Raw genomic sequence first — 55,963 nt, forward strand, 5'->3', positions numbered from 1 at the left:
TCGTCGACATAGAACAGCTCGGCGTGGATGCTGGTCTTCGCCACACCGAGGTCTCCGAGGACCTGTTGGGCATCGGTGACCATCCCGAACGGGCCACACAACCAGAAATGATCGATATCCGGTGTGGCGACGACGGTGTCGAGTATCTCGCGCAGTCGTCCGGCGTCGAGTCTTCCGCTGAACAGTTCGACCTCGCGCGGCTCCCTGGACAGGACGTGAATGACGTCGAACCGGCTGCCGTACTGGTCCTTCAGGTCCGCGATCTCCTCGGCGAACATCACCGTTCGCGTCCGCCGATTACCGTACAGCAGAACCACTTCGGCGTCGGGGTTGGTCAGGACCGAGGCTGCAATCGACAGCATCGGGGTGATGCCCGAGCCGGCCGCGATGAGAACGTGCCTGCCGGCCGTAGCCGGATCCGCGTGGAAATTGCCGGTGGGGCCCTGGACGTCGATACGGTCGCCGGCCTTGACCTCGTGGACGAGCCACGAGGAGAACAGGCCGTCGGAGACCTCACGGACGCCGACGCGGGGACGCGCGCCGGCCGGGGCGCAGATCGAATAAGAGCGACGGTGCTCGATACCGTGGACGGTCCGGCTGAGCATCAGCGACTGACCCGGCTTGAAATCGAACTCCGCACGCAGCTCATCGGGCACATCGAACGTGACGGCGACGGCGTCGTCGCAGAGCGATTCGACGTCGGCGACGGTCAACGTGTGGAAGGGCTTGTTGCGCAGGTTCTTCAGTTCCGGCTCGGCGGCGACGGTCATCAGATTTCCTTCACGTGGTCGAAGGGTTCGAGGCAGTCGTCGCACCGGTACTGGGCTTTGCACAGCGTTGCGCCGAATTCGGATGTGAGGCGGGTGTTTGCGGAACCGCACCGAGGGCAGTCGATTCGGCGCGGCTTCACGGTCAGGGTCAACGGAACCGGGCCGGAGGTACGAGCAGGAGCCGGTCCCGGTGTGGAGTAACCGGTCTCGCGAAGTTTGCGCAGGCCCTCCTCGGAGATCCAGTCGGTGCTCCATGCGGGGGAGAGGCTGGTGACGATCTCGACATCCGCGTAGCCGTGATCCTGGAGCTTGTGGGCGATGTCGTCGCGCATCGTCGCCATCGCGGGGCAGCCGGAGTACGTCGGGGTGATGGTGACGAGCACACTTCCGTTCTCGCGTACTTCGACGTCGCGCAGGACGCCGAGATCGTCGAGAGTGAGCAGTGGCATCTCGGGATCCATGACGGTCGCGGCGATCTCGCGTGCGGTTGTCTTGAGTGTGGTTTTCTCGAGTGTGGTCACCAGACCCCCTCCGGATGCGCTCTCGCCACGACCTGCATCTCGGCGATCAGCGGCCCGAACGCCTCGGTGTGGATTCCGCGCCGGCCCCCGCGGCCACCGATGGTGCCCACGGACTTGCCCTCGGGGGCGTCCAGCTCTGCGGCGTGAAGTACCTGCGCCAGAACGGAATCGAACTCCTCGCGCACGTCACGGGGATCGACGGCGACACCGACCCCAGCCAGCGCGATTTCCTCGTCCGTCGGGACGAACAGTTCGGAGACGTACGGCCAGATTCGCGTCACGGCCTCGCGGACACGTCGCTTCGATTCATCGGTTCCGCAACCCAGGGTGACGACCCAGCGAGCCGCGTAATCACGGTGGTAGGTCAGCTCTTTGACGCCCTTGCTCGCAACCGCGGCGAGAACGGGATCCCGGGATTCCTGCAGGCGAGTGAAGACGGCGAGCCGCCACGTCGAGAACACCAGCAGGCGAACCTGGGATTTCGCGAAGTCTCCATTGTCGAGCTCGGTGAGTCGCACGTTTCGGAAGTCGGCGTCGTCGCGGAAGAACGCGAGAGCATCTTCCGACGGTGCGGGCGAGGTGTCCGAGATGAACGGCACGACCGTCGGGTCGGCTTTGGCGGCGCGGGCCAGCAGTAGCCGGGCCTGGCCGAGGAGATCGAGGCCGACGTTGGCCAGTGCCACTTCTTCTTCGAGTTCCGGTGCGCGGGTGCTCCACTCGGCGAGGCGTTGGGAGCTGATCAGCGCATCGTCGCCGAGCATGAGGCAGTACGCGGCAAGAGCTTTCAGGTCGACGTCGTCGGGAACGGTGGTGTCGACTCCGGCGAGCGGGTCGTCGAAGCTCGTCCCGAATGCCCACTGCCCGTGCGAATCCTCGTCGACGAGGCCCTCGTAGGCGCTGTCGTGATCAGTCATGAGTGCTTGTCCTCTTGAAGTGTGGGTCTCACATGTGGGGAACGTTGTCGGGGATCTCGTAGAACGTCGGGTGGCGGTACACCTTGTCGCCACTCGGAGCGAAGAACGGATCCTTCTCCGACGGCGACGACGCGACGATCGAGTTGGACGGAACCACCCAGATGCTGACGCCTTCGTTGCGTCGGGTGTAGACGTCGCGAGCATGCCGCAGCGCCATGTGGTCGTCGGCGGCGTGCAGCGATCCGACATGCACGTGGTTCAGGCCGCGCTTGCCGCGCAGGAACACCTCGTACAGCGGCCAATCTGCCTTGACGGCTTCTCTTTTCGGCTCGACCGGAACACCCTCGGTGGGCACCGCTCCGTGGCCGCCCTCGGCGGTGAATTCGGTCATGATGCTGCGTTCCTTTCGGCGAATGCGGTTGCGGCCTCACGGACCCAGGCTCCGCCGTCGTGAGCTGCGCGCCGGTTCGCGATGCGCTCGACGTTGGAGGCACCGTTGCCCTTGATCACCTGCATGAACTCGGACCAGTCGGGCTCGCCGAAATCGTGCGACTTGCGCTCCTCGTTCCACTTCAGGTCCGGGTCGGGGAACGTGACTCCGAGAGCCTTCGCCTGCGGGATGGACATGTCGACGAAGCGTTGGCGCAGTTCGTCGTTGGTGTGGCGCTTGATGCCCCACTTCATCGACTGCTCGGTGTTGGGGGACTCGTCGTCCGGCGGGCCGAACATCATCAGAGCCGGCCACCACCAGCGGTTGACCGATTCCTGAACCATGGCGCGCTGTTCGTCGGTGCCGCGCATCATCGTGGCGAGCAGTTCGTAGCCCTGGCGCTGGTGGAAGGATTCTTCCTTGCAGACCCGGATCATCGCGCGTGCGTACGGACCGAAGCTGCTGCGGCACAGGGGAACCTGGTTGCAGATCGCCGCACCGTCGACCAGCCAGCCGATGGTGCCCACGTCGGCGTACGTCAGGGTGGGGTAGTTGAAGATCGAGGAGTACTTCTGCTTGCCCTCGATGAGCTTGACCGTCAGGTCGGCGCGGTCCGCTCCGAGCGTTTCCGCGGCGGAGTAGAGGTAGAGACCGTGACCGGCCTCGTCCTGCACCTTGGCCATCAGGATCGCCTTGCGGCGCAGCGACGGCGCACGGGTGAGCCAGTTGCCCTCCGGCTGCATTCCGATGATCTCGGAGTGCGCGTGCTGAGCGATCTGGCGAATGAGCGACTTGCGGTAGCCGTCGGGCATCCAGTCACGAGGCTCGACGCGCTGCTCGTGGGCGATGGTCTCGTCGAACCCGTCCTGCAGCGTCTCGGCGGACAGGGTGTTTGACGTGGTCATAAGTCCTACTTTCATTACCGAATGATCGGTTGGTAACCAGTATGCCTCGAGTGCAGCTCCGCGCACAAGAGCGGCTTCGCCGCAGGTGCGCGGAACCTCGTAGCAGGGGACGAGTTTCTGTTCACATGCCGACGAAGGAGGCTCTTTTTTTCGCCAGAAACGCATCCACCGCTGCCTTGTGGTCCTGAGTCTGTCCCAGAACCGTTTGTGCCTGTGCCTCGCGGTCCAAGGCATCGGACAGTCCGGATCGAGCGATCAGCGACTTGACCTGCCGGTAGGCCTGGGTGGGGCCGGCGGCAAGGGAGGTCGCCAGCGTGCGCGCGGTCTCGAGTACGTCCCCGTCCTCGACGACGCGATGCACCAAACCCCAGTCGAGGGCCTGCGCGGCGGTGACCCTGTCGCCGAGCAGCATCAGACCCGCGGCCCGGCTCGATCCCAGTGCCTCGACCAACGTGTAGCTCAATCCCGAGTCGCTGGCCAAGCCGATGCCGGTGAATGCCGTCGCGAACGACGACTTGGTGCCGGCCACTCGGATGTCACCGGCCAGTGCGATCCCGAGGCCTGCGCCGACGCATGCGCCTGGGATCGCGACGACAATCGGAACCTCGAGCGCAGCGAGCCCTCGGATCACCGGGTTGTAGTGCTCGCCGACGGTGTCCATCGCCGTGGCCGGATCGGCTTCGAGCGCGGTGACGTGCTCGCCGAGATCCTGGCCGACGCAGAAGTTCTTGCCCTCGGCGGTGATGAGCACGGCGCGCACCTCGGGTGCAGCGGCACTCTGAACGGCCTCCGCCAACGCGACCTTCGTCGCGACGTCGAGGGCGTTGTGCGCCTCGGGGCGAGCGAGGGTGATGGTCGCCAAGCCGTCGGCGACGTCGAACCGTACCGTCATGCGTTCGTCCAATCGTGAAAGCCGCGACCGGACTTGCGTCCGATGTCGCCGCGAGCAACCATGTCTCGCAACAACTGCGGGGGAGTGAACCTGTCGCCGAGGGTCGACGCCAGGTGTTCTGCGATGGCGAGTCGAACGTCCAACCCGACGAGGTCGGTCGAACGCAACGGACCCATCGGGTGCTTGTAGCCGAGTTCCATGGCGCGATCGATGGATTCGGCGTCGGCGACGCCTTCCTCCAACATGCGAATGGCCTCGAGCCCCAGGCACACGCCGAGCCGTGACGTCGCAAAGCCGGGGGAGTCGTTGACGAGCACCTCGGTCTTGCCCAGGAGCGACACCCACTGCTGTACTCGCTGCACCACGTCGGCGGAGGTAGCGGGAGCGCGCACGATCTCGACGAGAGTCGACGCCGGAACCGGGTTGAAGAAGTGCATCCCGATGAAGCGACTCGGATCACTGAGTGCTGCACCGAGTTCGGCGATGGAGATCGAGCTCGTGTTCGACGCGATGACCGTGTTGTCGGATGCGACTTTGTCTATCAGAGCCAACACCTCGACCTTGAGCGACGGGATCTCGGGCACCGCTTCGACAATCAGGTCGAGGTCGGCCGGGAGTTCCGCGGGCCCGGCGACGGTGGAGACCCGGGCGAGAATCGCAGCGGGATCCTCGCTGAGTTTGCCGCGCTCGTGCGCCCGGTCGAGTCCGGTCGAGACTCGGCCGAGGGCTGCTTGTTGGTCGGCGGCTTCGGCGATGACGACGGTGGAACCGAGGGCCGCGAACACCTGCGCGATACCTGCACCCATGCGGCCGCCACCGACTACACCTACTGCGCGAGGAGCTGTCATTTCTTCTTCTCCAGAAATGCCGTCATTCGGCGTTGTTTGTCTTCGGTCTCGAACAGAACAGCCTGCGCGATGTCGTCGGCCCACGGGTGCGAACCGGGCGCATCGAGAATCTTCTTGGTCAGCTTCAGTGCCAGCGGTGCTTGCTTGGCAATGCGATCCGCGAGGGAATGCGCTGCGGCCAAAGGCTCGTCGACGACGTCCAGCACCAGGCCGGAGCGGAGTGCCACCTCTGCGTCGAGCGTCCGGCCACCGAGGAGTACCTGCTTGGCGACGGACAGTCCCACCAGTGTCGGCAACCGGTAGCTGGCCCCGGCGGCAGCCATGATGCCCAGGCCCGGTTCGGGATTGCCGAACACGGCCGTCGGCGACGCGATACGGATGTCGCAGGCGTAGGACAGCTCGGCTCCGCCCCCGAGGGCGTAGCCGCGCACCGCAGCAATGGTCGGCAGGGGCAGTGCGGCGATGCGGTCGAACAGGTTGCGGTTGATGCCGCGCAATGCGTCGTCGCGGGTGCGGGCCCGCAGCTGATTGATGTCGGCACCGCCGGCGAAGTGCTCGCCCGCGCCGGTCAGGATGACGATTTTCGGATCCTGCTCCACGAGCCCGCACACCTCGTGCAGCTCGCCGATCATCTCGGAATCGATTGCGTTGCGCTGCTTCTCGCGATTCAGGGTGACGACAACGCGGTCAGTCAGCTCCTCCACGACAAGTGTGTTCACGGTGCCTCGATCAACATCGACACGCCTTGCCCGACGCCGACGCAGAGCGTCGCGAGCCCGCGGGACGCCTTCTCACGTTCCATGCGGCCCAACAGCGTCAACAGGATTCGGGCACCCGACGAGCCGAGGGGGTGGCCGAGGGCGATGGCCCCGCCGTCGGCATTGACGATGTCCTCGTTCAGTTTCAACTGGCGGATGACGCCGAGTGACTGCGCCGCGAAGGCCTCGTTGAGCTCGACGGCACCGAGGTCGTCGGCAGACCACCCGGCGCGAGCGAGTGCCTTCTGTGTGGACGGCACCGGCCCGAGTCCCATGATGTGCGGTGCGATGCCTGCGCTCGCACTGGTGACGATGCGGCCCCGTACCTCGAGGCCGTACTTGTTCACGGCCTCCTCGGAGGCCACCACCAGCGCCGACGCACCGTCGGTGAACGGTGAGGACGTTCCGGCGGTGACGATGCCGTTCTTGCGGAACACGGTCTTCAGCGTGCCGAGCTTCTCGAGTGTGGTTCCGCGTCGCGGTGTCTCGTCCTCGGTGACCTCGCCGTTCTTGGTCGTGACGGGCACGATCTCGTCGGCGAAGCGTCCGGCATCCTGGGCGGCGATGGCACGCTGCTGACTGCGGAATGCGAAGGCATCGGACTCCTCGCGGGTGATGCCCTCGCTGAGCGCGACCTCCTCGGCGGTTTCGCCCATCGACAGAGTGATCTTGGGATCGGTCCCCGCGTCGTGCGCGGCGAAGGTCGGATTGGTGAAGCGCCAGCCGAGGGAGGTATCGAAGATCTCGCCCGGCTTGGCCCACGCGGTTCCCGGCTTGGCCATGACCCAGGGTGCGCGGGTCATCGACTCGACGCCACCGGCGACGATGATGTCGGCCTCGCCGCTACGAATGGTGCTCGCGGCGTTGGCCACTGCCGTCAGTCCGCTCGCGCACAGGCGGTTGACGGTGTAGCCCGGCACTGTGTGCGGGAGACCTGCAAGCAGAACCGCCATTCGAGCCACATCGCGATTGTCCTCGCCTGCCTGGTTCGCAGCACCGAGAATCACCTCGTCGATTCGATCGACCGGCACGCCCGCTCGCCGAACCGCCTCGGCGACGACGAGCCCGGCAAGGTCGTCGGGGCGCACCGAGGCCAGTGCTCCGCCGTAGCGTCCGTGCGGGGTGCGTGCGCCGGCAACGAGAAATACTTCGCCCACTGGTGACTCCTTCGTGTCGTTGAGTCATTAATAACCGAACATTCGGTCGTTTGGCAAGGTTTCCCGCCCATGGTGCTGTGAAATCGGGCGCCGACTGAGAAGATGTGGCAATGACAACCGCACGCGCGCCGCGCAAGACCGGACAACCAGGGCGGCCGGGTTACGACCTGGATTCCCTCCTGGCTGTGGCGGTCAAGGTCTTCAACGACCGTGGATACGACGGCACCAGCATGGAGGTTCTGGCGAAGCGGCTCGGCATCACCAAGTCGTCGATCTATCACCACGTGTCCGGCAAGTCCGAGTTGCTCGAACTCGCGCTGTCGCGGGCTCTCAATGCCCTGTTCGCCGTCACGACCGAGGATCGGGCGACGACCGGGCGATACATCGACCGCCTCGAATACCTGGTGCGACGCAGTGTGGACATCCTGTGTGCGGAACTGCCCTACGTGACGCTGCTGCTGCGCGTGCGAGGCAACACCGACGTCGAGCGGCGCGCCCTCGCCCGCAGGCGTGAATTCGATTCCTTCGTCACCGGGCTCGTGGTGGCTGCGGCCGAGGAGGGCGACCTGCGTCCAGGGGTGGATCCGGCGCTGGCGTCCAAGCTCGTGTTCGGCACGGTCAACTCGCTCATCGAGTGGTACCGCCCGCGCACCGGCGGATCCGTCGAGGAATTGGCCGACGCCGTCGTGGCACTGACCTTCGACGGGTTGCGCCGCACCTAAGAGAAGAGTCTTGACATCTCGGCGTTCGACGGCGATGGTAATTACCGACCGAACGTACGGTGAGATGGAGGCGTTGTGAGCAGACTTCTGGAAAGCTATGCCCAGGGCACGTGGTATTCCGCAACCGATGAGGGAGCGCCGCTGCTGAGCGCCGTCGATGGCAGCGAGATCGCCCGGGTGTCGTCCAGCGGACTCGACGTCGCAGGCATGGTCGACTACGCCCGCACCGTTGGCGGACCCGCGCTCGCAGCACTGACGTTCCACGAGCGTGCAGCCCTGCTCAAGCAACTGGGCCTGACGCTGATGGCCGGCAAGGAGGAGTTCTACCAACTCTCCCGGCACACCGGAGCCACCTCCCGCGATTCCGGTGTCGACATCGACGGCGGATTCGGCACCGTCCTGAGCTACGCGAGCAAGGCTCGACGCGAACTCCCCAACGAGACGGTGTATCTCGATGGCGCGATCGAGCAGCTCGGTAAGAAGGGAACCTTCCTCGGTCAGCACATCTACACCTCGCGGCGCGGCGTCGCCGTCCAGATCAATGCGTTCAACTTTCCCGTGTGGGGCTTCCTCGAGAAGCTGGCCCCCGCGTTCATCGCGGGCGTGCCGTCGATCGTCAAGCCCGCCAGCCAAACTGCATACCTCACCGAGCTGGTGTTCCGGCGGATCATCGAGTCGGGGTTGCTGCCCGAGGGTTCGGTGCAGCTGCTGTGTGGCAGTGCCCGCGGTGTGCTCGACCACCTCGGTGGTCAGGACTCGGTGGCGTTCACCGGATCCGCCGATACCGCTGCGACCCTGCGCTCACATCCCAACGTCGTGGGCGAAGGACTGCACTTCACGGCCGAGGCGGATTCGTTGAACGCGTCCGTTCTGGGTTCGGATGTGGCACAGAGCGATCCAGAGTTCGACCTCTTCGTCAAGGGTGTCTTCACCGAGATGACGTCGAAGGCCGGCCAGAAATGCACAGCCATTCGCCGTGTGCTGGTTCCGCAGGACTCGGTCGAGCCCGTTATCGAGGCGCTGAAGACCAAGCTCGGCAAGGTGGTCGTCGGTGATCCCGCAGACGACGGTGTCACCATGGGTGCCCTCGCCAGCATCGATCAGCGCGACGAAGTCCTCAAATCCATTCGTGGACTGACCAAGTCCGCAACGGTCGTCTTCGGCGATCCCGACGCGGTGGATCAGCGAGCGGGGGCATTCATGGCACCGGTACTGCTGAAGGCCGGCGACAAGACCGCACCCGAACCGCACGAGATCGAGGCGTTCGGGCCGGTATCGACCGTCATCGGCTACGACAGCACTGCAGACCTGCTCGATCTCGTCGCCCGCGGAAAGGGCTCTCTGGTTGCATCTCTCGTGACCAAGGATTCGGCCATCGCGCGTGAGATCGTCCTGGGCAGCGCTCCGTATCACGGCCGCATCCTGGTACTGAACTCCGAGGACGCGAAGGAATCGACCGGCCACGGTTCTCCGCTGCCAGTTCTGGTGCACGGCGGACCCGGCCGCGCAGGCGGCGGCGAAGAACTCGGCGGCATCCGCGGCGTGCTGCACCACATGCAGCGCACAGCAATTCAGGGAACTCCGGACGTTCTGACGGCCATCGGCAACAAGTGGGTCACCGGCGCGAAGCAGACGACCGGCGACGTCCACCCATTCCGCAAGAACCTCGGCGAACTGAAGCTGGGCGACACCATCGTCGGTGGGCCTCGACAGGTCACGCGTGCGGACATCGATCACTTCGCCGAGTTCACCGGCGACACCTTCTATGCACACACCGATCCCCAAGCGGCAGCGGCGAACCCGTTGTTCGGCGGAATCGTGGCCCACGGCTACCTGGTGGTGTCGCTGGCCGCCGGGTTGTTCGTCGACCCGGCACCGGGCCCCGTGCTCGCCAACTTCGGCGTCGACTGCCTTCGCTTCCTGACGCCGGTCAAGGCCGAGGATTCGTTGACAGTGACGTTGACGGCAAAGCTCATCACTCCGCGTCAGAGTGCCGATTACGGCGAGGTGCGTTGGGATGCAGTGGTTGTCAACCAGGACGGCGATCCCGTCGCGACCTACGACGTTCTCACTCTCGTCGCGAAGCCCGAGGCCGCATCATGAGCGTGCGAGTGGCCGTTTGTTACGGGATGCCCGAGGACACTGCCGCATTCGATCGTCACTACGCCGAGGTGCATGTGCCCCTCGCGCGGGCTGTCCCCGGACTGGTCGACTTCACCTGGGGCACGCTCGACTCGCTCGACGATTCACCGCCGCCGTACTACGCGATCGCCAGCCTGTACTTCGCGGACGACGCGTCGCTGAAGGCAGGATTGGCCTCGCCCGAGATGAAGGCCGCGGGCAAGGATCTGCGCAACTTCGCGACCGGGGGCGTCACGATGTTCACCCAGAACGAGCGATCGGTGTTGCGGCCGTGACCGATTCGCCTATCGCCCGCGAGATGTTCGAGGTCGACGCCGCGTCCCGCAAGCTCGGCATCGAATTGATCGAGCTGTCACCTGGGCACGCCAGGATGTCGTTGGTCGTCACCGAGGACATGGTCAACGGGTACGCCATCACCCACGGCGGCTACGTGTTCCTGCTTGCGGACACCACCTTCGCTATGGCCTGCAACTCGCACGACGACTCGGCCGTCGCGGCACGTTGCGACATCCGATACCTCCGTCCGACGAAGGCCGGTGACGTGCTGGTCGCAGACGCCGTCGAGCGTGCTCGGTTCGGTCGCAACGGCCTCTATGACGTATCGGTGACCTGCCGAGACGAGCTGATCGCCGAATTCCGAGGGGACAGTCGCACCGTGGCCAGGTAGTCGGATCTGCTCGGAAGTACGGTGAGTCGATGACCACTGCCGATCTGTCTGCCTTGGCCGACGCCACGGCGGCTGCTGTGGGCGGCGCGGTTTCGGTGATGGACCCGGCCGGCTACGTCGTGGCCTACTCGTCGCTGCCCGGGCAACCGATCGACGACGTGCGGCGCGACGGGATTCTCGGCAAGCAGGTTCCGGCCGAGTACATGGCGCACCATACCGACGAGGACTTCCGGCGCAGCTGCACGGTGCGGGTCGTCGCCGTAGCCGGGGTGCTGCCTCGCCTGGCCGTGCCGGTAACCAGTGGCGGCGAATATCTCGGTTCGATCTGGTGCATTGTCCCCACCGCGGCGGTAACGCCGCCCGAGCCGGCCGCGATGGCGGCATTGCTACGGGCAGCGGCCGAAGCAATACCGTTGCTGACTCAGCGACCGCAGGCTGTGGGCATCGAAAAGTCCAGGGCACGTGAACTACTGACCGATCCAGCCGCCGTCACACCCGATGGGCAGCTGTACACGGTATTGGCGACCCGGGTTCAGTCGGACCGGCCGGACGCCGCCGCGTCGCGACTGCGGGGGATGCTCGACCTGACCTTCGGGCAGCAGCTCGACTCGGGTGCTGTCGTGATCGATGGCGCTGTCTTCCTCGTGATGCGTGCCGAAATCACCTTCACCGTAGACGAATTCGAGCATGTTCGACGTCGGGCCGAATCTGCCCTCGGAATTCCGGTGACGTTCGCGCTCGGTGGACCGGACGAGCGCCCGATGACTGCTCGAGTGCATGCGCAGTGGGCGCTCGATGCCTGCGAGGACGGTTCTCCGACCATCATGTTCGAGGAGGTCCGAGTACACGCCACGCTGCGCAGGGCAGGGAATGCTCTGTCGGAAGTGTCGTTGGCGTTGCCTGCCGTCGAACGGATGCTTTCCTGCGATGCTTCGGAAGGTACCGAGTACGCCGCGACGGTGCTGGCGTTGTTGGCGCACGAGTCCAACGTTGCCGCCGCAGCGACATCGCTGTACCTGCACCCCAACACCTTCCGCTACCGACTCCGGCGTACCAAGGAGCTGTTCGGTCTCGATCTCGACGATCCCGATACCCGATTGCTCGTGTGGATGTCGCTACGGCTCAGGGCCGGACGGTGAGCACCTTGCCTGGATTGAGCAGGTAGTGCGGGTCGAGCAATTCCTTGATGCCGCGCTGCAGTTCCGCTGCGACCGGATCGAGTTCGGTCTCGAGAAGGTCCCGCTTGAGCAGTCCCACCCCGTGTTCCCCGGTGATGGTTCCACCCATTGAGAGCGCGAATGCCGCGATCTCGTCGAACGCGCTGTGCGCTCTGGCCAACGATGAGGGGTCGAGGGGGTCGACGATGACCGTCGGATGGATGTTGCCGTCGCCTGCGTGGCCGACGACTCCGATGACGATGCCCAGCCGGTCTGCCACCCGGCCCACCTCGTCGATCATCGTGGCGAGTTGTGAAATGGGAACGGACACATCGTCGACCAGCGGTGAACCGAGGCGCTCCAGCGCGGGGTAGGCCAGCCGACGGGCCTGCACGAGTTGCTCCGATTCGACCTCGTCCTCGGCGACGGCCACGTCGGTCGCGCCGGATTCGGTGCACAGTGCAGCAATGGCCTCGAGTTCCTGCACGGCACCCTCGCCGATGTCGGACTGTGCGATCAGCACTGCGGCGGCCTCGGTGCCGAAGTCCATCCGCGCGTAGGCGTCGATGGCGGCAATGGTGGTGCGGTCCAACAGCTCGAACAGGCTCGGGGTGATGCCCGCTGCACGAATCCTCGACACTGCCACTCCTGCAGCGACCGTGGACGAAAAGGTCGCAGCCATCGTGAGTGGTACGGCGCTGGGGAAGTCGAGGCCGACGGTGGCCTCGGTGATGATGCCGAGCGTCCCCTCGGAGCCAACGAACAAGTCCGCAAGAGACAGGCCCGCCACACCTTTGACGGTGCGTCGACCGACGAACGTCGCCCTGCCGTCGGCTAGCACGACCCGCAGGCCACGCACGAACCGTGCTGTCACTCCGTACTTCACGCAGCAGAGCCCACCTGCGTTGGTGGCGATGTTGCCGCCGATCGTCGACGCCTCCCAGCTGGACGGATCAGGGAGGTACGTCAGCCCCTGCTGCAGGGCAGCATCTTTCAATTCCTTGTTCGTGACGCCGGGTTGCACGACGGCGACGCGGTTGACGACGTCGAGTTCGATGATCTTGTTCATGCGTCGGGTATTGAGGGCGATGGCTCCGACGCTGGCGTTCGCAGCACCCGCCAGGCCGGTCAATGCACCCTGTGGCACCACCGGAATACGGTGTGCCGAAGCAATACTCATGATCGCCTGGACGTCCGACTCGGTGGTCGGTAGTACCGCGGCGAGGGGAAGGGTGGATTCGCAGAGGGCTGCTGCGTCACGTCGATAGCTTTGGAGGATGTCCGGGTCCGTCACCACCGCGTCGGAGCCGAGCGCGCGTGTCAGTTCGTCGAGAACAGGGGAGTCGAGCACAAGCGTCGACGATGGTGCGGTCATGGGTTCGAGTATGACCTTCCGTCACTGGCGGTGTCTGCGTCGTTTCGGACGAACACCTGCGCTGCGGTCGGTAGATCTCGACGAATTCGTGGGTTTCCCCGGTCGTCATGGCCTGCGCCACCTTGACAAACCATCGTGTCGGCGGTCACAGTGATTACCGACCGAATGGACGGTGAGTTATATCCGGTTTTCGGTCGCCGAGATTGTTCGTGTTCGACCCTTATTACCCTGCCTCACGACACTCCGAATCGCCGCTCCTGTCACTGAGCGCCGGAGCCCGAACGAAACGAGACAAGTCGATGTCAACACAGGTCGAGACGCCTACCGGGGTGTCGCGCGAGCATCGCCGCGCCGCGATGGCCAGCATGGTCGGAACCACGGTCGAGTGGTACGACTTCTTCATCTACGCGCAGGCAGCGTCGCTGATCTTCGCTCAACTGTTCTTCGCGCCCATGGGGTCGTCCGGACAGCTCGTCGCCTACGTCACGATCGGCATCAGCTTCATCTTCCGGCCTCTCGGAGCCATCGTCGCGGGCTACTTCGGCGACAAGATCGGCCGCAAGAAGGTCCTCATCGCCACCCTCACCCTCATGGGTGCGGCCACCGTCGGTATGGGTCTGCTCCCCACCTACGCCACTATCGGTATCTGGGCTCCGATTATTCTGATCGTGCTGCGCATCCTGCAGGGATTCTCCACCGGTGGCGAGTGGGGCGGCGCGGCGCTGATGGCCGTCGAGCATGCCCCGAAGGGCAAGCGCGGAATCTACGGTGCCGCAACTCAGATGGGTGTTCCACTCGGCATGCTCATTGCGGTGGGAACGTTGGCGCTGTGCACCGGTCTGCTCAGTGAGTCGCAGTTCGAGGCCTGGGGCTGGCGCATTCCGTTCCTCATCAGCTTCGTGCTGATCCTCGTCGGTTTCTACATCCGACGTCGCGTCGAGGAGACCCCGGTGTTCAAGGAGCTCTCGGAACGCAAGGAGCGCAACCACACTCCGGTCCGTTCGCTGTGGCGCACCAACAAGAAGCAGGTCATGCTCGCCGCGTTGTCGTTCATCGGCACCAACGGCAACGGCTACATCATCGTCGGCGGCTTCATCGTGGCCTACTCGACGCGTGAACACGGACTCGCTCGCGTGGATGTGTTGGTGGCGAGCTTGTTCGCGGCCGTCGTCTGGGGTGTGTTCACTCTGCTCGGAGCGCATCTGTCCGATCGCTACGCCCGAACCACCATCATGAACCTCGGTAACGCGGCAATGGTGTTGTGCGCCATCCCGTTCTTCCTGCTCGTCGACACCGGTGAATTGCACTGGATCTACGTGGCCCTCGGTCTCTTCGCCGTCGGACTCGGACTCTCCTACGGTCCGCAGCCGGCTCTGTACGCCGAGATGTTTCCTGCTGCAGTCCGATTCAGTGGTGCGTCCATCGGCTACGCCATCGGCACGGTGCTCGGTGGAGCCTTCGTTCCGACGATCTCCGAGGCACTGTTCAAGGGAACCGGCACCTCGATGTCGATCTCGATCTACCTGATGATCCTGGCCGCGATCTCCTTCGTGGCGACCTCGCGAATCAAAAACCGTAAAGACGAGGATCTGAACGTCTGAGTTATCTGTGACGAAAGCCCCGAAACCATAGTGGTTTCGGGGCTTTCGTCGTTCACATACAAGACCATCCGCGACGGCTACAGTCGACGCCGAACCAGCTTCCGGATTCGGTGTGTTTGACGACATCGAACAGGGCATGGACGGCCCACGGCCACGTGTTCCCTTAGCGAGGTCCTGTGCGTAAAGGGCAAATGTGACCCTGCCCGGCTGCACATCGCCGACGAGGGCGACTGCGGTGCAATAACGACGCTCACCTTCACTCCGAGTCCTACACCGGTTCTTGGGCCACCCGACAACGTGATCGGCCTTCCAGCCGTTCTGTGGGGCCGCCGAGCCCGGTAGCGGAGACAACCGCTAGAGCCCACTTCCGACCCGACTGAGACCGCCGCATGCCGCCCTCTCCCACAACAGAGATGGCGAAACTGCCAGCAAACCTCGGCTCAGAGGAGCACTTCCAGGTCGAATACCGTCCGCGCCGTCCACGCGAAGTTCCCGCAGATCACCCCGATCGCTGGGCGGAGTGCCGACGGTGGAGGATTCGACGACGATCCCTCCGGGCGGGCGGCGGACATCATGATCGACAACTGGTCCTCGGAGGAAGACAGAGCGCCCGGCGACCAGGCCAAGGGCTACCTGTGGGCGAACCGGGACTACTTCCAGATCGAGTACACGATCTGGCGACAGGAATACATCCCCTGCCAGGTGAACCGAACACCGTAGAGGACAGGGGATCTCCCACCCAGAACCACAAGAACTCAAGACCGTGCTCTCTGAATGTGAGAGCATTTGCAATGCAGCCGATCTCGACCCGACCGGTGAAGGCTCACTCCTCGGCTGGGAGATCGTGGAGTACTTGGGCCTCGAGAACGAGAAGCTCGAACGCATGGAGTTCCTCGACGAAACCTCTGCATCGCTGCGCACAGCCTTCACAGCCCGTCGCCCGGTCACCGCGATCTCGGCCGAGGGCGACTACCGCAAGGCCGACTTCCGGTCGAAGTGGGACATGCTCTCGATGCAGTTCACCAGACTCGCGACCAAGACGACCGGGGCGAGCACGGTACTGCGTAACGGGCGACTCAAGTCCGCGATGGTCGTCATCGTCGGCAACGGACTCGACGCCCACAACGGATACGTCAAGAAGGCGTTCTACGAGAACCGGTTTCGGGACGAGAACGGCGTGACATACACCGACCCCGAGATCGATCGATTCGAGAACGAGAACGATGTTCCCGGCGGCCTGCAGTCATCACCGGTCGTCCACGACGGGACCACACGCAAGAAAACGGGACCACCGAAACTGATGGACCTGGCCGCACTGTCATCTCTGTTGTCGAAGAAAGGTTTCGGGGCGAAGAACGTTCTCGACACCTATCAGAAGATGTACGAGGCGCAAGTGGTGTCCTACCCGCGCACCGAGGACAAGTTCATCTCGATCGAGCAGTTAAACGAGCTACTTCCCCTGGTCGACGCGATCGCCGGGGTCGGAGTGGATCCGGCGGCGCTGAGCCACCGCGGCCCACGTACGAGCCACGTCAAGTCCGGCGGCGCGCACGGTGCCAACCGCCCGGGGCCCAACGTCCCAGCAAGCCTCGACGCAGTGGAGAAGGCCTACGGCGAGCTGGGCAAAGAGATCTACGAGCTCCTCGCCAAGAACTACCTGACGATGCTCGCCCCCGATTACGAGTACGACCAACATCGCGGGCACGTCGAGAAGTATCCGAGCTTCGTCGGCTCGCTGAATGTGCCCGCAGTGCTCGGGTGGAAAGGCGTGTTCGTCGTCGAGGAAGAGGGCGGCGAGCTCGACGAGCAACCCACGGGTGCGACGGCATTGGGTACTGTCGCGGACCCGTTCGTCCACGAGGGCTTCCCTGCACGGCCGCCGCATCCGACGATGGGATGGTTGATGGAGCAGCTCGAGAAGCGGAGCGTGGGTACCGGCGCGACCCGGACGAGCACCTATGCCGAGGTCACGAACAACTCGGGCGGCAAGGCCCTGATGGTCGAGCAGCGCGGCAAGATCACCCTCAGCGCAATCGGTGAACTCAACCATCGGATCCTGCCTGGCACACACATCGGCGATCTGACGATCACCGAGCAGGTATTCGAGCAAATGGCGCAGATCGAGGCCGGAACCGGAGAGGCAGCCGACTTTTTGTCCCTCGTGGCGGATCTGGTGCGCCGCGACCTCGAGACGATGACGGCGAATGCGAGGGCGTTGTCCGCCGAGCTCACGGCACGGATGAGTAAGGCAGGGGTGACCCGAGAAGCGGTGGAGATGATCGAGCTGCCACCGAAGCTGCATTTCACTCATGCTGGCACGGTCGTGACCCGTGCGAAGCGGGTTTTCGGTGGCCACCGGTTCACCGACACCGAAGTAGCGGCACTGCTCGCTGGCCGAGTCATCGAGATCGTTGCGACGAGCGCGAAGTCGGGGAAGACGTTCACCTGCACGGGAAAGCTCGAACCAGGCGTGAGGGAGAAAGACGGCAAGCAGTACCCACACGTGAGCTTCAACCCGCAGTTCGAGGAGCGTGCACCTCGGACTGATCTGGTCAGCGGAGTGTGGAAAGGCAAGCCGGTCACGTTCAAAGGACGCGGATGGGGTGCCAACGAACACTGGCCTGGTAAGGACTTCACCGAGCAGGAACTCGCGTCGCTGCTGGCCGGGGAGACCATCGAATTCGACGCCACAAGCAAGACAGGTAAGACGTACCGGGCCAAGGGCGCACTGGCCGCGGGGACCTACCAGGGCAGCAAGACATTTGGATTCAAGCTGAAGTTCGAGGACCGCAAATCCACCGCAGGCACCAAGAAACGCACCGTGCGACGGTAAACGGGTGCCGCAGGACAGCAACGGGGTCGTACGCCTGCACCCATCGGGAGACGAGTCCGAGCGGTGAGTTCAGAAGAAGGTCAGCTGTGCCTCGTCGACACGGACACGTCCGGGCTTCGTCCGGCGGGGTCCGACCGGGGGAGCGTGCCGAGTCGGCACCGCCGGTGCGGAACCTTCGGCGACGCCGAGTTCGGCACGCGCGCGGCGCGCCAATTCCTCTCGTACACGCGACCGTTCGGCCACGCGCGCACGTCCGATCGCCGTGTCTCGGGCACTCCACTCCAACTCCCACGCCGCCGATCCCGGAGGCGGCGCGCCCACAGCCCGATCGGTCACCCGATCGAGGAGTTGATCGATCCTGTCGATCAACACCTGCGCAAGCTCGTCGAGCACACGCTCAGGCACCGTGGCCACGGACTCGTTGTCGCTCACACCCGACACTGTCGAGCCGGGCACTGCCGAACAGCCCGCACCTGACACTCATGGCGACGGTCCGACCGACGAAGAATCGCCTCGACGCCTCATCGCCGGAATCCCCGACAGGGATCGCGAACGGATACCACCACTAGTCCGGACCGACCGGGGCGTCGCCACGCTCCTCGGATGTCGTCGTAGGCCGATTGGACTAGCGCGTTTCGATCTACCGTGTGTCCCATACATCGAATAGGAATTCGCTAATGGCCACAGCTGAGTTCAGGGCGAGCCGGGCGTGTCGTCGATCGGCGGTGCTCGGAGATCCTCGGCCGTGACCGGTTCCGATTTTGTTCCGCAGCTCGCCGAGGCTTTGTACCGAGCTGGCAAGTCCTCGCAAAAGCCCGTTGACAGCCGAGCTCGCGGCGGCGTCACCTTCGACTGATTTACCGGCGATGCCCAACGCTTTGCTGGTCGCTTTGTACAGGGTTGGGAGGTCGTCGCTGCGCTTGTAGGTCCCTCCAAGATCATCGAGGATTTGGATGAACACAGACTCGATCAGCTCTTTGCACGCGCCGATGGCAGCTTCAGGATCCGTTGCGATACTTGCTTCGATACGTCTCAGATGTCGATCGAGGGTTGTACGGTCGTCGAGTGTTGCTCGGTCGAGGACCAGGCCGGCGGGGCGGTCACCATGGAAGCTACTGATTCGTCGCCAGTTGTAAAGTGTTCGCCCACTGATGGTTCCGTCTGCGACCAGCTCGTAGCTGTCGGGGGCGAGCAGTTCGTTGAGGCGAATTACCATGGATTCTGCGATCTCGGGGTCTCGTACGAGAGGGTGCACGGTGCGGGTGAGAAACCGAAGGAAAGCATCATCTGGACCGGTGCGGATGCTGAACCTGGTGTCCCCGAAGACCCAGCCCTCTCCCCAGTCGTTGTTGTTGATGCAGTGCTGGTGTATGTCGCCGGCGGCGTCCGTGTACCGGCGGTCGGTGCTGGGAAGGTCGTGCAGGTCGTATAGGGCGCTCAGGAAAGTGACTTCGTCGAGTTTGCCCACCCAGAAATAGTCGCGATCGAGTGTCAGTGTGTCTATCACTGCCTGGCGAGTGATGTCTGTGATCTCGCGAGCTGTGTGGGATCGGCTCGCAGGGTCCGCGGGGTTCATCGGACAAGTTTCGCTTAGGTCGTGTGCAGGCTTGCGGCTTGGTCCAAAGGTGGTGGTTCGTCGCCGGCGCATTCGGTCCCCGGCACCGAGTGCCGTCGGCGGCTCGGCATCGTTTGGAAGTGTCTCGCGCTGATCTCTTTCACGAGTTCCGAGTGCAGCAGATGGATCCCTACGAAGCCGCCGCCCTCACATCGGTTGCCTTCTACCGTCCTCACTAGCTCAAGTATCCCAAAAGTGCCACCGCCCACTTCGAGCAAAGCTATCATCGACCGGGACACGCTTTTGAGGATGACGGATGCCGCGCGACTCGGGCAAGCCAGGCACATTTACTCATAGCTTTGGGCGGTGGGGACGGAATGCCAACCAGAAGAAACTGGTCTCTTTTCGCAGTCGCCGCAGTCGCCGCCGCAATCGCCGTGGCGACAACATCGTCCGGGCACGGCCTCTACTCCGCTCCCTTAGCGGGCTCGGCCGACAACCTGGTCGAGAGCCAAGTTGATTTCAACTTGGTCGAGAGCCAAGTTGAAATCAACTTTTGCGCCATGGACCTGCAGTCTCTCCAACTCGTACCGAACGTCCCGGTCCAACTCGAAGTTCTGGGGTCGAACGGTGACTGGGGCGCACGACAGTCAGGCGCAAGCGGTGAAACTGGATGCACCAGTTGGTATGGCCAACCGGCATACCAGACTTATAGAGTTACTGCCAACTACGTCGGCAGTAACTGTCCCGTTCTGGGTACCACTCCGGCGATGCTTGTTTATCCGGGCGCAGAAGTAGACATCGGGAATCTGATGCTTTCCTGCTCAAGTCAACAAACATTGCCGATGCCGTCTGGAGAAGCCGAATGCGATGTCATCCAATCCATCTATCAGAAGACCGGATCCATGTACGAGAAGGGGGAAGGGATTGACGGACCTATCTACATCACGATTTCTGGGTATTGCAACAGAGTAGTCAGCTCGATTGCGCTGCAATACCTTTACCAGAATAGGACTTCAAACTCACCTAGGGATTCTGCCCAAATCGACTATGACGGAATCAAGTGTAAAAACACGTCCACTTGTCGATGGAACGAACTTAAACTTGTTGAAGACCAACCCGGTACCCAAAAATTTTGCCTTGTCAGTATGGCTACCGCCAAGGTCGACTGGTATGACTTCACTAAAATTGGGGGTAACACTGGAAAGTGGCAGTGCCTTTCCACTTAACTTTCAGGTCCGAGCCGTGCGACGCAGGCAATATTAGTTGCAGGCTGACGAACGGTTGACGTCACCTTTAGCGTCGATACCGGCGACGCCTTTTTGCGTGCATCGGGTAGTCGATGAAGATTGAGGGCATCGATCACGGCGTCGAGTCCCTGTGGTGGGCCATTGAGCACTGCGCCGAGTTGCTAGAACTCGCTGTTCAATCCGCCGATAGGGACGAACTGGGGGGAGTCGTTGAAGCGGCTTCACCAGTTCGATGACAGTCAGTGCAATTTCGTGACGTCACTGTCCGTCCGTCACATGACACGCAAGCAACAGAGTAAGAGCGAAATCTGTTACTGCACAAAGTATGTAGAGGTTAACTTGACACAATCTAAATTATCGGCATTGATTGTCAATGTCGTAACCAGCAGGCTATAGGTCGGCGGGCGACTCACGGGGCAGCGACAGTAGTCGCATCCCGGAAGTCGGTTGTAAGATAGCCCTGTTTCAGGATGCGGACAGGCGGGACGTTCCACGTCGTGCTATCTGATCCGGCAAGTCTGTCGAGGCCTCGGGCACGGGACAGGCCAGTCGGGCCGGAAGGGTAAATAGCCCGGTCGCGGCATCTCAGAACGTTCTACGCTGACGCTACGTGCGCCCGAGCGTCGTAGCCATGCGTCCGGAGCGTGTCTGATGCTGATCTACCTACCGCTGTTCGTTCTTTTCCTCGCAACGAGCTACCGCTTTTTGATTGTCGCAGTGGCATATTGGGTATCGCGCCCTGAGTCCGAGGTCGACTTGAGTCGGTTCGAGCGAGCGATGTCCGTACTCGATCGTCCTCGGCTGCGACTACCCGCCGGCCGGGAGAAGTCCGAGCACGACGATTGACTGTTTCGAGCACGTTCACGACGCGCTTTCCGTTTTCGAGGGGTGATGATCCTCGCCGCGCTCTGAGTGAACGTTCTCGTGCGTCGACCGCATCATGGACGACGACCATGCGCTTGCGTAGACGCGCGGCCGCAGCTGTACCCATCAGCCGCCACGGATACGACGGGTACCAGGTCGTTTTGCCTGACGGAGTGGGGAGACCTTCGGCATTGAAGATGTCGCAGATCCGGCGATAGGTCCAACCGTCCTGCCGATACTCCAGGATTCGGCGCAGAATCGCCTCAGGGCACAGCATGGGCCGGCCGACAGGGCGGGACTGTGGCCGGGTCATCGACGACTCCCCGCGCCGAAAAGTGAGCAGAACGCTTCGAGGAGCGCGAGCAGAATTGGGATGGCTCGAGCGGCTTTGGCCTGCCCCGCCAGTAGTGCCACCAGCGCAGCTGTTGCGACCAGTAGCACCAGAATCAGAACTGCGATGGGGGCAGCGAGGAACCGAAATAGAGCGAGCGTGAGCATGTCTTTCTCCTGAAGTCGCGGGGACCTGCGGAGAAAGACGTGTCACCGTGTCAGGCGCGCACCAATCCCGCAAGCGGATCGAAAAGAAGTGATCGGCTTGCGGTGTCGGTGGGCCCGCGGGTGAGACATGGAGAGCTGGCGACCAGATGTCCGGGAGGTGGCCCGGATCGTCGATGAACGCCCATCATTGACCGCAGGCGTGCGGCGGAGTCGAGTGGAGCGTTGAGCCGACGAACTTCGCGTGCCAGACGCGCTACCAGGACCACGGAGTCCTGACGCTTCCGTTCGCGCTGCCAGGCATGGTCCGCTGCTCGCAGTGCAGCCGGGGCGAGCCGGTCATACTGCCGCCAGGCTTCTTCGGCTCGCGCGCGTATGCGCAGGTTGCGGTACGTCTCGTTCGAGATCGTGGCCGCTGCGCTCATATGGCCACCGTACTGCGCTCTGCGACCTGTTCTACTAATCGTGGGGTCGCCTACACAACGACACGCTCACTCCAGGCCATTCTAGGCGTCGCCGGGCTGTCCGATATGGCGTCTGCCGATCACGGCTCGACTGCCCGATAATTCACGAGATAGTGACCTTCGGTGCCGCTGTACTGCACACGTCTGCTGGTCAAGCATTGAATCTGCGCATCGTTGGCCTACGTGAGCTCGCTCAGATGGGATGTGCTGCATGCGTCGGCCACGCGACAGCATGACGCTACGGATGCCACACCGTCCTTCGTTCGGATGAATCCGCTGTCCTGACAACGGCGTACTACAACTTCAGTGCCAAGATCGCGGAATGACTTCTACACGAGTGCGTCTCGCCTACGTAGCTGCAGCTGCCGCTGTGGCCACCACACTCCTTACTGCATGTTCCAACCCGCCCGACACAGCAACCGATGCTGCGGGCGGCGGAACATCAACTGTGAACGACACGAGTGAACAAGGCCTGTCCGTTGCCGGTCAGCCGTGCGCGGACCGAGACTCTGACAACCCCACCCTCCGCCAGGTTTACGAGGGGACTGCAAATTTGCTCGCAAATACTGCCATCACTGGTGGAAGTTCGGACGCCGAGGTCGATGCAATCCGACAAGGAAATTCTGCCGACTCAGCTCTCGCAGTGCTGCCGCCCGACCTGGAGTCTGAGCAGGAACAATTAGTGGCGAGCATCCCACCAGGCGGCTATGCCCGCTACGTCAGCGCAGTCTGCGAAGTCGAGGAGTCATTCCAAGGAGTCCCCACCTCGACCAGCACCCCGTGGGCAGCCGCGTTCGACGGAATGATCGCATGTACCGCAATAGCTCGCTTACCCAGCTCCGAGCGAGATTCGTACGCCAGTTCAGTCGAAGAGAGCTTGCGCACAATCAACTCGAGCGAATCACTGATCGCCCACGGTGTCACGAAAGCAAACGCCGCCCGCGAACATTTATGCCCGCAGTAGCCCCCAAAGAGGCTTCGGTGCCTGCCGCCTCAGCTCTCCCCCACGTCATCCACGCGTGCGCGACGGAAGAAGGTCGAGGCCAATTGGTAACCGTCAGATACGTCGCGTTACCAGTAAATATCATACTCATTGACACCCTCACTCCGCCCCCAACTCCGACTGTCACCAGCCCCGGCGTCACTCGGCGAGACGCGCGGCGGCATAGTCCGCGTAGCTCGCCTGACCCACGGCCGACGCTTGTCTAGGGTCTCGCCGCAAAAGCGCAACGCGACGGAAATGCGTTTTCGAGTGAAAGGCGTCAGTGGACAGCCCGACGTAACCGTGAATGCTGTCGACCACCGCGTCTGCGAAATCGAATATCGGCGTCACCGCCATAATGTAAATGGAGTCTGCAGGACCATCCAGTCCACCTGTGAACCAATTACGTGAGTGCGTTGCCCCTGACCCAACCTCCCAAATCCGCTCCGACCCAGGCATATAGCGGGTCGCAGCCTCGGTGATGTTGACCTTGACCGCGGCCCTACCGCCGTCACCGTAGGTCAGCGATGTCACGAGCTTCTCCGCCTTGTCGAACCGGAACTCGAACCCGAGTCCGGACAGCAACGTTTGTGCGCCTTTTACCGCTTCCCAGACCTCGGCCAGCTTCGCATCAGATCCGGGGAACCACTTCAAGGGAGAGACGTTGCCCTGAACTGTCCGAACCAACAGGGCGGCCGATCGGGCCGCGCGAAGAGGAGGAGCGGCACTCGGATCGGTAGCCCAGCACACCTCAAGTAGGCCCTCCTGGACCGACCGGACGATCGACATCATCGGTATGGGGAGTAGCTCGTCTTGCTGAAGCAGCAGCTCTAGGGCTTTGATGTACTCCTCCACAACACGAAACAGCTCCGCGATTTCGCAAAGGCCCATGTTCAGAACTCCGGTTAGACCCTCGACTCGGTCCGCACCCACACCCTCGATCCATCGCACGTCGCCATGCCGTGGAGAACCTTCCAGCGGCGACTTGTACACAACGAGGGCGCGCTGAAGCTCTGTCTCCATCGCGGCCCGCTGCTGCCGAAGAACTCGAACGGCCAGCTCGCCCGTCGAAAGCCCCACACCTCGCCCCTTTCGTCTCAGTAGCAATGGTCTCGTCGCGTCCAATTACCGAACAAGTAGAAGGACCAGCGGCACCACAATCAAGGCAATCAGTTCCAACGAGCCCAGAATCAATCCTGCGAGGGCGATCCCCGAACCGCGTTCGTGTTGACGGCCGCCGACCTCGACGTACCCGATCGCTCCGAACACGATCGCAACGGGAAATAAACCGACCAACGCCGCGAAGAGAGAGACCATCGCAGCGATGTTGGTGCGCTCGTCCCCGCATGAGTCAGGATCATCTTTGTAGTCCGAAATCATATCGCGGTTGTATCACCCCGCCATCTGCGCAGCGCCCCCGTCCAGCGCGCGGATACAGAATCGTCTCTGAACGCGCCACGACCGCGGCTCGGGGACGCGTCTCGTCCGACGATCGGGAAGAGCCTCCGTGAAGACACAGCCGTCGAGCTGCCGGCGGCCGCACACCGATCCCGCACAGAGCGTGGCAAGATCCCTCCATGCCTCTGGAAATCTTGAAGGCCTTGGCTCCCATCATCGCCGCTCTCATCGTCTCCGGGCTGGCGGTACGCACCGCCCGGAAGTCGCCGCACGAGAGACTCGATCAGCTCGTAAAGATTCGGAAAGAACTTCCGGCGGGAGTAAATACGACGCCAATAGACACCGCAATAGAGCGAGAGCTCAAGCGTTTGGAAAGTCATAATGGTGCACAGGAATCAGGGCAATGGAAGCTATTTATTGCACAGTTCCTGGACTGGGAGACAGCGAAGCTCATCATCTGCGCTTTCTCGGTTCTTTACTTAGGCTATTTTGTGTATTTTGGAATACTGGGACTAGCGTCCGATGGAGTCGAGATCGAAGTTCTGGATTCGGCCTCTTTTTATGCGCCAGGCGGTCCAGTGGCACTGTGGGCGCTGGTTTCGTGGATATATTCGCGGTCCGCAACCAAGAACGAGTAAGTCATCCGACCGAGTCCTGAGCATCTATCGCCCACTGCCGAAGCCAAGCAACGAGGATATCCTGGGACCGACCATGAAGCCACCGAGACTTGAAATACGCTATACTGGGATGTCGGGCTTTTATAGCTGACAGCGGTCACGCAGGCCCTCTCGCATTACGGGACTGCGCGTCTCGTAATTATCCGAAAGGCTCGGCAAGTCGTGCGGGACGCGCCGATACAAAAAATATGAAATTATCAATTGAATTTCGTGGATTCAAGCTCAACATTGCAGTTGCGGCCATCGTGCTCCTAGCACTTATCGCGCTCATCTAGTTGGGCTGCCCGTCAACCGCTACTGGTTGGCGGGTTTTCTAGTTTATCAAGGGTTCACAACCGGCCATCTGCGGCCCAACGCACACGCTGTCCTGTTTCGGCTCACGCTCCTGCAGCGGCCATCTCGTCGAGCGTCGTGCGTACTCCCTCCACAAGGAAGTCCAAAACAGTGCCGACTCCGATACCTGGCTCGTCGACAATCCCAGGAATCCGGGTTGTCTCCACGTATCCGATGGTCGGAACAGGCTTGAGCGAGACCGCTTGCCACCTAACCGATGGCTCCGGTTTCCTGACGATCACAGTTCCAGCGTGTGCCCCGTCTACCAGATCACTGGTGCCATGGGCATAACTGACGATTTCGACAGTGGGCGCGGAGTCATCGAAGGTCAGCTCATGCGGAACGTATGCGACGACTGAGACCTCCCGATGCTTGTCGACGTTCACAAGCCGGTTGAGAACCGAGAGTGGATGCTGCTGGGGATCCCTGTCGGGCAGAAAGCCGAAAGGCTGGCAATTCTTCACAGCGTCCAACATTTCAGGCGAACATAGGCCTTTCAGCGATCGCTCAGGCCCAGGGTTCTTGGATGTCCCCTTCCACAGCTCTGGCTCGGTCAGAACCGGAAACTGAAGCCTGCGTTCCTTCGACTCCGGCAGATTCGGCACTTGATTCCGAACGTGCCCGACAAGTGCGTGATCTAGCGCGGCCCGCAGGCTTCCCAGCACGTCCCCGAGGGCCAAGCCCCACCAGTCAGGCATTTGCGGATCGACCGCAGCGTAGAACCGCACAACTAGTAGCGATGGGTCGAAGACACTCTTAGTGGACGGTCCTTGTCGAAACTGTATTGGGTCCAACGCCCGATAGCTTTCGATGTCGCTCTTGAGCTCGTCGGCCCGCCGTTCTGCCCACTTCAACTTCTGGTACGCACTGTCCACCACATCAGTATCGTCGACAGGAATCACTGCTAGCTCAAGGAGCCCGACCACAACAACTTCTATATATGGCGGCTCCGATGTCCTGAAACGTAATTTCGAGGCAGACTGGCCTCATGGCCACTCCCGTCAGCGACTACGTCGCCCTGGCCGAGAGCCGCATCGTCGAGACACTGAACGAACACTTCGCCGTTGTTCCACCCGAGATCGAAAGCCGTATCGCCGAACGCTACTGGCAAGGGCACACCGGGAACATCGACCCGCACCACATCACGACCGCCCTGCGCAATCTCGGAAATGCCGACGTGATCGAGTGGTCTCGCGGCAACCCCACCCGTGGAGGTCGCAGCATCGACACCATCCAGCTCGCGGACCGACGACGTCGAGCTACGAGAATCGACAGAGCCGCGGCCCGCAAGCGCCTCGTCTACTCCCGGTACACCAGTTGGGCTCAGGGCACACAACGCTTCCCCCATGGCTTGATCGGACCAGCAGGCGAAGTCGCTGTGAGGTCTGCGCTGATCGCGTCAGGCGCACTACAGCCCGCCGCGCCCGGTGCTGGCGAAACTAAGAACCTGCTGGGCGTAACGCTGCCGGGAGCACTCGATAGCGCGGGGTTCATCGTCCCAGTCGTGAGTGGGTTGCCACAGACGCCCGTGACCACCATCTTCGAAGTCAAGAACATTCGTTCCTGGATATATCCCAGCTCGGCGGAGCTCTACCAACTGCTGGACAAGGGTGTGCTGCTTCAAAAACCCAACCCTGACCAGCTGATTCTACCGATAATGGTGTGCCGTCGCGCGCATTACACGACGTTCTGGATGGCGAAACAACTCGGCTTCTTCGTCATCGAGATGGGTCGACAGTTCGCCGGCGACGTGGAGGAAGACGCGTTACTCTCGGTCCGCAACGAACTGCACTTCAACGACCTGCACGCGGGCACAGGCCCATCGATCCGAGTGACCGACCGAATGCGAGACTCGATACCGAAGCAGGCGACCGCCGCTGCGGAAGTGTGGCGCACGACGACCGTTGATCTGGGATCCACGATCCAAGCGCTGCGCCGAGTGACGAAACATAAGGATCGGCAAATCGTGATGCAATCTCTACGCGAGCGGTCCCTCGATCGTAGTGACAGGGGTGGATGGTGACCGAGCCAGTACAAGCTTCACGAGTATTAAAGCTGTCCCGCCCAACCGTCTACCTGGATCAATGGATGTGGGTCGCGCTGGCGAAAGCAGAGAACGGGAAAGGCGACAGTAGAGAAATCAAGGCATTTGAGGCGGTCAAGAATGCCGCGGAGTCCGGAGTCGCATTCCCTCTGTCCTCTACGACCTACAGCGAAACCTTGTCCGGCGTAACCGACCCAAATCAACGGATGACACTCGCTCGGACAGTGGCATCAATCTCGTACATGCGGACACTGCGAGCGCCACAAGTGCTCGTCGAGCACCAATTTCGCACAGCCATGCACGCCCAGTTCGGACGCCCAACATTCCGACCTGCACCGATCGATGTCCTCGGCCACGGCGCTCACTGGGCATTTCGAGGTGAAGCAGGCGGATTCACGTTCTCTGCCCCGGAGGTCGAGACGCTGATCCCTCGGACCACCATGACCGAGGTCTATCAGTGGGCCGAATTTCGGCTGTTCGCAGGGCCTCGAGACGATCAAGTAGCTTCTCTCAGAGCGAATGGCTACAACCCCGAAGCAGCAGCCGCATCGATGTCCAGCCGAGTCGACTGGGAAAACCACCTGTATACGGCGTTAAAAAACGAGGGCATGGCTAAGCCCTCAGCGCCGGTGCTGCGATTTTTCGTACAAGCGAGAGAAGTACTGCACGAGCACAACCGGCTACTCTACGAACTGTTTCACGAATACAACATGTCGGTCGAGCGCACGTTCAGTGGGAAAGACGTTAAGACTGCGCGGCGAAAGCTCTCAAATTTCTCTGACGCAGTCCCTTCTCTCCGCATCGCGGCGGACCTCAAGACACACCTGTTCCGTCAACGAAAGCCATGGACTACGAACCCAATTCGAGACATAGACGCCCTCGCTCATGCAGTTCCCTACAGTGACGTCGTAGTCCCGGACCGGGAGATGATCAGCCTCCTAACTCGCTCCAAAACGGCCGAAGCATTCGGCACAACCATCGCGCATCTGGAAGATCTACCGAGTGCTCTTGGCCCGCTCGCCGCACGGGCTGAGCGACTTGGAGACGATCGGACAGGATGGGGAGGCAACACTTTCCGACTCGACCCGCCCCCAGGAGTGACGTTCTAGCACCCCGGCGCTGCGTACGCTCTTGCCCATGCCGAGCGATGAGGTCGACCCGCGCGAGAACCCGGAGTACGTGACTTTGTCGTCCGCAGCGAAAGAGTGCGGCGTCCGGATACAGGTTTTGCAGGAACTCGTTGCTGCGCGCGCACTGGTCGACGGAGTGGTGAGATCCCGCCGCGGACACATCTACATGCACGTTGCTCATGCTCCGAGCTGGACTCAGGTCGAGCACATGGTGCTCAAGCTCTACACCGACCAGCTCGCAATCGTCGACCGACGGGTGCGCACCCTCGAGACGGAGGTCGAAGCTATTCGTTTCGACGTCAACGAGGCCCAGCAAGATCTGGATGGCCCACTCGGGGACGACCTTCGCGGCGCATCGCTTTTCCATTCGTACGACCGCGAGAACGCGAAGACCCTGCATGGAGCGTTCGCCAAGCTCCAGGCCGACGTCATGAAGCTAGAAATGCTCAAACGGCACCTCACCGAGGTGCGCGAAGTCTACTAACGCTCCCCGAGCCAGACGGACGCGAAGGCTGCAGCAGACCCGCGTCATGCGTTATGGTGAGGTTGTTCGACCGTCGATGAGGGTCACGGTCTAGCGTCCATCCAGCAACAGCACTGCACCGCACCGCTTTCAGGTGTCGGTGTCTTCAAGCTGTGGGCTGGCCGACGCTCCCAGTGAAGGCCCTCCATGTCGATTCCTCACTCGCTCCCGCCGAGCCATTTTCCAGTCCCGTCCCTTGTCGACGGTGGTGACCGTCGATGACCACACGCTCTGTCTCGACCGCGGAGCTGCAGCGCCGCTCACAGATCGCTGCTGCCGCCTATGAACGCGGTCGCCGCGCCACCTTGGCTGCGGCTCGCCGCCGCAGCCTGGCCGATCGCGCGCACGTCCGCCGCGAGGAGATCCGTAGTCGGTCGCACTCGTACGAGCCGCGCAGTGACAGTCGAGCATTCGGGTTACTCGATTCCGACGTGTCGTTGGTGCGGGCCGCTGCATATCTCGCTGCGGCCGGTGTGGCGCACGAGCTGATCGCCGCGCAGACCTTCACCGATCCCGTGCAGCAGGAGTGGGCGGACGCCACCGTCGATCGCACGGCTGTGCACGAGGATGCGTGGCGGGAGCGGTTGGTCGACAACGGTATCGACGATGCGGTGCTCCGGCTGGGTCTGTCGCTGGACGTCCTGGAGTTGCCTGCCGAGCTCGATGGCCTCGATTTCGACGACATCGCCGAGCACACCCTCGACGTGTCCTCCACCTCTGCCGACGTGGAACCGCTCCGTCTGGCCGATCTCATGCTCGACACAGCGCGCCAGGACCGCTCGTCGGACTCGGTCGTCGACATCACCGACCGGGTCGCGCAGGTTATCGAGATCGACCGCGGCGTCGACACAGCGGTCGAGGGTGGTGTGGACGCATGGTGACGAAGAAGGCGACCTCGAAGGGTGCCGGAGCGTCCTCGTCGATGCTGCCGCTCATCGCAGTGCTGCTCGCGATCGCGCTCATCGCCGTGGCATACGGTTCGCTGTGGCTGGGGCACGCGTTCACCGACACCGGCCAGCAGATCCCCGGCAATCCGTTCGTTGCCCTGTTCTCCGTGGCCGGCGGGCAGCTCACTTGGCCGACCGTCTCGACATGGATCTTCGTGATCACGGTGATCATTGCCTCCGGTCTCACCGGGGTCGCCGCAGCGGCACGCGCGGCCGTAAGTGTCAAGAAAAACGATCTCGACGCCAAGGCCTAATTGATGGGTCCCTCGTCGAAGCTGGATGGAGTGACCGGCAAGCAGGCACTCGAACGAGGGAAGAAGCTGAGACCGGACCTCGTCGGCCGGGACACGCTGGACGACGCCGACATCGGGGTCATCGTAGGCCACACGGTCCAAGGCAACCAGAAAGTGTTCCTGTCGTGCGAGCACATGATGTTCGCCCTGGCCGGGCCTCGTATGGGTAACACCCGCGCGCTGGCAGTCATGCTCTGTGCACCGCACGCGCGGACACTCCAGACCTGGAGAGGTAGGCGTGATCAGCCGACGATTGGGCGCAGGTGACGGAACGTGTTATCGCTGTTGAGATCTCCGGCCAACTGCAAGTTGAGATTTCAGCCTGCCCGGCGGATCAGAAGCCCAAAGCGAAGCGGCGCCCGGAACTAGGTCTACAAGAACGAACCGGAACGGTGGCGCGACCCACTCGAAGCTCTTTCAGCTGTGCGTGTGCAGCGGCCGCCCCGACAAGGCCATCATTGCCTCGCCCAGTGCCTCGTTCTGAGTGGGGTGGGCATGGACGAAACTACCGACCTCCGACGGCAATGCCTCCCACGCGACCGCAAGTTGGGCCTCACCGATCAATTCACCCACACGGTCGCCGACGAGGTGGACGCCGACGACCGGACCGTCCTCGCGGGCACGGATGACTTTGACTCCACCGGCAGTGGACAGAATGCGACTCTTGCCGTTGCCGCCGAGGTCGTAGACCACCGACGTCACGGTGCCGTACTTCTGCTCCGCGGCCTTCTCGGTGAGACCGACCGACGCCACCTCGGGATGTGAATAGGTCACGCGCGGAACGAGATCGCCGTCGACACGCGCCGGCTCCAGGCCGGCGATGTGCTCGGCGACGAACATGCCGTGTTGAAATCCTCGGTGAGCCAACTGATAGCCCGCCACGATGTCGCCGACGGCATAGACGCCGTTTGTGGTGGTGAGCAGATTGTCGTCGACAGTGACGAAGCCGCGTTCGGTGGCGATGCCCTGCTCGGCCAGACCCAAGCCGTCGGTGCGAGGCCCACGACCGACGGACACCAGCACAAGATCGGCGGTGAGGCTGTCCCCGGACGACAATGACACAGAGACTGCGTCGGTGGACTCAGCGACGGACTCGACCTTGGTACCGGTACGAATGTCGATGCTGCGCTTGCGTAGTGCTTTGGTCAACTGCTTCGAGGACCACTCGTCTTCACCGGGAACGATGCGATCGAGGGCCTCGACGACGGTAACCTGAGCACCGAAAGAGGCCCAGATGCTGGCGAATTCGATCCCGATGACTCCGCCGCCCAGTACGACGACAGACTCCGGTACCCGGTCCAGCGACAGTGCGCTGTCACTGGTGAGCACACGTGGGCCCAGTTCGATACCGGGGATGGTGCGCGAATACGTCCCGGTCGCGAGGACCAGCGAAGACCCGGTAATGCGTCGACCGTCCACCTCGACGGTGCGAGGACCGACCACCTGACCACGGCCGGAGACGATCTCGATGTTCGGACGCTTCAGCAGGCCCTGCAGTCCGGAGTACAGGCCGGCGACCACGGTTCGCTGATAGTCCAGTGCCGCAGGCATATCTACGCCCGCGAACGATGCGGTGACGCCGACATGCGCCGAACCGCGGACCGCGTCGGCCACCTCGGCGGTGTGCAGCAGAGCCTTGGTGGGGATACATCCGCGGTGCAGGCACGTGCCGCCGAGCTTGTCCTCCTCGACCAGCGCGACCGTCAGGCCGAGTTGCTCAGCACGCAGCGCACACGAGTACCCACCCGATCCACCGCCGAGGATGAGAACGTCCACGTCGCTCATCGGACGGATCCCAATGCCACGACGGGGTTTTCGACGAAATCGGCCACCGTGCGCAGGAACCCACCTGCCACTCCGCCGTCGCACACGCGGTGATCGAATGCCAACGACAGCTGCGCCACCTTGCGGACGGCGAGTGCGCCGTCGACCACCCACGGGCGGTCGATGATGCGTCCGATCCCCAGAATCGCGGCCTCGGGGTGGTTGATAATCGCGGCCGAGCCGTCGACACCGAATACTCCGTAGTTGTTGAGCGTGAACGTTCCGCCGCTCAAGCGAGCTGCAGGGAGAGAACCGGTACGTGCCAGTTCGGTCAGCTCGGCCAACCGCTCGGCGAGTTCCTTCAGATCGGCCTTGTCGGCCTGCGGCACAACGGGAACCATCAGTCCGCGACTGGTCTGTGCTGCAATGCCGAGTCCGACGTTCTCGTAGCGCAGGATCTCGTCTGCTGCGGTGTCGACTGTGCTGTTGAGTTCGGGGAATTTCGCCAACGCGATCATCGTCAGCTTGGCGAGGACCGCCAGCAGTGTCACCTTCACTCCGTCGATGGAGGCGTCGAGGTCGCGTCGGGCCTGCAGCAGGGCCGTCGCGTCGACATCCACCCAGACGGTGGCCTCGGGAATCTCCGCGCGACTGCGAGAGAGTTTGTCTGCGATGGTCTTACGTATCCCGGTGATGGGAATTCGAGTCATGCCCTCCGGCGAGGAAGCAACGGCCGAACCGGCCAAGGCTCGCTCGACGTCCGCGCGGGTGATCACGCCGTGGCTGCCTTCTGCGTCGATACTGCCCAGATCGAGCCCACCCCGCAACGCCATGCTCCGAACGATGGGGGAGAGCACCTTCGGCGTTGAGATGTGCTGCGCAGTGGTGCGGTTAGGTGCCCCCTGGGGCGCTTTTTCACTCCACTGCGGCGCAGCCGCACTTCGCTTCCGACGGCCGGCCGGGCCGTGTCCCGTGCCGTAGCCGATGAGGACGTTCCCCGAACCGGCGCGTTCTTCTTCGCGGTAACGCTCGTGGGTCGCAGGCGTATCGGCGACGGCACCGCCGGTGATGCTGATGAGCGGGGCACCGACGGCGAGTGAGGTGCCCTCGGCCGCATGCAGTTCGCCGACAACACCCTCGAACGGGCAGGGCACCTCGACGGACGCTTTCGCGGTCTCTACTTCGACGACGACTTGATCGATGGTGACCGTATCGCCGGGCTTGACCTTCCACTGGACAATCTCGGCCTCGGTCAGTCCTTCGCCGAGGTCGGGGAGCAGGAATACCTGCATGCTCATACCGTGACCGCCTTGCTGAGGTCGGGCGCATCGTTCCACTGCAGTCGGTCCATGGCATCGAGCACACGGTCTGCGGACGGCAGGTGGAAGTGCTCGAGTTTCGGTGCAGGGTAGGGAATGTCGAGTCCGGTCACCCGCAGTACCGGAGCGTGCAAGTGATGGAAGCATCGCTCGGATACCCGTGAGGCGATCTCCGCGGCCACTCCAGAAAAGCCCTGTGCTTCCTGAATCACGATGCAGCGTCCGGTCTTGCGTACCGAGGCCGCGACGGTCTCGTCGTCGAACGGATTGAGCGATCGCAGATCGACGACCTCGACGCTTCGGCCGTCCTCCGCCGCAAACTCCGCGGCCTGCATGGCCACGGACACGGTGGGTCCGTAGGCGAGAAGCGTGACGTCGGTACCGGCACGGCGCACGACGGCCGTGCCGATCGGCTCGGTCTTGGTCAGCTCGATGTCGTCCTTGGAGAAGTACAGCCGCTTCGGTTCGAGAAAGATCACCGGATCGGGGTCGGCGATGGCATCACGCATCAGCGAGTACGCGTCGGCGACGGTGGACGGGGAGACGACCTTCAACCCGGAAGTGTGGGCGTAGTAGGCCTCGGATGAGTCGCAGTGATGCTCGACGCCGCCGATTCCTCCCGCGAACGGGATGCGAATGACCATCGGCGCGGTGAGTGATCCTCGAGTTCTGTTGCGCAGCTTCGCAACATGCGACACGATCTGCTCGAAAGCCGGGTAGGCAAAGGCGTCGAACTGCATCTCGACGACGGGCTTGTAGCCCGACATCGCCATCCCGATCGCGAATCCGACAATGCCCGACTCCGCGAGCGGGGTGTCGAAGCAGCGATCGTCACCGAAGTCTCGGGTCAGTCCGTCGGTGACGCGAAAGACGCCGCCGAGCGTGCCGACGTCCTCGCCGAAGACGACGACCTTCTCGTCCTCGGTCAACGCGTCGCGCAGTGCGGCGTTGAGGGCTCCGGCCATGGTCATCGTGGTCATGACAGTTCTCCTGCTGCGATTTCGGCAGCGACCTGATTGCGTTGTTCGGTCAGGCCGGGGGTGGGGGAGGAGTAGACGAACCGGAACAGATCCTCGGGGTCGACGTCCTGGTCGACGTTCATGCCCGCGCGAAGTGCCGCGGCGTCGGCGTCGGCCGATACCGTCATCTGCTCGCGCAGCTCGTCGGTGAGAAGACCCTGGGCCTCGAGGTAGGAATCGAGGCGCGAGAGTGGATCTCGGGCCAACCATCCCTCGACCTCGTCTGCCTTGCGGTAACGAGTGGCGTCGTCGGCGTTCGTGTGGGCATCCATGCGGTAGGTGTGCGCTTCGACGACCACCGGTCCCTTGCCTGCTCTGACGTACTTCACGGCCTCATCCATCACGGCCATCATCGCGATCGGGTCGTTGCCGTCCACCTGCTCGCTACCGATGCCGTAGCCGACTCCCTTGTGCGACAACGACGGAGCTGCAGTCTGACGCGCGAGCGGAACGCTGATGGCGAAGCCGTTGTTCTGCACCAGGAAGATCACCGGTGCGCGGAACACCGCGGCGAAGTTGAGGGCTTCGTGGAAGTCACCCTCACTGGTGGCTCCGTCGCCGCAGAACGCGAGGGCGATGGTGTCGCGACCCTGCTTGGCCTCGGCGTAGGCGAAACCGGTTGCATGCAGCAATTGTGTTGCCAGAGGGGTGCATTGGGGAGCGACCTTGTAGGCGGTCGGGTCGTAGCCGCAGTGCCAGTAGCCGGCGAGCATGCCGAGCAACTCCACCTGGTCGACGCCACGCGCCGCGAGAGCCATCGAGTCACGGTACGTCGGGAACATCCAATCCTGCTCACCCAGACACAGGGCGGCGGCGATCTGACACGCCTCCTGTCCGCGCGAGGACGGATAGACCGCGAGCCGGCCCTGCTTGGTCAATGCCGTTGCCTGCTGGTCGAATCGGCGACCGTGAACCATCGAGCGGTACATCTCGAGCAGGCGCTCGTTGGGCGGGTGTGCGTAGCGGGCGGCACTGTCCACGCCCGTCCCATCGGGTGCGAGATATTGCACGGGACGGTCGGCAGGCATGAACTGTTGGTAGGACGTTGCCGGAACCTTCTCGACGGTCGTCATGTCGCACTCTCCTGAAATCGGCTTGTACGGCGATTCTGGCCGAATCGGTGAGGAAGAAGTCTCATGGTCGTAGGATTGCAGACATATTGCTGACATTTCCGCCGCGAACTGACTATCTGTCGGATCGCCGCAACGAACCACCAGGTAGGAGCGGACGAATGGACGACGTCCCGAGACGTGTGGAATTGGACGACACGGATCGTCGCATCCTCGCCGAGCTGACCTCGGATGGACGGGTTTCGATGCGGGTGCTGGCCGATCGGTTGAATCTCTCTCGTGCACATACCTATACGCGCGTCGACCGACTGAAGGATTCCGGTGTCATCGAGCGATTCACCGTTCAGGTCGATCACGGGGCGTCCGGGCTAGGGACCTCCGCGTTCATCGCGTTGTCCATCCGTCAGGATTCGTGGCGCAGTGTGTCCGAGGGGTTGCGGTCGATGGAGTTCGTAGACCACTTCAGTTTGCTCGGTGGCGATTTCGACGTGCTGGTACTCATCAGGACTCCCAACAACGAGAGTTTGCGGCAAGTGGTGCTGGAGGGCCTGCAGTCGCTCGACGGCGTCCGGGCGACGCGCACGTGGTTGATCTTCGACGAGGACCGAGGTGGTCTGGGACGAACTGCGCCGCCCACCGAACGCTGACAGTGGGCGGCGTCGAACAGATCTCGAGTCAGAAGTTGCCGCGAGCGTCCTGCTCACGTTCGATGGCCTCGAACAGTGCCTTGAAGTTGCCGATGCCGAAGCCGAGCGAGCCGTGGCGTTCGATGAGCTCGAAGAACACCGTCGGGCGATCGACCAGCGGCTTGGTGAAGATCTGCAGCAGGTAGCCGTCCTCGTCTCGGTCGACCAGAATCCCGCGCTTCTGCAACTCTTCGATCGGCACCCGGACGTTACCGATACGGGCTCGCAGTGCGGGATCCTCGTAGTACGAATCAGGAGTGGCGAGAAATTCGACGCCCGCCGCGCGGAGCGCATCGACCGAGGACAGGATGTCGTTGGTCGCCAGCGCCAGATGCTGTGCACCCGGGCCGCGGTAGAAATCCAGGTACTCGTCGATCTGTGAGCGCTTCTTGGCAATGGCCGGCTCGTTCAGCGGGAACTTCACTCGGTGGTTGCCGTTGGAGACGACCTTGCTCATCAAGGCCGAGTAATCGGTGGCGATGTCGGCCCCGACGAACTCGGCCATGTTCGTGAAACCCATGACGCGATGGTAGAAGTCGACCCACTCGTCCATCTTGCCGAGCTCGACATTGCCGACCACGTGATCGAGAGCCTGGAAGATGCGTTTGGGAGCGCCTTCCGGTCGCTGCAACGTCGACGTGCGTGGCGCATAGCCGGGGAGGTAGGTACCGGTATAGCGGGAGCGGTCCACCAACGTGTGCCGGGTGTCGCCGTAGGTCGCGATGGCCGCGGTGCGGACTGTGCCGTGCTCGTCGGAGATGTCGGTCGGCTCTTGCAGTACTCGCGCGCCCTGGGCCCGCGCATGCTCGATGCATCGGTCCACATCCGGGACGGCCAGCGAGATGTCGATGACGCCGTCGCCGTGGCGCGTATGGTGTGCCACCAGTTCGCTGTCGGGGTCGACGGCTCCCTTGATGACGAAACGCACTGCGCCCGACTTGAGTACGTAGGCGTGGTGGTCACGTTGGCCGGTCGTCGGGCCCGAGTACGCAACGAGCTCCATGCCGAACGCGGACTGGAAGAAGTGCGCGGTTTGCGTCGCGTTGCCGACGACCCACACGATGGCGTCCCAGCCGCTGACCGGAAAGGGATCTTTCTTGTCGTCGTACTCGACCAGGCCGACGAGCTGTCGAAGCTGATCGGCGTCGAGATCGGCCAGTCTTTCGTCGTCGTTGAGAATGCTGTCGAGGCTCATGAAGTCTCCCGTTGGATCCGAGTGAGGGCGAACTGTTCCGATCAGCCCAACATTGAGGTGTGGGGGTGTCAATCGACAGTCTTCTGCCTATATGTGATGTACAGATAGAGCAGTGAAAGGGGGAAGTTGCTATACGATTCGTATAGCAAACGGGAGGTGCATGGTGGAATACGCTTTGGACGAGTTGGACCGAGCGATGCTCGCTGCGCTGTATGACAATTCGAGAATCGGCGTGCTCGAGCTGTCGCGAACGCTCGGTGTTGCACGTGCGACGGTGTCGGCCCGTCTGCAGCGCCTGGAGGACAGCGGCGTCATCACCGGTTATCAGCCGAGGATCGGTTTGGCCGCAGCAGGTTACGGGGTGCAGGCGTTCGTCACGTTGGAAATCGCCCAAGGCGCACTCGGCGACGTCATCGCAGTTCTGGAGCAGATACCCGGCGTGCTGGAGGCCTTCGCGACCACAGGTTCGGGAGATGTGCTGTGCCGGGTCGCGGCTGCCTCACATGACGATCTGCAGCGAACTCTGATCGTACTCAACCAATCTCGCACGATTGCGCGGTCGACCAGTGTGGTCGTGCTGTCGGAACTGGTCGAGTTTCGAGCGATGCCGTTGCTGAACACGGCAGAACCCGATCGAGCGCCGAAGGCCCCTGCCTACCGGCCCACTCGTGAGTGAGGTTGGCGGGCAGGGTCCTTCGGCTCGCCACTTCAATTGGACGGAGCGTCGGCGAGTAGCCGCCCATCCACGATTTCGACTACTTCGTCCATGTCGGACAGATGTGCGCGGTCATGGGTGACCACAACGGTCGCGGTGCCGTTGGTACGGGTCAAGGTGGCGATCAAATCGAGAATCGCTGCTCCTCGCTCGTGATCGAGTGCGCTTGTGGGTTCGTCGACCAGCAGTACTGCAGGGTTGCTCATCAAGGCTCGGGCGATATTGACCCGCTGTCGTTGCCCACCGGAGAGTTGATGCGGCCTCTTGTGCGCGTGCTCGCCGAGGCCGACAGCGTCGAGGAGCGTGAGTGCGGATATTTCGGCACCGCGGGGGGAATGACCACCGAGGTGGGCGATGACCTGGAGTTGCTCCACGGCGGTCAACGACGGCAAGAGATTAGGCTGTTGAAATACAGTCCCGATCTTGTTGCGTCGCAAAGTCGTCAACTCTTTGCGGGTCATGTCGGCAGTGGGTGTTCCGTCGATCACGACACGACCGCTGTCAGGGGTGATCAGTGTGGCCGCCACAGCGAGCAAGCTGGACTTGCCGGAGCCGGACGGGCCGATGACGCCGGTCATCGTGCCCTTCTCGACGTGCAGATCGACGCCGTCCAACGCAGTGAGCCGGGCGTCGCCGTCGGGGTAGGTGAGAGTGATACCGGTCAGATGCAGGCTCATCGTGCGCTCCCGAGTGCAGTGAGGGGGTCAACGGACGTTATTCGATTGATGGACAGAGCCGCGCCGACTGCGCCGAGGGCGACGATGATCAGCGCGGGTAGCACCACGGTGCCGGGGTCCAGGACGAACGGCACAGTGCCGCCGACGAGTGCGCCCACTCCTGCAGCCAAACCCGTCCCGACGACGGTGCCGGCGGTCAGCACCACGACGGCCTGACCGAGAGCATCTCGGAGCAGGTATGCGGTAGATGCTCCGAGAGCCTTGAGAACTGCGATGTCCCCACTGCGTTGGATGGTCCACACGGTGAAGAACGCCCCGATGACAAGTGCGGAGATCGCGAACAGGAACGCGCGCATCAGTTGCAGCGAACCGTTTTCCGAGCTGTAGGAGCCGACGGCGGACTTGGCGTCCGCGGTGGGCACCGTGTGTGTTCCGATCCGTTCGTCGGCCGCAGCGAGGTCGACATCGGTGTCGGTACTCAATCCGACCACGGTCGCGCGCAGTGGGCCTGCGGGGGCTCCACCGGACAATGTCTGCCAGGCCCCCAAATCCATGAAGATCACCGGGGTGTGGCTGTAGGAGGCGTCGCCGTCGACAGCAGCGACCGTCAGCCGCTGTCCACCGAGCACGAAGTCCTCGCCGATTCCGACGTCCAGTTCCTCTGCGGCCGACGTGGACAGCACTGCGCTGCCGGTGCGGATCAGGTCCGATTTCGGTGCCAGAGTCGAGCCCGGCTGCACGCCGAACGCAGAGATCGAGGCGCTGCGTGAACCGGCCTCGGCTTTGGTGGTCGTGATGCCGAGCGGTTCCGCTCGCTGCACCCCATCCACTGCTGCCCACTGCTGCCAGGTGGATTCGGTGACGGTGCTGTCGGTGAACGACACCGAGTTGCGTTCCGTCGGTGCCGAGAACGTCAGATGGTCAGCCGGCAGATCGGTGACCGCCGATGTGCTTTCTCTGCCCAAGCCCGCAGTGAGTCCGGACAACAGACCGACCAACATCGTGATCAGGACGATGACGGTTCCCATCAGGGCGAACCGCCCCTTGGCGAATCGTAGGTCTCTCCAGGCGACGAACACGTTTTCTGCCTTTCTCTGCGGACGACCGAATCAGGTATCCGGCAACTGTGTTCAACTCTCGCCCCAGCCTGGGCTCGCTTGCATCGACCGGGAGAGTGCAGTTCGCGAGTCGGAAGGATCACCGTCCGCTACACCTTTTGGCCGATGTCGGTCGGGTGCGAACCGCATAACCTGGACGTCGTTATGGATCCGTCGTCGCTCACCCCTGTCATGCGCATCCTGCGCGGGTGCTTACATCTGATGCTGGCGGCACTGCTCACGCTGTCGGTAGTACGTGCGGTCCAGGAGCGCGTACCGCACCTGACTGCGGTCATCGTGCTCGCGATCGCCCTGGGCGTGGTGTACGCGGTGGGGGCTACCTGGCCGAGAGTGCGTCACTCCGGTGCAACTGCCGCGGGATGGCTACTGGCGGTCGGGATGGTGTGGACGGCATTGCTCGTGGTGAGCCCCGAAGCCGTCTACCTCGCGTTCCCGTTGTTCTTTCTTCAGCTCCATCTTCTGCCGACGACGTGGGGCCTGACGGCGGTTGTGTGGACCACCCTCACGGCGATCGCTGGATTCTGCTGGCATCGAGGAGGTTTCGAGGTCGGGGCAGTAGTCGGGCCCTCGCTCGGTGCCGCAGTCGCGATCGCGGTCGTTCTCGGCTACGAAGCGCTCTACCGCGAGAGCGAACAGCGGCGCACGCTCATCGAGGAGCTGACCGCCGCGCGCGGAGAGCTGGCAGCAGCGGAGCACGAAGCCGGGGTTCTCGCCGAACGTGAACGGCTGGCCCGTGAAATCCACGACACCCTGGCTCAGGGGCTGTCGAGTATCCACTTGCTGCTCCGCGCGGCCGAACGTCTACTCCCCGAACGGCCGGACGAGGCGAACAGGCATGTTGTACACGCCCGAGAAACGGCGTCGAGCAACCTCGAGGAGGCTCGACGCTTCGTTCGTGCGCTGACCCCGCCGGATCTCGAGAACGGCTCGCTGCCTTCGGCGTTGGAACGATTGTGTGCTGGCACGTCTGCAGCTGCAGGGCTACCGGTCGACTGGCAGCTGTCCGGTCTACCGATACCCCTCCATACAGCACACGAGGTCGCTCTGCTGCGCATCGCTCAGTCCGCTCTGGCGAACGCCACGCAGCACGCCGACGCGACCCGGGTGACAGTAACTCTGAGCTTCATGGACACCGAGGTGGCGCTCGATGTCGTCGACGACGGTGTCGGCTTCGATCCCGACACCATCAGCGCTGGGGATCGCGGATTCGGACTACCGGGGATGAGGTCACGTGCTCGCTCGCTGCAGGGCACCCTGGTGGTGGAGTCGAGACCGGGCCAGGGCACTGCCGTCGCCGTCACTGTGCCGTTGGAGGTGCGAACATGATCCGTCTTCTGATGGCCGACGACCATCCGATAGTGCGCGCAGGGTTGCGTGCGGTACTCGAGACCGAGTCGGACTTCGTGATCATCGCCGAGGCGACGACGGCCGAGCAGGCGATCGAACTCTCCGCCGAACTCGAGATCGACGTGGTTCTGATGGACCTGCAGTTCGGGCCCGGTATGCACGGCGTCGACGCTATTGCCGCCATTGCCGCCTCTCCCGGCGCACCGCACGTACTGGTACTGACGACCTACGACACCGACGCCGACATCCTCGCCGCTATCGAAGCCGGCGCGGTGGGCTACTTGCTCAAAGACGCACCGCCTGATGATCTTTGTGCAGCTGTGCGCACTGCAGCAGCGGGAGGGTCGGCGCTCGCGCCCGCGGTCGCATCTCGACTGATGGACCGGATGCGGACACCCGGCAGCACATTGACATTGCGTGAGATCGAAGTACTGCAATTGGTGGCAGACGGCCACTCGAACGTGCAGGTCAGTCAAAGGCTGTTCCTGAGCCAGGCGACCGTCAAGTCCCATCTGGCCCATATCTACACGAAGTTGGGCGTGGATTCACGAACCTCTGCCGTGGCAGCTGCAGCGTCCAAGGGGTTGATCCGGCATGGGCAACATTGAGTTCGGCTCGTCCTCGCCGACCGAAGGGGTGATCGAGATGTCCCCGCGCCGCAACTTGCTGCCGTTCGTGCGCTGGGTGCCGTTGGCTTTGGTGCCGTTGCTGCTGCTGGCCAGCAACTTTCCTGACCAGTACCAGGTGCCGCTCTGGTACTGGTCAGCGGCGCTGGCCGCTGCGGTGGTCTTTCTGTTGGGCGGCCGGTGGCCGCTACCGGTCTCGCTCGCGCTGTCAGCGCTGGCGGTGCCGATGTTTCTCGCTCACGCGTGGGGATTGTCGGAGCTGGTTCCCTATCTCGGCGCGGCCGGTCTGGCCGAGGTGGCGATGCGTTCGACACGATCCGCGCCGGTGGTCGTGGCCAGCGTGTGGTGGACGGTCGCGGTTCTGTGGGGGATTGCCGCCGGTGAGTCCTCGACCTTCTGGCGTCCTGCCACTGCGGTCGAAACTCTTGCCGTTGTCGGCTTGCCGTTGTTGTTCGGGCTGTATTTGCGGGCTCAGCGCCGCTTGGCCGCCACGTATCGGGCGCGAGCCGCCGACGCCGACATGCGAAGGCTGGAGGATTCGGCGCGGGCCCGCCTGGCCGAGCGCGCCGCGTTGGCCCGGGAGTTGCACGATCTGGTGGCCCATCACATGGCATCGATCGTGTTGCGGATCGGTGTCGCACAGCATGTCGTGGCCGAGGCCGACCCGCGCGTTCGAAGTGTGCTCGACGACGTCCACGCCACCGCGTCGGGTGCGCTGGACGACATCCGCAGACTTCTCGTAGCGCTTCGGGATCCCTCGCCCGGGGAGGTCGCGTCGGTGGAGGCCGATGCTGTGTCCACCGAGATCGCTGCAGCAATCGAGCGCACCCGCACCACGGGGATCACCGTCGACGCAGAGGTGGATACCGACCTCGGCGAGCTGGACACGATCGGAAGGCTCACCCTGCTCCGGGTCGTCCAGGAGTCGTTGACCAATGTCATGAAGCACGCGGATCCTGATCAACCCGTGACTGTCTCGGTCGTCCGCGAGCACGACGGCGTGATCGCGTCCGTAGTCAGCCGTCTCGACGACCCTGCCGGGCCCGTCGACCCTGCCGGGCACGGATTGACCGGCATGGCCGAGCGTGTCGCGCTCGCCGGGGGCACGCTCGCGGTCGGCGCCGAGGACGGGAGCTGGTCCGTCCGTGCCGGACTCACCTTCTCCGATTCGGAGCGTGGACGATGATCCGCCTACTCATCGTCGACGACCAGCGCCTGGTCCGGGCCGGGCTGCGGATGCTCTGTGAGTCGACCGAGGATATCGATGTCGTCGGCGAAGGTGCCAACGGTGCGGAGGCGATTCGTCTGACCGCCGAAATGTCACCGGATGTCATCCTGATGGATCTGAGGATGCCGGGCCTCGACGGAATCGAGGCCACCAGATATATCCTGGGTTCCGGCTCGGCACCGAAGGTGCTGGTGCTCACCACTTTCGACGACGACGACCACCTCTACCCGGCTCTTGCGGCCGGAGCAGCAGGATTTCTCGTCAAGGACACCGAACCGGCCGAACTGTTGGACGCCATCCGTCGCGTCGCCGACGGCGAACTCCCGTTCTCCCCATATCTGTTGCGAAGGCTCGTGAACCGGGCAGTCGAGGAGGGGCGTGCTGTCGAGCGCACCGAGAACGTCGAGCTGAGCCCGCGGGAGATCGAGGTTCTCAGGCTTGTCAGTGAGGGCTTGGGAAATCAGGAGATCGCGGACTGTCTGCATCTGGGGGTCTCGACGGTCAAGACACACGTGGCGAATCTGATGGCAAAGACCGAGTGCAACAACAGAGTTCGGCTGGCGGTGTGGGCCTACCGGCGCAGTTGACGTCGACAGTGCACGATCGGTCGACGGCGCTCAATGGCCGCCGTGCTGCATGGGTGTGTCTGCAGGCATCTGCATCGGGGTCGCAGTCTGGTTCGGTCCGAGGACCAGGAATTGGCCCATCATGCCCTGATCCTCGTGCCTCATCAGATGGCAGTGGAACATGTACGAAAACGTCGGGTCCGTGTACTCGGTGAACCGCAGTATCAACCGGATCGTGGTGCCGGGAGGAACGTAGACAGTGTCCTTCCACCCCGCCAGCGCAGGCAGAGGATTTGCACCGTTGATGTCGAGGAGCTGAAACTGGACATCGTGCACGTGGAAGTTGTGCGGCCAGTTGTCCGCGTTGTGGATCGTCCACACCTCGGTGGTGTCGACGGCCGAGGTGAAATCGACGCGATTCATGTCCATCTGCTCGCCGTTGATCATGAACCACTGCAGTTCGAATCTACGCTCGGCGACCGCGGTGGCCGGTTCGAGGCGGGGGATGTCGGCGAGCACAGCCGGCAACGCCCGGGATCGTTCGGGGTTGGGGACCGGTCGGAGCTCGAGCACGTCGAAGGAATCGGTCAGTCCGTAGTCGGATGCGATGTCGCGGTCGATTTCTGGCTGGTCGTCGAACGGAAACGCGCGCAGCATCATCGGAGAACTACCGCCCGCCGCCACGACGATCTCGACTCGTTCTCCGGGGCTGAGTGTGATGCGGCTCAGCGGGAGCGGCTCGCTGAGCAGTCCACCGTCGCTGGCCACCATCGTGAAATCGCGGTCGTCGGCGAATCCGAGGTTGTACATTCGCCCTCCGGAACCGTTGAGGATTCGCAGTCGCACCAGTTCGGTGCTCAGCTGCAAGTGCGCGCCGGCGATTCCATTCGTGATGATCGTGTCGCCGAGGAGGCCTGCATCGGTCGGGTCGGACTCGTCGAGAGCACCGTCTGCAGTGAACCGGCGATCCTGGATGATCAATGGGAAGTCATCCACACCATAAGTTTTCGGCAGATCGAGAGAGTCGGCGTCCTCGTCGTCGACCAGGAAGATACCGGCCAGTCCCCGGTACGCATGTTTCTCGGTGGCACCGTGCGGGTGGGGGTGGTACCACAGCGTCGCCGCCGGCTGGTTCACAGTCCACGTCGGCTCCCAGCGTCCACCCGGTGTGATCGTCTGGTGGGGTCCGCCGTCGTATCGCGCCGGGACGTGCACACCGTGCCAGTGCACGGTGGTGTCCTCCGGCAGGGCGTTGTCGATGGTGAACGCGACGGTTTCGCCGCGCCGGGTCCGGATGGTCGGCCCCAGGATCGAACCGTCGAAACCCCATGTCGGGGTCTGCACACCCGGCAACATCTCGGTGCTGCCGGCCTGTGCGGTGAGCGTGAAGTGGCGGACACCGGCGGCGTCGACGGTGGAGTCCGCCAGGGGCGGCACCGGTAGTGGCCGGCGGCCGCCATCGGACGTCGCGGCCTCGACACCGGACGGAGCGGACCCCGGAGTAGACCTACTCGCAGCGCATCCCGCCGACAGCGCGATCGGCGCAGACGCCAACCCCACCAACAAGGTTCGTCGGCTCAACGTATTTCGGACCATGACGTTCACTGCACTCCCGGGTTTCTTGCGGTGTTCGATTACCTCGCGACACAAGCAAGTTTCCGGGGTTCGGCAGTCGCGGGCATCCGCCCGAGGGCCACGGCTGGTGGAGAAGAAATCCACCGCGGGGGCCTACCGCTACTTCAGAATCTGTGGTAATTCCCTCGACTCCTGTCAGGCAGACACGATCCGACCTCGAACATCACCGAATCCGATACGGGCACCGTTCTCCCCTGGAGCACTCGCAGCGATGACGACCTCGTCGCCGTCTTCGAGGAAGGTGCGAGTCTCCGCGCCGAGTGACACCGGTTCTTTTCCGCCCCAGGTCAGTTCGATGAATGCGCCGCGTTGATTCTTCTCCGGTCCCGAGATGGTGCCCGACGCGAATAGGTCACCGGTTCGGCTGCGTGCGCCGTTGACGGTCTCGTGCGCGAGCATCTGAGCCGGCGACCAGTACATCGCACTGTACGGTGGACGGGATACGACCTGACCGTTCCACGAGACCGTCAGGTCGATATCGAGAGCCCAGGAATGGGATTCGCGGAGGTACTCGAGCGGCTCGGGGTCTTGCACCGGCGTCGAGGTTCGCGCGTGCTCCAATGCGAGCAAGGGCACCACCCAGGGCGAGATGGACGTCGCGAAACTCTTACCGAGGTTGGGCCCGAGTGGCACGTACTCCCAGGCCTGAATGTCGCGAGCCGACCAGTCGTTGACGATGACTGCACCGAACACGTGCTCGGAGAACCGATCCGGCGAGATGGGACCGTCGGACGGTACGCCGACGACGAAGCCCATCTCGGCTTCGATGTCCAGTCGCCGACTCGGCCCGAAGGTGGGCGACGCCTCGTCGGGTGCCTTGCGTTGTCCGGAAGGCCTCTTGATGTCGGTGCCGGAGACGACAACCGTGCCTGCCCGACCGTGATACGCGACGGGTAGGTGCTTCCAATTCGGTAGCAGCGGTTCGGCATCGGGCCGGAAGAGCCGGCCGAGATTGGACGCGTGATGCTCGGAGGCGTAGAAGTCGACGTAGTCGGCCACCTCGAAGGGGAGATGCATCGTGACATCGGAAACGGGCACGATTGCTTCCGCGGGGGTCGTGCCACCGGTGAGCATGTCGGTGACGGACGAGCGGACCTCGACCCACCGATTGCGTCCGCGAGCCATGAACGCATTGAGGCTCGGCGAAGAAAATTCCGCATCTCCCAGAGCTACGGATAGATCGATGACGTTGTCGCCGTAGCGGACTCCGACACGAGCGTCCGTGCCCGGAGTGCTGACAATGCCGTACGGAAGGTTGTCGATTCCGAACTCGGAATCGGCGGGGATGTCGATGTGCGTCATGAGCGGCGCTCCTGATGTACGGGGATGGGGTTCACTGAGGTGGGACGAGTCCGAGGCGGACGAGATCGTCCAGGGGTTCACGGATGCTGCAGGTGCCGAAGGAGGCGAATGCACGCTGTCCCTCGATCCCGGCGACGAGCCCGGCGAGGACGTCTGCGTCTCGAATCGCCAGTATCTTCTCGAGCTCACCGACGCGAGCGCCGCTGTGTGCGGCCTGCGCGGCGAGGAGCACGTTGAGGAAACCGTGCTGCTCGAATCCGTTGTGGGGATCGGTGTTACGGGCGGCATGGTGCAGACCTGCGGTGGCCTTGAAGTGGACCTCGCGCTGGGCCGCCCGGTAGATGGACGCGGCCAGTTCGTGTTCGTCCGGATATTGGTCGGCCGTGACGCCGCCGGTTCGGAACTTGGCGCGATACCCGAACTCGTCGACCGCGTCGAAGATGTCGTCTTTTCGGGAGTCTCGGGGAATTTCGACATAGATGTCGATGTCTTGAGTGATGCCGCGCAGCACATCGATGTCGGTGCCGTGGGGCATGGCCACTTCGATGGACACGACCGTCACGCCGGCCGTGCGGTCGGCGACCCGCAGGCCTGCCTCCACGCTGCCCGGCCCGGCAGGTGCGGTCAACGCCACCTCCATCCGAGCACCCAGGTGCAGCTCGTTCACCCGGTCCATCGGCACGACCAACGGGCCGACGAGGTCTGCGAAAGAACTGGCCCGGTATTCGAGGTGTTGTGCCACAGCAACATCGAGAGGCGCGTTGCCGGGAGGGAAGACTGCGGCGTCGTCGCACAGGCGATGGAAGAACTTCGGGATCATCGGTTCGGTCCCCGGCCGGCCCAGGTCCAGGCGTACCCGGTGTCCTCGCATGCGAGAGCGCCTTCGCCGAGTTCGAGGGGGCGGAACGTGTCGACCATGACGGCCAGCTCGTCGAAGAACTCGGCACCGATACTGCGTTCGTAGGCACCGGGTTGCGGTCCGTGAGCGTGACCGCCCGGATGCACCGAGATCGAGCCTTGCCCGATGCCCGAGCCCTTGCGGGCCCCGTAGTCGCCGCCGACGTAGAACATGATCTCGTCGGAGTCGACGTTGGAGTGGTAGTACGGCACCGGAATTGCCAACGGGTGGTAATCGACCTTGCGCGGCACGAAATTGCAGATCACGAAATTGGCGCCCTCGAATGCCTGATGCGCAGGCGGTGGTTGATGCACCCGGCCGGTGATCGGTTCGTAGTCCGAGATGTTGAACGTGTACGGATACAGGCAACCGTCCCACCCCACCACGTCGAACGGGTGGTTGGGGTAGACGTATCGGGTTCCGACGATGCCCGTCGAACCACGGTGTTTGACAAGCACTTCGACGTCGCTGCCGTCGGCCAGTAGGGGCTCGGTGGGGCCGCGGAGATCACGTTCGCAGTAGGGAGCGTTCTCGAGCAGCTGGCCGTACTTCGACAGAAAGCGCTTGGGCGGTGCAATGTGACTGTTGGCCTCGATGGCGTAGGCGCGCAGGGTGCCGTCGGGAATCCAGCGGTGCGTCGTGGCACGCGGAATGAGCACGTAGTCGCCCTGCCGCGCCTCGAGGGTTCCGAACACGGTTTCGACGGTGGCTGAACCGGATTCGATGTAGACCATCTCGTCGCCGATCGAATTACGATACAGCGGTGAGGTTTTCGATGCGACGACGTAGGAGAGTCGGACGTCGGCGTTGCCGAGGACGAGCCGGCGACCGGTGACGACGTCGGTGTCGGCAACGACGGAGACCGGAAACAGCTCGTGCAACTTCAAGTGTCGCGGCATCAGTGGGTGATTCGGGGTCGTTGTCTGGTCGGGCAGATCCCAGACCGTGGCGTCGACGATGGCCGACGGAATGTGGCGGTGATAGAGCAGAGACGAGTCCGAAGAGAAGCCCTCCTCGCCCATCAACTCCTCGAAGTAGAGGTTGCCGTCGGGAGTTCGGTGCTGGGTGTGCCGCTTCGGCGGTACCGATCCGAGCTGCCGGTAATAGGCCACGTCATCGCTCCTGTGTTGCGTTCACTGCTTGTAGTAAACACATTAACTATTTTTACGTGATCTACGCAACCCTCAGTTGCGTCCCCGGACGTCGAATTGGCTGCGGTGGGTGATGAGTTTGGTCAACAGCATCACCAGGATCCGCTGCTCGGGTTCGGTGAGCGCGCTGGCCCACGCGTTCTCTCGTTCGTTCTGTTCGGCAAACGCCTCGACCATCTCGTCGTGCCCCTGGGCGGTGAGGGCGAGGCGCACCGAACGCCCGTCCTTCTCGTCGGGAGTGCTGGCGAGCAGTCCGCCGGCGATGAGGGTCTTGGACAGGTTGGATACGGCCGCGCGGCTCATACCCGTGAGCTCGGCCGCCCGCTTGGGCTCGATCGGGCCCGACAACCACGTGACGAACATCAGCCGAAACGACGACCACGACCAGCCTCGCGGGCGATGAACCGTCGCTTCGAGGTCGTAGGTGACGATGTTCGACGCCCGGTTGAGGGTCAGCAGCACCTCGGTCGCCAGCTGATGTTCGAACCCGTAGTCCCGGGCCAGCGTGGTGTTGGCGGTCTCGATGAACGACCAGAAGTCGGGCTCGGGTGAATCGGTCACCGATTCACTGTAGCCATGAACTCATCTGATCAACACCTTTATTACTTCCGTACGCGCGATTCGTGTCTCATCCCGCAGGGGTCATGATGGACCCATGAGCTCGAAGAACCTGTTCGGTGGCCCACGGACCCTGCTGATCGTGGCAGCAGTGGTCATCGTGATCGCACTCGTCGCTGCCGCCGCAACGCTGATCGTCCGTGCCGTCCTCGGACCGCCCGAGGGCGAGAACAAGTTCGAGATTCAGGGCTACTCCGTCGTGCAGATAGATCCCCAGGTCAACGACCTCGGGCTCGCCACACGCTAGCCGACTCCGCACCGACCCGCGGGTCGTGGGTCTGCTGGAAATTGCGGCCACCGCGCGCGAAGGTCTGCAGTGTCGCCGCGGGAACCTCGCGCTCGGGAACGGGTTCGCTCGTCCACTCGCAGTCGCGCACGAACATCATGTTCGACGCCACTGCGTCGGCGCTGTGATCCTCACGCATAGGGCCGGAGATGCGGCCGAGAAAATACTCCCCACGCTCGGTTCGCGTCCAGATCCACGATTCGTCGGGTACCTGCTCGAAGCGTTCGACGCGTCGTAGTGAGCGTTCGTCGTCGGCCGACATTCCGCAGAGGCCGTAGGTGAGGGCACGCTCGACGCCGCCCGGCATGGGTGCGCGATAGACGGCGTCCGGCATGCAGCCGAGCCTAGGCCCCGAGGGGTTTACATACCATTTGGTCTGTTGCACGATGACTTCGGGACGCTGGGTGTAGCGGTAGCGACCTCGCGGACGTGGTGGACCGCATCATCGATACGGTGCGTCGACGCCTCACGGCACTGACGTGAGTGTCCACAATTCGCTCCCACAAACGGGAAAAGGTTTCCAGGCACGAATAGTGGACGCTGAGGTCACCGGCGATCGAGGTCTACCCGCGAGGTGGCGTTGTCATGAATCGACTCGAGTGGTAACTTGAAGCTTCAAGTAAACACTCGAAGGACCCGCCATGACATCTGTGATCAACCCGCCCGTCGCGGGAGCAGCGTTCGACGCATTTCTCGCCGATACCGCACCCGCGAGCCGGTCACAGCAGATGTGGACCCCGAGCGACGGTCCGATGCCCGCCCTGTACATCAGCCACGGCGCACCGCCGGTTTTCGATGACGCCCTCTGGATGGACCAGCTGTTCACCTGGTCGCAGTCGATGCCCAAGCCGAAGGCGATCCTCATCGTCAGCGCGCACTGGGAGGAGGCCCCGCTGAGCTTGTCCGCATCGGCGGCCGCGACTCCGCTGGTCTACGACTTCGGCGGTTTCGCCCAGCGCTACTTCTCGATGGAATACCGGACGCCCGACGCAGAGGTGCTGGCCGCACGGGTGGCCGCGGCAATCCCGGCGTCGGAAAATCTGCACCGACACACCTCTCGCGGACTCGATCACGGTGCCTGGGTTCCGCTCAAGGTGATGTACCCGTATGCCGACGTCCCCGTTCTGCAGTTGAGCCTGCCGACGCATGCTCCTGACCGGCTGATGGCGATAGGCGCTGCGCTGAAAGAACTTCGAGCTGAGGGAGTGTTGGTCATCGGTTCGGGTTTCATGACGCACGGACTACCGTTCCTCTCGCGGGAGAACTTCGCCACCAACACGGTGCCGACGTGGTCGGAGGACTTCGATCTGTGGGCGGCCGACGCGTTGGCGCGTGGTGACGTCAACACACTTGCGGACTTCCGGAGCGCTGCACCGGGAATGCCGTATGCGCACCCGACCGTCGAACATTTCACGCCGCTGTTCGTCACGCTCGGTGCCGCGGAGAACCCGGAAGCGCCGGTGACCACAGCCATCACCGGCTTCCAGTTCGGCTTGGCGAAGCGGTCGTTCGCGGTCGCCTGACCAGGAGAGGCGATCGGTTGAAGCTGGAATCGGCTCACTTCTGAATCTTTTTCGATTCGGGGATTGTTATCCACGCCACTTCGCTCTACAGTTCTGAACACCATCTCGGACATCGGTGTCCAAGATGCGTTGGATGCGCTGTACGAACCGTCGCCGGGCGCGCCTCCTGTGGATCCCGTCCTCCGGCGCGAAGGAGTACACCCGTGTCTTCTGCCCGATCTTGGACGCTGCGTACAGCGATCAGCGTGATGACCGCCGCAGCGGCTTTCGCCGCCATGGCGACGCCCGCTGCTGCTGCACCCGATTCGCCTGATGTGGAAATCCAGCCGCCTCTGGCACCGTTCACGTGGCCGAAGATCCCGGAATTCGACACCGACTTCTACCTTCCGCCCGCCGACGTGGTGGCCGCGACCGCGCCGGGCCAGATCATCGCGGCACGGCCGGTCGAACTGGCCACTCTCAACGTCATCCCCACGCAGGTCGACGCGTGGCAGTTGTCTTTCCGGTCCAACAACGGTCGCGACGAGCCGATTGCTGCGGTGACCACGGTCATCAAACCCCGTGGCGTCCCCGCGGCATCGCGGCCCTTGATCTCCATTCAGTTGGCCGAGGATTCTCTCGCCGCCTACTGTGCGCCCTCGTATGCGATGCGCGCGGGTGCGATTCCCTGGCCGGTCACAGGCGCGGTGACGTCGGGTGCTCAATTCCTCGAGGTGCAAGCAGCGTTGGCGCAGGGCTGGGCGGTATCGGTACCCGATCATCAAGGTCCGAACAACTCGTTCGCCGCAGGGCCGGTCGCCGGTCGGATCACCCTCGACGGAATCCGAGCCGCCGAGAACTTCGCGCCCATGCAGTTGGCCGGGGAGGCCACCAAGGTGGGGATGAGCGGCTACTCCGGTGGCGCGATAGCGACCGGACACGCAGCCGAACTGGCCGAACGCTACGCCCCTGAGCTCGACATCGTCGGAGTCACCGAGGGCGGAACCCCCGCTGAACTCGGGGCTTTGGTGGACAACGCGAACAACACACTCGGCTCGGGAATCGTCGCTGCCGGAATCATCGGTGCCAGTCGTGAAGATCCCGAGTTGGCCGATTTCATCGACGAACACATCGATCCGCTCGGCCGGGCGTTGTTCGCGGCCAAGGACAATCTCTGCGTCGGTTACAGCTCGGCGCTGCTGCCGTTCGTCAATCTGAAGGGCTTTCTGCACACCGAGGGCGACCCGATCCAACAACCAGTGGTGAAGAAGGCGCTGTCCGCGATGCGGCTCGGCGACACCACTCCGAACATGCCGCTCTACGTCTATCACTCCAACCCGGACTGGCTGGTGCCGGTCGGACCGGTCAACGCGATGGTCGATTCGTATTGCAGCCGTCCCGGTGCCGATGTCACCTACACCCGCGACCATTTCAGTGAGCACATCACTCTGGAATTGATCGCTTTTCCGAGCGCGGTGTTGTGGATGCGCGACCGATTTGCCGGTGTTCCGGTGGAACCCGGTTGCCGGACGAACGACGTCGGTTCGATGGCGCTCGACACGAGTGCACACCCGCTCTTCGTCGACGCTGTAGGCGAGATAGTCGCCGGACTGTTCGGTAAGCCGATCGGGGCGTGAGGGAACCGATCGGCGCACGGAAGGCGACGGCGTCACCGGCGGTAGACTCCGCCGGTGACTGTCGCCGACGATCAAGGCCGCATGTACGCCGGACAATCGTCTGCCGCGCGAAGAGCCGATCGCCGCGCACGGTTCTTGCACGCCGGGATCGAGGTCATCGGGGTACGCGGCTACGCAGCCACCTCGGTAGCGGATATCTGCGCGGCAGCCGGTCTGGCGCGCAGTCAGTTCTACGCCGAGTTCGCCAACCGTGAGGCGCTGCTCGTGGATGTGTACGACCTGATCCAAGACGACGCGCTGGCTGCGGTCGTCGCCGCACTCGACGGTCACGTCGACCGAGATCGCCGCGCGCTCGTCGCCGCTGCGATGACGGCCTTGGTGGGATCGATCGGGGGTGATCCGCGCCGCGCGCGGATCTCGTATCTGGAAATGCTGGGTGTCAGCGATGCCGTCGAACAGCACCGGACGCGCCGTCGTGCACAGTGGGTGGAGTTCTTCGAGGCCACCCTGCGCGCCGAGATCGGGTCCGACTTCGTTCCGCCCGGCGGATATCGTTTGGCCGCAACAGCATTCCTCGGTGCCCTCACCGAGATCGTCTCCGACTGGTCCCGCACCGTTCCGCCCCGCCCACCCATCGAACTCATCGTGGAGACGATGGTCGCCGTCCTCGGAGCGTTCGTTCCCGACCTGAACTGAACGGCAGCCTGTCGCGCAAATACAGTGGACCGATGACGCATGCCACCGGTCCACTCGCAGGCCTCGTCGTCGCGGACTTCTCTCGTGTGCTCGCCGGCCCGTACGCGACGATGATGCTCGGCGACATGGGCGCCGAGGTCGTCAAGATCGAAAGGCCCCAAACCGGTGACGACACCCGATCGTGGGGACCACCGTACGATTCCGCTGGCACCGCAACATATTTCAACTCGGTCAATCGCAACAAGACGTCTCGGTTCATCGACCTGCAGTCCGAGAGCGGCGTAGCCGAGGCGCTCGAGATCGTCTCGGGTGCAGACATTCTGATCGAGAACTTCCGAGCCGGCGCGATGGACCGCCTCGGCCTGGGGTACTCGACGCTCTCGCAGAGCAATCCCGGTCTGATCTACTGCTCCATCACCGGCTTCGGTACCGGTGGCGGAGCCGCGCTCCCCGGTTACGATCTGGTGGTCCAAGCCGTCGGCGGGCTGATGAGCGTCACCGGGGCCGACGCCCAGACACCCACCAAGGTGGGAGTGGCGATGGTCGACATCGTCACCGGACTGCACGCGCTCAGCGGAATCCTTGCGGCACTGCATCATCGATCGAACACCGGCGCGGGTCAGCAGGTACACACCTCACTGATGGCGTCGGTGCTGTCTGCGTTGAGCAATCAGTCGTCGGCCTATCTGGGGGCCGGCGTCGTGCCGGTCCCGATGGGCAACAAGCATCCCTCATTGGTGCCGTACGAGGTGTTCGAGACCGCCGATCGTCCGTTGGCATTGGCCGTGGGCAACGACCGGCAGTTCCAGGCGTTGGTCGAGGTGCTTGGGTTCCCGAAATTGGCTCTGGACGAGCGGTTCTCGTCCAACTCTCTTCGCGTCGAACATCGAGATCAGTTGGTCGATATCCTCAACTCGGCTTTGCGATCACGTACGGCCGACGAATGGTATCGAGATCTGATGGCCCGCAACGTCCCCGCGGGGCCGGTCAATTCCATCGAGGAGGCGTTCGCGTTCGCGGAATCACTCGGTCTCGAACCGCGAGTTCAGGTTCCGGGTTCAGCGGCCGACGGCGTCCGTAATCCGCTGGATTTCTCGGCCACTCCGGTGAACTACCGGCTTCCGCCCCCGCAGGCGGGCTGAGCCCCTGCGTGGTGGTCTTGCAACTTTTGCTCCACTCCGGGACGTGAGTCGGCGAATCCCCGTCTGCAACCTCTTCAGTGGAGCAACCGTTGCAGCGGCAGCAACTCACTCCGCTAGTTCAACGCCCACTTCACCGACACGGACACGCTGACGGTCTGTTGCCCCGGTTCGATGGGCACCGCCGTGTCGAACGAACTGGCGGAATCGGCGAACGACCTCGGTTGCTCCTGGCCGGTGATCGACTCCGTGATCGACAGAACGTCGCCGAGTTCTCCCCCTGCGAGCGTCGCGTACTGCTCGGCGCGATCGCGGGCATCGGCGAACGCCCTGGACCGGGCATCGGAGATCAGCTCGGAATCGTCGTCGATCTTGAAGGAGACCCCGGAGATGCGGGTCGCGTTTCCGCCGGCCGTTGTGGCGTCGCCCAACACTGCGGAGGCCTTCGACAGGTCCCGAACCGTGACCTGCAGGGTGTTGGTGGCCTGGTATCCGGAGATGGCGGAGGTGCCGCCCGGCAGTGCGCCCGAGTACTGCGGATCGATCGACACCTGTTGGGTCTGGATGTCCTCGCGAGCGACGCCGGCTGCGATCACGGCGTCCGTGACCTCGCTGACGGCCGCGTTCGCCTGTTCGATGGCGGCGGTGACGTCCTCGGCCGTTGCCTGAACCCCGATCTGGGTCGTCAACGTATCCGGTGCGCCCTGGACCTCTCCCACGCCGTTGACGTTCACTCCGGGAGGTCCATCGGGAGACGTCGAGGCTGGACTGCTACAGCCCGCAGTCAGGCCTACGGTCAGCAGCAGGGCCGATACGCACGATCCGATCATCCATCGATTTCGACTCACCGCCGTAGTGTCCACCATTGCAGGTGAATTGGAAAGGCTCAGGGCTTGCGATATTCGGCGTCGAACGTCACGGTGACCTCGTCGACCACCTTCATTGCTCCGAACATCTGCGAATACGGAGTGATCTTGTAATCCGATTGACGCACAGCAGTTTCGGACGCGATGTGCCATCGATCGCCGAGGTCCGTGACGTCCACATCCACGGTGATCTCCCTCGAAACGCCGTGAATCTCCGCCGTGCCGGACAGTCGAAATCCGGCGTCGACGGCGGTGA

At 63.2% G+C, this 55,963-nt stretch carries 59 protein-coding genes (2 of these 59 only partly in view); 27 read left to right on the forward strand and 32 right to left on the reverse strand.

Features of this window, described 5'->3' with window-relative positions; all coding sequences use genetic code 11:
• From paaE to CH295_RS11380, 9 genes are all read right to left on the reverse strand, one after another.
• Positions 1-770, reverse strand: the 5' portion of a protein-coding gene (gene paaE / locus CH295_RS11340; protein WP_094740732.1) for a 1,2-phenylacetyl-CoA epoxidase subunit PaaE. It extends 325 nt beyond the left edge of the window; the window shows 770 of its 1,095 coding nt (coding positions 1-770); the start codon lies at positions 768-770; its stop codon lies off the left edge, out of view.
• Positions 770-1,231 carry a 1,2-phenylacetyl-CoA epoxidase subunit PaaD gene (paaD, locus tag CH295_RS11345; protein ID WP_052047417.1) on the reverse strand — a complete coding sequence of 154 codons (462 nt, stop codon included), beginning with the start codon at positions 1,229-1,231 and terminating at the stop codon, positions 770-772. The genes paaE and paaD overlap by 1 nt, the downstream gene beginning before the upstream one ends.
• A 56-nt stretch (positions 1,232-1,287) precedes the next feature.
• Positions 1,288-2,205, reverse strand: coding sequence for a 1,2-phenylacetyl-CoA epoxidase subunit PaaC (paaC, locus tag CH295_RS11350; RefSeq protein ID WP_094740733.1), 918 nt, complete (start codon positions 2,203-2,205; stop codon positions 1,288-1,290).
• Between the two features lie 28 nt (positions 2,206-2,233).
• Positions 2,234-2,596 (reverse strand): 1,2-phenylacetyl-CoA epoxidase subunit PaaB, encoded by a 363-nt coding sequence (gene paaB, locus CH295_RS11355; protein WP_032404451.1) that lies wholly within the window; start codon positions 2,594-2,596, stop codon positions 2,234-2,236.
• A complete protein-coding gene (gene paaA / locus CH295_RS11360; protein WP_037187547.1) occupies positions 2,593-3,540 on the reverse strand; it encodes a 1,2-phenylacetyl-CoA epoxidase subunit PaaA in 948 nt (315 codons plus the stop codon). The genes paaB and paaA overlap by 4 nt, the downstream gene beginning before the upstream one ends.
• 121 nt (positions 3,541-3,661) lie before the next feature.
• Positions 3,662-4,432: an enoyl-CoA hydratase/isomerase family protein gene (locus CH295_RS11365; RefSeq protein WP_094740734.1), complete on the reverse strand. Its 771-nt coding sequence runs from the start codon at positions 4,430-4,432 to the stop codon at positions 3,662-3,664.
• Positions 4,429-5,280: a 3-hydroxyacyl-CoA dehydrogenase family protein gene (locus CH295_RS11370; RefSeq protein ID WP_094740735.1), complete on the reverse strand. Its 852-nt coding sequence runs from the start codon at positions 5,278-5,280 to the stop codon at positions 4,429-4,431. The genes CH295_RS11365 and CH295_RS11370 overlap by 4 nt, the downstream gene beginning before the upstream one ends.
• A complete protein-coding gene (locus CH295_RS11375) occupies positions 5,277-5,999 on the reverse strand; it encodes an enoyl-CoA hydratase/isomerase family protein (RefSeq protein WP_094740736.1) in 723 nt (240 codons plus the stop codon). The genes CH295_RS11370 and CH295_RS11375 overlap by 4 nt, the downstream gene beginning before the upstream one ends.
• Positions 5,996-7,195, reverse strand: a complete 1,200-nt coding sequence (locus tag CH295_RS11380) for a thiolase family protein (protein WP_094634089.1) — start codon at positions 7,193-7,195, stop codon at positions 5,996-5,998. The genes CH295_RS11375 and CH295_RS11380 overlap by 4 nt, the downstream gene beginning before the upstream one ends.
• 110 nt (positions 7,196-7,305) lie before the next feature.
• Between CH295_RS11380 and CH295_RS11385 the strand changes: the two genes are divergently transcribed.
• The 5 genes from CH295_RS11385 to CH295_RS11405 all read left to right on the forward strand — a co-directional run bounded on the left by CH295_RS11385 (position 7,306) and on the right by CH295_RS11405 (position 11,865).
• Positions 7,306-7,917 carry a TetR/AcrR family transcriptional regulator gene (locus CH295_RS11385; RefSeq protein WP_032380646.1) on the forward strand — a complete coding sequence of 204 codons (612 nt, stop codon included), beginning with the start codon at positions 7,306-7,308 and terminating at the stop codon, positions 7,915-7,917.
• A gap of 75 nt (positions 7,918-7,992) precedes the next feature.
• A complete protein-coding gene (gene paaZ / locus CH295_RS11390; RefSeq protein WP_094740737.1) occupies positions 7,993-10,020 on the forward strand; it encodes a phenylacetic acid degradation bifunctional protein PaaZ in 2,028 nt (675 codons plus the stop codon).
• Positions 10,017-10,334, forward strand: a complete 318-nt coding sequence (locus CH295_RS11395) for an EthD family reductase (RefSeq protein WP_094740738.1) — start codon at positions 10,017-10,019, stop codon at positions 10,332-10,334. Before paaZ ends, CH295_RS11395 begins: the two co-directional genes overlap by 4 nt.
• A gap of 23 nt (positions 10,335-10,357) precedes the next feature.
• Positions 10,358-10,726, forward strand: a complete 369-nt coding sequence (gene paaI / locus CH295_RS11400; RefSeq protein ID WP_094740978.1) for a hydroxyphenylacetyl-CoA thioesterase PaaI — start codon at positions 10,358-10,360, stop codon at positions 10,724-10,726.
• A gap of 29 nt (positions 10,727-10,755) precedes the next feature.
• The gene (locus CH295_RS11405) at positions 10,756-11,865 is read left to right on the forward strand and encodes a PucR family transcriptional regulator (RefSeq protein WP_094740739.1); all 1,110 of its coding nucleotides are present in this window, start codon (positions 10,756-10,758) and stop codon (positions 11,863-11,865) included.
• Here the strand turns inward: CH295_RS11405 and CH295_RS11410 are convergent.
• The gene (locus CH295_RS11410) at positions 11,849-13,258 is read right to left on the reverse strand and encodes an FAD-binding oxidoreductase (protein WP_094740740.1); all 1,410 of its coding nucleotides are present in this window, start codon (positions 13,256-13,258) and stop codon (positions 11,849-11,851) included. The genes CH295_RS11405 and CH295_RS11410 overlap by 17 nt on opposite strands.
• A 299-nt stretch (positions 13,259-13,557) precedes the next feature.
• Between CH295_RS11410 and CH295_RS11415 the strand changes: the two genes are divergently transcribed.
• The 3 genes from CH295_RS11415 to CH295_RS11420 all read left to right on the forward strand — a co-directional run bounded on the left by CH295_RS11415 (position 13,558) and on the right by CH295_RS11420 (position 17,692).
• Positions 13,558-14,859: an MFS transporter gene (locus CH295_RS11415; RefSeq protein ID WP_094740741.1), complete on the forward strand. Its 1,302-nt coding sequence runs from the start codon at positions 13,558-13,560 to the stop codon at positions 14,857-14,859.
• Positions 14,860-15,366: 507 nt separating this feature from the next.
• Positions 15,367-15,579 carry a VldE C-terminal domain-containing protein gene (locus CH295_RS27765; protein WP_502694495.1) on the forward strand — a complete coding sequence of 71 codons (213 nt, stop codon included), beginning with the start codon at positions 15,367-15,369 and terminating at the stop codon, positions 15,577-15,579.
• A gap of 43 nt (positions 15,580-15,622) precedes the next feature.
• Positions 15,623-17,692 (forward strand): DNA topoisomerase, encoded by a 2,070-nt coding sequence (locus tag CH295_RS11420; RefSeq protein WP_252342002.1) that lies wholly within the window; start codon positions 15,623-15,625, stop codon positions 17,690-17,692.
• A 69-nt stretch (positions 17,693-17,761) separates the two neighbouring features.
• Here the strand turns inward: CH295_RS11420 and CH295_RS11425 are convergent, their stop codons facing one another.
• Together CH295_RS11425 and CH295_RS11430 are read right to left on the reverse strand one after the other, a co-directional pair.
• A complete protein-coding gene (locus tag CH295_RS11425) occupies positions 17,762-18,124 on the reverse strand; it encodes a hypothetical protein (RefSeq protein WP_141217002.1) in 363 nt (120 codons plus the stop codon).
• A 208-nt stretch (positions 18,125-18,332) separates the two neighbouring features.
• The gene (locus tag CH295_RS11430) at positions 18,333-19,268 is read right to left on the reverse strand and encodes an abortive infection family protein (RefSeq protein WP_170945870.1); all 936 of its coding nucleotides are present in this window, start codon (positions 19,266-19,268) and stop codon (positions 18,333-18,335) included.
• A gap of 356 nt (positions 19,269-19,624) precedes the next feature.
• Here CH295_RS11430 and CH295_RS27495 point away from each other — a divergent pair, with 356 nt between their 5' ends.
• Positions 19,625-20,476 carry a hypothetical protein gene (locus tag CH295_RS27495; protein ID WP_141217003.1) on the forward strand — a complete coding sequence of 284 codons (852 nt, stop codon included), beginning with the start codon at positions 19,625-19,627 and terminating at the stop codon, positions 20,474-20,476.
• A 1,194-nt stretch (positions 20,477-21,670) separates the two neighbouring features.
• Here the strand turns inward: CH295_RS27495 and CH295_RS11440 are convergent.
• The 4 genes from CH295_RS11440 to CH295_RS11460 form a co-directional block, all read right to left on the reverse strand.
• Complete coding sequence (locus CH295_RS11440) at positions 21,671-21,859, reverse strand: hypothetical protein (protein ID WP_094740745.1); 189 nt, start codon at positions 21,857-21,859, stop codon at positions 21,671-21,673.
• Positions 21,860-21,909: 50 nt separating this feature from the next.
• Positions 21,910-22,281, reverse strand: coding sequence for a hypothetical protein (locus CH295_RS11445; RefSeq protein ID WP_094618099.1), 372 nt, complete (start codon positions 22,279-22,281; stop codon positions 21,910-21,912).
• Positions 22,282-23,461: 1,180 nt separating this feature from the next.
• The gene (locus tag CH295_RS11455) at positions 23,462-24,382 is read right to left on the reverse strand and encodes a hypothetical protein (protein WP_094740747.1); all 921 of its coding nucleotides are present in this window, start codon (positions 24,380-24,382) and stop codon (positions 23,462-23,464) included.
• A gap of 45 nt (positions 24,383-24,427) precedes the next feature.
• Positions 24,428-24,619: a hypothetical protein gene (locus CH295_RS11460; protein ID WP_252342003.1), complete on the reverse strand. Its 192-nt coding sequence runs from the start codon at positions 24,617-24,619 to the stop codon at positions 24,428-24,430.
• Positions 24,620-24,879: 260 nt separating this feature from the next.
• Between CH295_RS11460 and CH295_RS11465 the strand changes: the two genes are divergently transcribed.
• Positions 24,880-25,338 carry a hypothetical protein gene (locus CH295_RS11465; RefSeq protein WP_094740749.1) on the forward strand — a complete coding sequence of 153 codons (459 nt, stop codon included), beginning with the start codon at positions 24,880-24,882 and terminating at the stop codon, positions 25,336-25,338.
• 416 nt (positions 25,339-25,754) lie between these two features.
• Here the strand turns inward: CH295_RS11465 and CH295_RS11470 are convergent, their stop codons facing one another.
• The gene (locus tag CH295_RS11470; protein WP_094740750.1) at positions 25,755-26,636 is read right to left on the reverse strand and encodes a hypothetical protein; all 882 of its coding nucleotides are present in this window, start codon (positions 26,634-26,636) and stop codon (positions 25,755-25,757) included.
• Between the two features lie 62 nt (positions 26,637-26,698).
• Here CH295_RS11470 and CH295_RS11475 point away from each other — a divergent pair, with 62 nt between their 5' ends.
• From CH295_RS11475 to CH295_RS11500, 6 genes are all read left to right on the forward strand, one after another.
• The gene (locus tag CH295_RS11475) at positions 26,699-27,733 is read left to right on the forward strand and encodes a hypothetical protein (RefSeq protein ID WP_094740751.1); all 1,035 of its coding nucleotides are present in this window, start codon (positions 26,699-26,701) and stop codon (positions 27,731-27,733) included.
• Complete coding sequence (locus CH295_RS11480) at positions 27,730-28,863, forward strand: hypothetical protein (RefSeq protein WP_141217004.1); 1,134 nt, start codon at positions 27,730-27,732, stop codon at positions 28,861-28,863. The genes CH295_RS11475 and CH295_RS11480 overlap by 4 nt, the downstream gene beginning before the upstream one ends.
• Before the next feature lie 28 nt (positions 28,864-28,891).
• Positions 28,892-29,368, forward strand: coding sequence for a hypothetical protein (locus tag CH295_RS11485; protein WP_094740753.1), 477 nt, complete (start codon positions 28,892-28,894; stop codon positions 29,366-29,368).
• Positions 29,369-29,625: 257 nt separating this feature from the next.
• Positions 29,626-30,288 carry a TraI DNA relaxase gene (locus CH295_RS11490; RefSeq protein WP_094740754.1) on the forward strand — a complete coding sequence of 221 codons (663 nt, stop codon included), beginning with the start codon at positions 29,626-29,628 and terminating at the stop codon, positions 30,286-30,288.
• The gene (locus CH295_RS11495) at positions 30,282-30,608 is read left to right on the forward strand and encodes a hypothetical protein (protein WP_094740755.1); all 327 of its coding nucleotides are present in this window, start codon (positions 30,282-30,284) and stop codon (positions 30,606-30,608) included. Before CH295_RS11490 ends, CH295_RS11495 begins: the two co-directional genes overlap by 7 nt.
• Positions 30,609-30,638: 30 nt before the next feature.
• Positions 30,639-30,914, forward strand: coding sequence for a hypothetical protein (locus tag CH295_RS11500; RefSeq protein WP_141217005.1), 276 nt, complete (start codon positions 30,639-30,641; stop codon positions 30,912-30,914).
• A gap of 150 nt (positions 30,915-31,064) precedes the next feature.
• On the opposite strand, the gene lpdA is transcribed toward CH295_RS11500, so the two are convergent.
• Genes lpdA through pdhA form a run of 4 tightly spaced genes read right to left on the reverse strand, consistent with a single transcriptional unit; the run spans position 31,065 to position 35,822 of the window.
• Positions 31,065-32,432: a dihydrolipoyl dehydrogenase gene (gene lpdA, locus CH295_RS11505; RefSeq protein WP_094740757.1), complete on the reverse strand. Its 1,368-nt coding sequence runs from the start codon at positions 32,430-32,432 to the stop codon at positions 31,065-31,067.
• Positions 32,429-33,709 carry a dihydrolipoamide acetyltransferase family protein gene (locus CH295_RS11510; RefSeq protein WP_094740758.1) on the reverse strand — a complete coding sequence of 427 codons (1,281 nt, stop codon included), beginning with the start codon at positions 33,707-33,709 and terminating at the stop codon, positions 32,429-32,431. Before CH295_RS11510 ends, lpdA begins: the two co-directional genes overlap by 4 nt.
• On the reverse strand, positions 33,706-34,710 hold the full coding sequence (locus tag CH295_RS11515; RefSeq protein WP_094740759.1) for an alpha-ketoacid dehydrogenase subunit beta: 1,005 nt from the start codon (positions 34,708-34,710) through the stop codon (positions 33,706-33,708). Before CH295_RS11515 ends, CH295_RS11510 begins: the two co-directional genes overlap by 4 nt.
• Positions 34,707-35,822: a pyruvate dehydrogenase (acetyl-transferring) E1 component subunit alpha gene (pdhA, locus tag CH295_RS11520; protein WP_094740760.1), complete on the reverse strand. Its 1,116-nt coding sequence runs from the start codon at positions 35,820-35,822 to the stop codon at positions 34,707-34,709. Before pdhA ends, CH295_RS11515 begins: the two co-directional genes overlap by 4 nt.
• Positions 35,823-35,980: 158 nt before the next feature.
• Here pdhA and CH295_RS11525 point away from each other — a divergent pair, with 158 nt between their 5' ends.
• A complete protein-coding gene (locus CH295_RS11525; protein ID WP_094740761.1) occupies positions 35,981-36,466 on the forward strand; it encodes an Lrp/AsnC family transcriptional regulator in 486 nt (161 codons plus the stop codon).
• A 28-nt stretch (positions 36,467-36,494) separates the two neighbouring features.
• Here CH295_RS11525 and hppD read toward each other — a convergent pair whose 3' ends face one another.
• A complete protein-coding gene (gene hppD / locus CH295_RS11530; RefSeq protein WP_094740762.1) occupies positions 36,495-37,700 on the reverse strand; it encodes a 4-hydroxyphenylpyruvate dioxygenase in 1,206 nt (401 codons plus the stop codon).
• A gap of 160 nt (positions 37,701-37,860) precedes the next feature.
• Between hppD and CH295_RS11535 the strand changes: the two genes are divergently transcribed.
• Entirely contained in the window at positions 37,861-38,376 is a 516-nt protein-coding gene (locus CH295_RS11535) for an Lrp/AsnC family transcriptional regulator (RefSeq protein WP_094740763.1), read from the forward strand.
• Positions 38,377-38,408: 32 nt separating this feature from the next.
• Here the strand turns inward: CH295_RS11535 and CH295_RS11540 are convergent, their stop codons facing one another.
• Both CH295_RS11540 and CH295_RS11545 read right to left on the reverse strand, forming a co-directional pair.
• Entirely contained in the window at positions 38,409-39,092 is a 684-nt protein-coding gene (locus CH295_RS11540) for an ABC transporter ATP-binding protein (protein WP_094740764.1), read from the reverse strand.
• Entirely contained in the window at positions 39,089-40,171 is a 1,083-nt protein-coding gene (locus CH295_RS11545) for an ABC transporter permease (protein ID WP_094740765.1), read from the reverse strand. Before CH295_RS11545 ends, CH295_RS11540 begins: the two co-directional genes overlap by 4 nt.
• Positions 40,172-40,354: 183 nt before the next feature.
• Between CH295_RS11545 and CH295_RS11550 the strand changes: the two genes are divergently transcribed.
• From CH295_RS11550 to CH295_RS11565, 4 genes are read left to right on the forward strand one after another with little or no spacing between them, the layout of a single operon-like run.
• Positions 40,355-41,536, forward strand: a complete 1,182-nt coding sequence (locus tag CH295_RS11550) for a sensor histidine kinase (RefSeq protein ID WP_170945871.1) — start codon at positions 40,355-40,357, stop codon at positions 41,534-41,536.
• Positions 41,533-42,165 (forward strand): response regulator, encoded by a 633-nt coding sequence (locus CH295_RS11555; RefSeq protein WP_037187600.1) that lies wholly within the window; start codon positions 41,533-41,535, stop codon positions 42,163-42,165. The genes CH295_RS11550 and CH295_RS11555 overlap by 4 nt, the downstream gene beginning before the upstream one ends.
• Positions 42,152-43,369, forward strand: coding sequence for a sensor histidine kinase (locus CH295_RS11560; protein WP_252342004.1), 1,218 nt, complete (start codon positions 42,152-42,154; stop codon positions 43,367-43,369). The genes CH295_RS11555 and CH295_RS11560 overlap by 14 nt, the downstream gene beginning before the upstream one ends.
• Positions 43,366-43,998 (forward strand): response regulator, encoded by a 633-nt coding sequence (locus CH295_RS11565; protein WP_094740766.1) that lies wholly within the window; start codon positions 43,366-43,368, stop codon positions 43,996-43,998. The genes CH295_RS11560 and CH295_RS11565 overlap by 4 nt, the downstream gene beginning before the upstream one ends.
• 30 nt (positions 43,999-44,028) lie before the next feature.
• On the opposite strand, the gene CH295_RS11570 is transcribed toward CH295_RS11565, so the two are convergent.
• The 5 genes from CH295_RS11570 to CH295_RS11590 form a co-directional block, all read right to left on the reverse strand.
• A complete protein-coding gene (locus tag CH295_RS11570; protein WP_094740980.1) occupies positions 44,029-45,573 on the reverse strand; it encodes a multicopper oxidase family protein in 1,545 nt (514 codons plus the stop codon).
• 174 nt (positions 45,574-45,747) lie between these two features.
• A complete protein-coding gene (fahA, locus tag CH295_RS11575; protein ID WP_094740767.1) occupies positions 45,748-46,914 on the reverse strand; it encodes a fumarylacetoacetase in 1,167 nt (388 codons plus the stop codon).
• A 31-nt stretch (positions 46,915-46,945) separates the two neighbouring features.
• Complete coding sequence (locus CH295_RS11580) at positions 46,946-47,734, reverse strand: PDZ domain-containing protein (RefSeq protein ID WP_094740981.1); 789 nt, start codon at positions 47,732-47,734, stop codon at positions 46,946-46,948.
• A complete protein-coding gene (locus tag CH295_RS11585) occupies positions 47,731-48,924 on the reverse strand; it encodes a homogentisate 1,2-dioxygenase (RefSeq protein WP_094740768.1) in 1,194 nt (397 codons plus the stop codon). Before CH295_RS11585 ends, CH295_RS11580 begins: the two co-directional genes overlap by 4 nt.
• 72 nt (positions 48,925-48,996) lie before the next feature.
• The gene (locus CH295_RS11590; protein WP_037187611.1) at positions 48,997-49,524 is read right to left on the reverse strand and encodes a MarR family winged helix-turn-helix transcriptional regulator; all 528 of its coding nucleotides are present in this window, start codon (positions 49,522-49,524) and stop codon (positions 48,997-48,999) included.
• Positions 49,525-49,618: 94 nt separating this feature from the next.
• On the opposite strand from CH295_RS11590, the gene CH295_RS11595 reads away from it, so the two are divergent.
• Complete coding sequence (locus CH295_RS11595) at positions 49,619-49,828, forward strand: hypothetical protein (protein ID WP_094740769.1); 210 nt, start codon at positions 49,619-49,621, stop codon at positions 49,826-49,828.
• Here CH295_RS11595 and CH295_RS11600 read toward each other — a convergent pair.
• The gene (locus tag CH295_RS11600) at positions 49,800-50,201 is read right to left on the reverse strand and encodes a hypothetical protein (protein WP_094740770.1); all 402 of its coding nucleotides are present in this window, start codon (positions 50,199-50,201) and stop codon (positions 49,800-49,802) included. The two genes, CH295_RS11595 and CH295_RS11600, sit on opposite strands and share 29 nt — an antisense overlap.
• Positions 50,202-50,508: 307 nt before the next feature.
• On the opposite strand from CH295_RS11600, the gene CH295_RS11605 reads away from it, so the two are divergent.
• The 4 genes from CH295_RS11605 (at position 50,509) to CH295_RS11620 (ending at position 54,844) form a co-directional block, all read left to right on the forward strand.
• The gene (locus CH295_RS11605; protein ID WP_094635754.1) at positions 50,509-51,390 is read left to right on the forward strand and encodes a dioxygenase family protein; all 882 of its coding nucleotides are present in this window, start codon (positions 50,509-50,511) and stop codon (positions 51,388-51,390) included.
• A gap of 203 nt (positions 51,391-51,593) precedes the next feature.
• Positions 51,594-53,006 (forward strand): lipase family protein, encoded by a 1,413-nt coding sequence (locus CH295_RS11610; RefSeq protein WP_502694488.1) that lies wholly within the window; start codon positions 51,594-51,596, stop codon positions 53,004-53,006.
• Between the two features lie 54 nt (positions 53,007-53,060).
• Positions 53,061-53,702, forward strand: a complete 642-nt coding sequence (locus tag CH295_RS11615; RefSeq protein WP_037187621.1) for a TetR/AcrR family transcriptional regulator — start codon at positions 53,061-53,063, stop codon at positions 53,700-53,702.
• Between the two features lie 32 nt (positions 53,703-53,734).
• On the forward strand, positions 53,735-54,844 hold the full coding sequence (locus CH295_RS11620; RefSeq protein WP_094740771.1) for a CaiB/BaiF CoA transferase family protein: 1,110 nt from the start codon (positions 53,735-53,737) through the stop codon (positions 54,842-54,844).
• Between the two features lie 113 nt (positions 54,845-54,957).
• Here CH295_RS11620 and CH295_RS11625 read toward each other — a convergent pair whose 3' ends face one another.
• A complete protein-coding gene (locus CH295_RS11625) occupies positions 54,958-55,575 on the reverse strand; it encodes an SIMPL domain-containing protein (protein ID WP_094635752.1) in 618 nt (205 codons plus the stop codon).
• Positions 55,576-55,727: 152 nt separating this feature from the next.
• Positions 55,728-55,963 carry the 3' end of a YceI family protein gene (locus CH295_RS11630; protein WP_094740772.1) on the reverse strand. The gene runs 316 nt beyond the window's last position, so 236 of the gene's 552 nt are visible here — the last part of the coding sequence; the start codon falls outside the window, past its right edge — the gene reads right to left on this strand; the stop codon is at positions 55,728-55,730.

Source organism: Rhodococcus sp. 14-2483-1-2, assembly GCF_002259405.1.
Classification (GTDB): domain Bacteria; phylum Actinomycetota; class Actinomycetes; order Mycobacteriales; family Mycobacteriaceae; genus Rhodococcoides.

Bases quoted from the DNA above. Each gene is read 5' to 3' on its own strand.
- CH295_RS11535 (WP_094740763.1), top strand. From the start codon at position 37,861: ATGGTGGAATACGCTTTGGACGAGTTGGACCGAGCGATGCTCGCTGCG.
- lpdA (WP_094740757.1), bottom strand. From the start codon at position 32,432: ATGAGCGACGTGGACGTTCTCATCCTCGGCGGTGGATCGGGTGGGTAC.
- CH295_RS11430 (WP_170945870.1), bottom strand. From the start codon at position 19,268: ATGAACCCCGCGGACCCTGCGAGCCGATCCCACACAGCTCGCGAGATC.
- CH295_RS11415 (WP_094740741.1), top strand. From the start codon at position 13,558: ATGTCAACACAGGTCGAGACGCCTACCGGGGTGTCGCGCGAGCATCGC.
- hppD (WP_094740762.1), bottom strand. From the start codon at position 37,700: ATGAGCCTCGACAGCATTCTCAACGACGACGAAAGACTGGCCGATCTC.
- CH295_RS11540 (WP_094740764.1), bottom strand. From the start codon at position 39,092: ATGAGCCTGCATCTGACCGGTATCACTCTCACCTACCCCGACGGCGAC.
- CH295_RS11595 (WP_094740769.1), top strand. From the start codon at position 49,619: ATGAGCTCGAAGAACCTGTTCGGTGGCCCACGGACCCTGCTGATCGTG.
- paaA (WP_037187547.1), bottom strand. From the start codon at position 3,540: ATGACCACGTCAAACACCCTGTCCGCCGAGACGCTGCAGGACGGGTTC.
- CH295_RS11385 (WP_032380646.1), top strand. From the start codon at position 7,306: ATGACAACCGCACGCGCGCCGCGCAAGACCGGACAACCAGGGCGGCCG.
- CH295_RS11465 (WP_094740749.1), top strand. From the start codon at position 24,880: ATGCCTCTGGAAATCTTGAAGGCCTTGGCTCCCATCATCGCCGCTCTC.
- CH295_RS11395 (WP_094740738.1), top strand. From the start codon at position 10,017: ATGAGCGTGCGAGTGGCCGTTTGTTACGGGATGCCCGAGGACACTGCC.
- CH295_RS11445 (WP_094618099.1), bottom strand. From the start codon at position 22,281: ATGAGCGCAGCGGCCACGATCTCGAACGAGACGTACCGCAACCTGCGC.
- CH295_RS11495 (WP_094740755.1), top strand. From the start codon at position 30,282: ATGGTGACGAAGAAGGCGACCTCGAAGGGTGCCGGAGCGTCCTCGTCG.
- CH295_RS11410 (WP_094740740.1), bottom strand. From the start codon at position 13,258: ATGACCGCACCATCGTCGACGCTTGTGCTCGACTCCCCTGTTCTCGAC.
- CH295_RS11475 (WP_094740751.1), top strand. From the start codon at position 26,699: ATGGCCACTCCCGTCAGCGACTACGTCGCCCTGGCCGAGAGCCGCATC.
- CH295_RS11550 (WP_170945871.1), top strand. From the start codon at position 40,355: ATGGATCCGTCGTCGCTCACCCCTGTCATGCGCATCCTGCGCGGGTGC.
- paaD (WP_052047417.1), bottom strand. From the start codon at position 1,231: ATGGATCCCGAGATGCCACTGCTCACTCTCGACGATCTCGGCGTCCTG.
- CH295_RS11365 (WP_094740734.1), bottom strand. From the start codon at position 4,432: ATGACGGTACGGTTCGACGTCGCCGACGGCTTGGCGACCATCACCCTC.
- CH295_RS11580 (WP_094740981.1), bottom strand. From the start codon at position 47,734: ATGATCCCGAAGTTCTTCCATCGCCTGTGCGACGACGCCGCAGTCTTC.
- paaC (WP_094740733.1), bottom strand. From the start codon at position 2,205: ATGACTGATCACGACAGCGCCTACGAGGGCCTCGTCGACGAGGATTCG.
- CH295_RS11510 (WP_094740758.1), bottom strand. From the start codon at position 33,709: ATGAGCATGCAGGTATTCCTGCTCCCCGACCTCGGCGAAGGACTGACC.
- CH295_RS27495 (WP_141217003.1), top strand. From the start codon at position 19,625: ATGCCAACCAGAAGAAACTGGTCTCTTTTCGCAGTCGCCGCAGTCGCC.
- CH295_RS11570 (WP_094740980.1), bottom strand. From the start codon at position 45,573: ATGGTCCGAAATACGTTGAGCCGACGAACCTTGTTGGTGGGGTTGGCG.
- CH295_RS11515 (WP_094740759.1), bottom strand. From the start codon at position 34,710: ATGACCACGATGACCATGGCCGGAGCCCTCAACGCCGCACTGCGCGAC.
- CH295_RS11405 (WP_094740739.1), top strand. From the start codon at position 10,756: ATGACCACTGCCGATCTGTCTGCCTTGGCCGACGCCACGGCGGCTGCT.
- CH295_RS11370 (WP_094740735.1), bottom strand. From the start codon at position 5,280: ATGACAGCTCCTCGCGCAGTAGGTGTAGTCGGTGGCGGCCGCATGGGT.
- CH295_RS11485 (WP_094740753.1), top strand. From the start codon at position 28,892: ATGCCGAGCGATGAGGTCGACCCGCGCGAGAACCCGGAGTACGTGACT.
- CH295_RS11490 (WP_094740754.1), top strand. From the start codon at position 29,626: ATGACCACACGCTCTGTCTCGACCGCGGAGCTGCAGCGCCGCTCACAG.
- CH295_RS11600 (WP_094740770.1), bottom strand. From the start codon at position 50,201: ATGCCGGACGCCGTCTATCGCGCACCCATGCCGGGCGGCGTCGAGCGT.
- paaI (WP_094740978.1), top strand. From the start codon at position 10,358: ATGTTCGAGGTCGACGCCGCGTCCCGCAAGCTCGGCATCGAATTGATC.
- CH295_RS11440 (WP_094740745.1), bottom strand. From the start codon at position 21,859: ATGCTCACGCTCGCTCTATTTCGGTTCCTCGCTGCCCCCATCGCAGTT.
- CH295_RS11525 (WP_094740761.1), top strand. From the start codon at position 35,981: ATGGACGACGTCCCGAGACGTGTGGAATTGGACGACACGGATCGTCGC.
- paaB (WP_032404451.1), bottom strand. From the start codon at position 2,596: ATGACCGAATTCACCGCCGAGGGCGGCCACGGAGCGGTGCCCACCGAG.
- CH295_RS11460 (WP_252342003.1), bottom strand. From the start codon at position 24,619: ATGGTCTCTCTCTTCGCGGCGTTGGTCGGTTTATTTCCCGTTGCGATC.
- CH295_RS11560 (WP_252342004.1), top strand. From the start codon at position 42,152: ATGGGCAACATTGAGTTCGGCTCGTCCTCGCCGACCGAAGGGGTGATC.
- CH295_RS11565 (WP_094740766.1), top strand. From the start codon at position 43,366: ATGATCCGCCTACTCATCGTCGACGACCAGCGCCTGGTCCGGGCCGGG.
- CH295_RS11555 (WP_037187600.1), top strand. From the start codon at position 41,533: ATGATCCGTCTTCTGATGGCCGACGACCATCCGATAGTGCGCGCAGGG.
- fahA (WP_094740767.1), bottom strand. From the start codon at position 46,914: ATGACGCACATCGACATCCCCGCCGATTCCGAGTTCGGAATCGACAAC.
- CH295_RS11605 (WP_094635754.1), top strand. From the start codon at position 50,509: ATGACATCTGTGATCAACCCGCCCGTCGCGGGAGCAGCGTTCGACGCA.
- CH295_RS11620 (WP_094740771.1), top strand. From the start codon at position 53,735: ATGACGCATGCCACCGGTCCACTCGCAGGCCTCGTCGTCGCGGACTTC.
- pdhA (WP_094740760.1), bottom strand. From the start codon at position 35,822: ATGACGACCGTCGAGAAGGTTCCGGCAACGTCCTACCAACAGTTCATG.